Genomic DNA, 57,671 nt, shown 5'->3' with positions numbered 1-57,671 from the left:
ATCCGTCGAGCGGGGTTCTCCGGCCGCGGTTGTTCTCGATGACGTAGCCGTTGCCCTTGACGTCGACCCAGGAATCGTTGGTGCCGTCGTTCACCAGTGCGGAGCCGTCGAATGTGTTGCCGACGATCCAGCCGCCGCTGGTGCCCTCTTTGACGTCGATCGCCTCGGCGGTCGACTTGATCTCGTTTCCGCGCACCCAGTTGCCGTCGCTGCGGTCCATCCGGCCGCCGGTGTACTTCTTCCAGTTCGACTCGGCGGTGCCGATGTAGACGCCTTCGCCGAATTTCGGCTTACGCAGGCCCGTGTTGTAGATGCGGTTGTACTGGACGATGTTCTTGGTGCTGAAATCGCGCAGATGAATGGCCTCGTCGCCGATGGAGTGCACGGTCAGCGACTGGATGACCGAACCGTGGCTGCGGTCGGCCATCACGCCTTTCTGGCTGTTCCTGACGGTGAAACCGACCAGCCGCCAGTAGTTCCCCTTGTCGATGTGGAAACCGTAGCCGCCCTTCGGGCCGCCGCCTTCGATGACGGAGGCGGCGGTGCCGCAGACGAAAATGGGGCGGCTCTTCGTGCCCGATTTCCGGGCCACGAAATTGCCCCGGTAGAGACCGGGCCGCAACTTGATCACGTCACCCGCGCGGGCCTTGGCCAGCGCGATCTTGAGTTGGCTCGCGGTGCCCACGGTCTTCGTCGCGGGCGGGCATTTCACCATCCCGGGTCCGGTCGGCGCGGCGGCGTGCGCCGGGCCGGCGACCAAAACTCCACTGGCGGCCAGAAGCAGCGTGACCGCCACATGTTTGATCTCCACCTGGGCCATCCTGGCAGTGGAGTCACAGGTGTCACAAGTTTCGCCGGCCCGTTCTAATGATTAGAAGCCGGGAAAAACCGCTCGCAGTTCGGCCAAAGTGATCGAACCGGTGAGTTCGACGACCGGCGGGGTGTGCTCGGGCGCGTGCCGCCCGGTCACCAGCCGCAACCACCACTCGGCGGGGGCGGTGAGCGTCGCGTCGGGCTCGGCCGGGACGTCCACGATCTCGGCCTGCTCCCCGATCGCCAGGCCGAACGACCGCTCGGGCGCGCTCACGTGGACGGCCAGGGTGGCCGCGCGGCCGAGCCGGTCGGGCTTGGCGGCCCAGCCGAGCAGGCCGCCGACCCGGTCGAGCAGGATGTCGGTGGCGTCGGGGCGCAACCCGGCGGCCGGGTCGAAGGCGACCTGGACGTCCCAGGTGTGCAGGGCCAGTTCGTTCAGCCGGAACTTGGCGAAGGTCTCCACGTCGAGCGGCTCGCTCGGGAACCACAGGGCGATGCGCAGGCTCTCGCGGGTCGCCGGGTCGAGGCCCTCCAGTCGCGAGATGTGGTTCTCGTTGGCGTCGAGGAAGGCGTTCGCGCGCTCGGCGGGGGTCATGGCGTCCCAGCGGGCCCAGATGGCGCGGATCGTGTCGCCGTCCGGAGAGCCGGCGCCCTTCAGCGCGCCTTCGAGGGCGGCCAGGTTGATCTCGGCGCCGCTGCCGAGGTGGCTGAGCACCTGGGAGACGTCCCAGTCGGACGCCCCCGACTGACGGACGAGGTCCTCCGGCGCGAAGGCGCGGACCTGGGCGGCGAGTTCGTCGAAGGTGGAGCGCAGGGTCGTGGTCGCCTGGTCGGCCATGTGCGGATTCTCCATGTACGGGGGTTTCGTGACGTCCTCAACGCGAACGCCACGAGCCCCACGGATCATCCCTGTTTCTTCACCGAAGGCACCTCGGCGACCAGCCGCGACGACCACGGGCACCAGAAGCAGCCGGGCAGGAACGCGCCGCACGCCTCGTCGAGGTGGTCCTCGACGTAGGACGTGTTCGCGTCGCAGACCTCGATCGCATGCTGGAAGAACATGATCGTGGTCGGGTCGAGATGGAAGCTCCACCCGGGGTTGTACGGCGCCGCGCGCTTCTTGATGCGGCCCATGACGTGGATTTTGTCCTTCTCCTCGCCCTTGAGGATCCTGCGGGCGTGGTCGATCTTCGCCTGGTCGGTCAGCTCGATGACGAACTTCCGCCGGTCGTACGTCTCCATCTGGAAGTGGACCGGGTCGACGGCCCTGCCGGTGATCGGCACGGCCGACGCCCCGGCCCGCTCGGCGGCCTGGCACGTGGCGGCGTCCACCGCGACGGCGGGCGACGCCGTGACGAGGGCGCCGGCGAGCACGGCGAGGGCGACGAAAGACGACTTGAGCACAGTTGCTCCCAAAGGTCAGGGGTCCCGTGGGCGGACCCTCCGACCGCTGTCTCCCGTCGTCTCACCGGTCCCACACGTCACTTGACCGATCACCGCCCGAGAGCAGCACCGATCTTCGCCCGGGGGTCGGCCGCCCCCGCCAGCACGCCCGAGGGCAGCACGTCGATCAGGTGGGCGTGGCCGAACCCGTCGCCGTAGTTCTCCGCGACGGTCCGGTGTCCCCGTTCGGCCAGCCCGGCCTGCCAGGGCGCGCCGTGCTCGACCTCGACGACGTGCTCGGCGCTCCGCCAGGTATCGAAGCCGGTCTCCGCGCCGAGCACCCAGCGGGGCGCGTCGATGATCTCGCCGGGGGTCTGCCCGTGCACGAGCAGCCGCGTGACCAGCTGGAGGAGGATCTGCGGCTGGGCGTCGCCGCCCATGGTGCCGACGACGGTGCGCAGCGAGCCGTCGGGGCGGGTGATCAGGGCGGGCGCGAGGGTGTGCGGCGGGCGGCGGCCGGGGCCGTACTCGGCCGGGTGGCCCTCGGTCAGGGAGAAGCCGATGCCGCGGTTGTGCAGGTTGACACCGGTCGACGGCTCGAACAGCAGGCTGCCGAACCCGGCGGCGTTCGACTGGATCAGCGAGACGCCCAGGCCGTCGGCGTCGACGGCGCAGAGATAGGTGGTGTCGCCCTTGGCCGCCGGAGCGGTCAGGCCCGGCGTGCCGACCAGCGCCCGGCGGGCCCCGGCGGTGTCGAGGGGGGCGGGCGCGTTCTCGTACAGGACGTCGAGACGGTCGTGCCCGGCGGCGACGGCGGCCCCGATGAGCAGATCGGCCCAGGCCGGGTCGGCGGGGTCGGCGGGCAGGTCGAGGCCCTCCAGGATCTGGAGGGCGAGCAGCAGCAGGTAGCCCTGGGAGTTCGGCGGCATGGTGTGCACGCCATGGCCGAAGACGGTCGCCGACAGCGGGGTCACCCAGTCGGCCTGGTCCCGCGCGAGGTCGGCCTCGGTGTACTCGCCGGCGCCGAGCTTCAGCAGCCCCTGGCCGAATTCGCCCTGGTAGAAGCCGGCCCGGCCGGTCTCGGCGACGGCCTCCAGCACCCGGGCCGCGCCCGGTCTCCTGATCGGGTCGCCGACGTTCCGCACGTGCGCGTAGTCACTCTGGAGGGTGCCGATGAAGGCCGCGCCCGGGGCGAGCAGCGCGGAGGCCGGGAAACCGTCGGCCGCCAGGCGGATCGCCGGGGCCAGCACCTCGGCGAGCGGCAACCGGCCGAACCGGCCGTGCAGGGCCAGCCAGCCGTCGACGCATCCGGGCACGGGGACCGACCGGATGTCGTACAGATGCGGCATGCGGTCGTGCCCCTCGGCCCGCAGCCGGGCGGGGTCGGCGCCGCTGCCGGCGCGGCCCGAGGCGTTCAGGGCGTGCACCCCCGAACCGTCGTGCACCAGCGCGAACAGGTCGCCCCCGAGGCCGCACATGTGCGGCGCGGTGACCGCCAGCACCGCGTTCGCCGCCACCGCCGCGTCGGCGGCGCTCCCGCCCTTCTCCAGTACGACCAGACCTGCGGCCGACGCGAGGTGGTCAATGGTGCAAACCATGCCGTTTGGTGCATACCGGGTGGAAGTCATACCAGGACTCTACGATGAAGCGTTCATCGGCTTTTCCGAGGTCCGGAGGCCCGCTGTCGGGCGGAACTTCCAGTAAATGGTTGAAACTCGAATAATCACCGGCACCGCACAAGCGATCCTGGAGGTGTCAGTGAAAACGATCCACCGTGCCCTGACCGCAGGTCTGCTCATGGCACTGTTCGCCGCCTCGGCGTCCCCCGCGTCGGCCGCGACGTGGACCCTGCGTGATCTGGGGCAACGCATCTGCGTCGACGCGACCTACGGCCGCGCGACCTACTTCCTCGTCTCCGTGGAGGGGACGTGGTCGTCGACCATCGGCGCGACCGTCCAGAACCTCCCGCCCGGCTCGACGACGTCGGGCACGTCCCCGATTCCCCCGGGCTCGAACCATGGCGGGACCGTCCAGACGGCCGTCGGGGTGAGCATCCCGCCGACGCCAGTGGGCGTCTACACGGCCCAGCTCCAGGCCACCGACGGCACGGACACCCAGAGCGTGCCGCTGACGGTCGACGTCCGGTCGAGGTGCTGACACGCTGAACGGGAACGGGCCCGGCGGAGAACCGCCGGGCCCGCTCACCGTTCGGGTGCTACTGGACGGTGATCTTGTCGACTTCCACGGTGACGCCCTTGACCTGGTCGGTGACGACCGAGGTCGTGACCGAGCCGACGCCGGTGATGGCGCCCTTGACCTTCATCGTGTAGGTCAGCGTCTCGCCCGGCGCGCCGGGCGTGCTGGCGATGGTGTAGTCGCTGGTCACGCCGGTGCCCGCCGGGATCTGGCTGCCGGCGGTGCCGTCGGAGTTCTCCGCGCCCACGGTCAGGCCGTAGGCGGGGCCCGGGTAGGGCAGGGCGCTCGGGTAGGCGAAGCTGACGTCCTCGACGCCGTTGACGCCGATCCACGTCTGGAACGTGCGCAGCGTGTTGGTGCCGTAGAGGTTCACCCGCCACTCGACGACGATCCAGTCGGACACGCCGTCGGTCAGCGTGGTCGCGTAGACGCCGGGGGCGCCGGTGCCGTCGAGGTCGGTCCAGAACGGCGCGAGCACGCCGTTCGGCTGGGTGGCGTCGGGCAGCGTCTGCGGGGTGAACTGGATGTCCGCCGAGCCGTTGGTGCCGCCGGCCACGAGGTAGCCGTTGGACGTGATGCCGATCCGGGTGAACGTCTGGCCGGCGAACCGGAAGGCCGGGACGTTGAAGTTGACCGCCTGCTCGTCGCCCACCGGGACCGGCGCGGTGCCGAACGCGTCGAGCGGGATGTAGCCGAACAGACCGCCCGGAGTGATCACCGGCGCGTCGGGCTGGCGGCCGTCGAGCGTGGTGGTGACCGTGGCCTCCTGGCTGCTCACCTGGGTCGCGCCGGTGACGCTGTTCAGCCGCAGGCGGCCGTCGAGCACGCTGGTGGCGGTGACCTCGGTGTCGTTCAGGGTGCCGTTGGAGACGGTGACGGTGCAGGTCGTCTCGGCGTTCTTCGGGATGGTCGTCGGGGCGCAGGTCTGGTCGACCGGGATCGCGCCCTCCTGGCGGTAGAACGCGACCGGGATCCGGTGGTCCTTGTTGCCGTCCTCCTGGCGGAGGTCGATCTCACCGAAGTACTGGCCGTCGGGCACGTCGGGGGCGCTGATCGTGATGGTCAGCTCCTTGGTGCCGCCCGCCGGGACGGTGAAGCGCTCGGGCGTGACGTCGATGTGCGTGCCCGCGGTGGTGGTCTTGCCGCGCGAGGTGTACTCGACCTCTTCGCCCGTGACGTTCTTGACGGTACGGGTGGTGGTGATCTGGCCCGGCATGGTGGGCGCGTTCACCGAGGGGATGTTCAGGTCGATGCGGTTCAGCGGGTCGTCGGCGGAGATCGCGAAGTCGGCCGCGGTCTCGTCGATGGTGAGCACCGAGTTGTACGCCTGGCTCAGGTCGATGCGGCCGCCGCCCATGTCGAACGGGTCGGCCGGGGTGACCCGGTCCTGCTTGGTGACGTTGGTGCGGGCGGTGGTCTCCAGGGCCGACTTGACCTGGCCCGGGGTGAAGCCGGGGTTGGCCGCGAACACCAGCGCCGCCGCGCCCGCGACGTGCGGGGACGACATCGAGGTGCCGGCGATCACCTGGTAGAGGTTCCCGGGCGGGCCCTCCAGCGGCGACTCGGGCGTGGGGGTGTGACCGGCGAGGATGTGCAGACCGGGGGCGGTGACGTCGGGCTTGAGGAAGTCGCCGCCGGGGCCGCGCGAGGAGAACGTCGTGATGACGTCGCGCTGCCAGTTGGTCTTGGCGCCCTGCGTGAAGGTCGCCGTCGCCCCGGGAGAGGCGGCGAGGTGAGCGAGCAGGACGTCGGACGCCGGCTTGTCGATGTGCACGGTCGGCAACCAGTGGTTGTCGGTCATGATGTCGAGCGGCGTGCTGTTGAACAGGATCATGCCGGCCGCGCCGCCCTGCTTCACGTTGAAGCCCTTGAGCACGCGGTTCGGGCCGCGCTCACAGGCCACGATCTTGCCGGTGAACAGCCCGGCGGGAGCGGGGGTGAGGCAGAGCGCGTCGCTGTACGGCGGAGCCGACGCCAGCACCACGGGGGTGGCGGAGGAGACGCCGGCGGTGATCGAGGCGCCCTTGATGGTCGGGCCGCCACCGCTGAAGGTGATGGTCGACTCGAAGGTGCGCTTCTGGGTGTTGGCCGCCACCGTGGTCACCCACGGGGAGCGGTGGTCGGTCGTGGCCGCGCCGGGACCTGAGTTGCCGGCGGAGGCCGCGACGAACACGCCCGCGGCGTAGGCGTCGAGGAAGGCGAGCTCGACCGGGTCGGTGTACGGGTTCGCACCACCGGAGATCGAGAAGTTGATCACGTCGACGCCGTCGAGGATGGCCTGGCCGACGGCCGCCGCCGAGTCGGTCTGGTAGCAGCCCTCGGCGCCGCAGACCTTGTAGACGGAGACGTGCGCGGCCGGGGCGATGCCGTGGGTCGCGCCGCGCGAGATGCCGAGCGGGTTGGCGTCCGCGACCGGGCCGCCGGCGGCGGTGGTGGCGGTGTGGGTGCCGTGGCCGTTGGAGTCACGCGCCGAGTCGGGGTAGACGTCGCCGCCGACCACGAGGTTGTAGGTGTCCAGGAACGGCTGGCCGCCGATCAGCTTGTTGTTGCAGACGAAGACGTCGGCCGCCGGGGTCAGCGGGTTGTCGCCGAAGTCGCAGGTCCGCGGGGTGCCGTCGGCCTTGGCCGGGGGCGTCGGCAGGCCGGGCCTGTCGGCCATCATGGGGTGCTCCGGCCAGAGGCCGGAGTCGAGGATGCCGACGATGACGCCCTTGCCCGAGTTCGGCGCACCGCCGAGGCTGTTGTAGACCGGCGTGGCGTCGATGGCCTCGCTCTCGTCGGTCGCCAGCGGCTTCTCCAGGCCGTCGCGCTGCACGGCGGCCACGCCGGGCAGCTTCAGCAGGTCCTTGGCCTCGTTCTCCGGAACGGTGAGCGCGACGCCGCCGTAGACGGTGCGCAGCTTCTGGCCGACCTTGGCGCCGGCGACCTCGCCGGGCAGCGCGGCCAGGAACTTGTTCTCGACGGCCTCGATGTGCTCGACGTACTTCTCGGCGGCGGCGCTGTCGGGGTCGAGCCCCTTGCCGGTGGCGCTGGGGCTGGTCGCGGCGTATCCGCTGACCCCGCCCTTGTAGGCGGCGAGCGAGTCGTAGTCGAGCTTGACGACGACGTTCACGGCTTTCGTCGAGGTCGCCTTGAGCAGCGCCTCGTCGCTCTTGGCCAGCTGACCGGTGAGCGACTTCGCCCCGGTGACCACCTCGGGGTTGGTCAGCGGGACGGCGGTGAACGAGGGCGTGGGAGTCGGGGTGGGATCGGCGACCGCCGACCCAGCCGGGACCAACGCAGCCACCAGGCCGACCGCTGCGGCCGTGGCGACGGTCAGTCTTAACCTTGACACGAAACCTCCATGGGTGCTGGGGATTCGTCACCGCACAAGGAGGAATCGCGCCACCCCCCGGGCAGCGTCCGAAATTGGACGCGCAAAAGGGCTGCAACCCTCCCCGGTTGGTTGACGATAACCGGACTGTTCGCCTTAGAACGTTCCGATCTGTCAGGGAGTTTAGTTAGCTCTTATTTGTCCCGCTAGATGAGATATTGCCAAGTGGGTTGTCCAGATTGGGACGCCGCGCGCTTTCCCTGATGAATGCCCTTCCACCTGCGGTTCGGTAGACGACCGGGGCGGTGTGTCGGCCAGGGAGGGGACGTGCCGACCGGCAGCATGGGACCGTGAGCGAGCGAGTTGGTGAGCAGAACCTGCCGAGGCGGGATTGTGCCGCGACGGTTCTGGGCGGTCCGACGACCGTGATCGACATGGGTGGCCTGCGGATAGTCGTGGATCCCACTTTCGACGCTCCCGGCCCGCACGGCTATCTGACCAAAACCCTTCCGCCTGTGGTCGATGAGACGGGACTGGGTTTCGTCGACCTGGTCCTGGTCAGCCATGACGCGCATCCTGACAACCTTGACGACCGGGGCCGCGCGTTCGCCTCCCAGGCGGTCCTCACGCTGACGACGCCCAGCGCGGCCGCCCGGCTGGGCGCGACCGCGCTCGAACCCTGGACCACCTTCACCGCGCCGCGCCCCGACGGCGGCGGCGACCTGTTCGTGCTGGCGGTGCCGGCCGTCCACGGCCCGGAGGACGGCGAACGCGACGCCGACGGCTTCGTCAACTGCGAGGTGACCGGTTTCGTGTTGTCGGGCCGGGGGCTGCCGACGGTCTACGTCAGCGGCGACAACGCCTCGATGCGCGTCGTCGGCGAGATCGCCCGCCGGGTGCCCGAGATCGACGCCGCGGTGCTGAACGCGGGCGCGGCCCGGGTGCGGGGCAAGTTCCGCGAACGCCCGCTGTCGATGGACGGCCGCCGGGTCGCCGCGGCGGCCGCGGTGCTGGGCGTCGGCGTGGTGGTGCCCGCCCACTACGACGGGTGGACGCACTTCTCCGAGGGCCGGGCCGAGGTGGAGACCGCCTTCGACGAGGCCGGCCTGTCGGCCGTGCTCCGCGTGGCCGACCACGGCACGTGGTCGTCGTTGCGGAGCTGACCCGCGGTCACCCCCGGCGCGGGGCGGTGCTGCCCCGGACCACCAGTTCGGTGCCGAGTTCCACCCGCCGCTGGAGCAGCGGCTCGCCCTCGGCCAGGTTGATCAGCATCATGGCGGCCGTGGCCGCCATCTCGGTCAGCGGCTGACGGACGGTCGTGAGCGGCGGGATGGCCCACCTCCACGGGGGCATGTCGTCGAAGCCGACCACGCTGAGGTCGTCGGGGATGCGCAGGCCCAGCTGGTGGGCGGCGTGGTAGACGCCGATCGCCTGCCCGTCGTTGGCGGTGAAGATCGCCGTCGGCGGCTTCGGCAGGGCCATCAGCCGCTGGGTGTGCACGACGCCGTCGTCGACCTGGAACGCGCCGTGGCAGATGAGGTCGGGGTCGACCGGCACCCCGGCGGCGTCGAGGGCGGCGCGGTAGCCGTCGAGGCGGGCCCGGCTCGACAGGGCGAAGTCGGGGCCGGTGATCATGGCGATGCGCCGGTGGCCCAGTTCGATCAGGTGGCGGGTGGCCTCCAGCCCGCCGCTCCAGTTGGTGGCCCCCACCGACGGCACGCCCCGGCCGGGGTCGCCCGCCGGGTCGAGCACGACCAGCGGGACCTCGCGGGTCGCCAGCAGCACCCGCTGCTCCTCGGTGGGCCCGGAGAAGACCGTGATGACCCCGGCGGGACGGCGGCTGAGCACATCTTGGATCCACTGCTGGCCGGGCACGTGCCGGCCGCCGAGCTCGGAGACCACCACGCTCAGGCCGTGTTGCCCGGCCACCGATTTGACGCCCTTGACGATCTCTATCGGGTAGTCGCCGGCCAGTTCGTGGAAGACGAGCTCGACCAGCCCGGCGGGCTTCACCCGGCGGCGCTGCCGCCGGAACCCGTGCTCCCTGATGAGGCGCTCGACCAGCGCCCGGGTGTCGGAACCGACCTCGGAGCGCCCGTTGACGACTTTGGAGACGGTGGCGACCGAGACCCCGGCCATCTCGGCGAGCTGGGTGAGAGTCAGGGCTTCGGAGGACGCCGGACCGGCATGGGGGGCATCGTCGGTCGAGGTCATAGCGGAATTCTATGGGTGTTTTCGGACGTCACGCGGCGTCGTTTGCGCTGATGGTGATAACCATCTCGGCGTCGGCGGAAACCGTTCGCCGAAACTTTTCGCAACTTTCTTGAAACTTTTATCTGCCAGGTCGGGCCCCTCTCTGACAACCACCCGCACCCTCCCGGAAATCTACGGTTGCCAACAGGTAACTTCTATGAAATTTTCACATGCACGGACCGAAAGGTGCGGGCCCCCTCGGGGCGAATGGGCAGGCCGGGCGCACTCTCGCCGGTAACGCCCAGCTCAGCGAGGGGGGCGGCACCGTTGACGCCGAATCAGCAGTTGGGTGTACTCAGGCAACCGCGAACCCCCGCAGGAGCAGACCATGGATCTCTGAGATCACGAATGTTAGCGATAACAGATTTCGGTGACCACACCCGCTGATCGGACCCCCTCTACCTGCTGACTCCTCACCCCCCAAGGAACCGGCATGCTCCCCTCCGCGATCCTGACCATCGCGCCCTCTTCGCGACGAGCACCCGCCCTCGTCGTCACGCACGCCACCAGCGCCGACACCTCTGCGACCGGCGACTATCTCCGCGACACCGTGCCGGAAGACGCTCCGGACGACTCGGCGGACGCGCACCAGGCCGTCACCGAGCCCGGCCCCCGCACGGCTCCCGCACGCGGCGTCGCCGCACCGGCCACCTCCGCACTCCACCGCTGCCGGCGCCTCCACGTCTGACCGCCGCGGCGGGCGATTTCCCACCGGGCATTCCCGGGCGCTGAATGTTATCGCTAACAGAATCCGCAGGCTGACACCCGGCCTGACCAGGTGAAAACCGACGACCGGCCGCCCTGACCGCCTGCCGGTCGTCAATCCCCCTCCCCCAAGGAGCTCCCCCATGTCCTTGAGCCGTCGCCAGCTCTTCCAGGCCGCGGGCGCGTCCGTCGCGTTCTCGGCCGCCGGCCAGGTGATCGGCGCCTCCGCCGCCCAGGCCGCGCTCCCCTGGGCGCGGGCCGACATCGGCGTGTCCGCGTACGAATTCGATCTCGGCCAGGTGCGCCTCACCTCCGGCCGCTGGCTCGACAACCAGAACCGCACCCTCGCCTACCTGCGGTACGTCGACGTCGACCGGTTGCTGTACGTCTTCCGCGCCAACCACGGCCGGTCGACCAACGGCGCCTCGGCCAACGGCGGGTGGGACGCCCCCAACTTCCCCTTCCGCTCGCACATGCAGGGCCACTTCCTGACCGCCTGGGCCCAGGCGTGGGCCGTGCTCGGCGACACGACCTGCCGCGACAAGGCGAACTACATGGTCGCCGAACTGGCCAAGTGCCAGGCGTCCAACGGCTACCTGTCGGGTTTCCCCGAGTCGGACATCACCGCCGTGGAGAACCGCACGCTGTCGAACGGCAACGTGCCCTACTACGCCATCCACAAGACCCTCGCCGGGCTGCTGGACGTGTGGCGGCTCATCGGCAACACCGAGGCCCGGACGGTGCTGCTGAACCTGGCCGGCTGGGTCGACACCCGGACCTCGCGGTTGTCGTCGAGCCAGATGCAGTCGATGCTCGGCACCGAGTTCGGCGGCATGAACGCCGTGCTGACCGACCTCTACCAGATGACCGGCGACTCCCGCTGGCTCGTCACCGCCCAGCGCTTCGACCACGCCGCCGTCTTCAACCCGCTGGCCAACAACCAGGACCAGCTCAACGGCCTGCACGCCAACACGCAGGTGCCCAAGTGGATCGGCGCGGCCCGCGAGTACAAGGCCACCGGCACGACGCGCTACCGCGACATCGCGTCGAACGCCTGGACCATGACCGTCAACGCGCACAGCTACGCCAACGGCTCCAACAGCCAGGCCGAGCACTTCCGCGCCCCCAACGCCATCGCGGGCTACCTGAGCCGCGACACCGGGGAGGCGTGCAACACCTACAACATGCTCAAGCTGACCCGGGAGCTCTGGCAGCTCAACCCCTCCCGGGCCGACTACTTCGACTTCTTCGAGAACGCGCTGATGAACCACCTGATCGGCCAGCAGAACCCGGCCGACAGCAGGGGTCACGTCACCTACTTCACCCCGCTCAACCCCGGCGGGCGGCGCGGCGTCGGCCCGGCGTGGGGCGGCGGCACGTGGAGCACCGACTACAACTCCATGTGGTGCTGCCAGGGCACCGGCATCGAGACCAACACCAAGCTGATGGACTCGATCTACTTCCACAACGGCACCACGCTGTTCGTGAACCTGTTCCAGCCCTCGACGCTGAACTGGTCGCAGCGCGGCATCACGGTCACCCAGACCACCTCCTACCCGGTCACCGACACCACGTCGTTGCAGGTCACCGGCAACGTGAGCGGTTCGTGGACGATGCAGATCCGCATCCCGGGCTGGACCCTGGGCGCGACGATCAGCGTCAACGGGGTGCAGCAGAGCATCACCACCACGCCCGGCACCTACGCGGCGCTGACCCGCAACTGGACCTCGGGCGACACGGTGACCGTGCAGCTCCCGATGCGCGTGATCATGAAGGCCGCCAACGACAACCCGAACCTCCAGGCGGTCGTGTACGGACCGGTCGTGCTCTCGGGCAACTACGGCAGCACCTCCCTGTCGGCCGCCCCGGCGCTGACCCCCTCGACGATCACCCGCACGAGCACGTCGTCGCTGGCCTTCACCGCCAACGGGTCGATCAACCTCGGCCCGTTCTACGACGCGCACAACCACAACTACGTCGTCTACTTCGCCACCAGCGGCGGCGGCACCGGCGGCGGCTCGGCCAGCTTCCGCCTGATCAACGCGGCCAGCGGGCTGGCCCTCGGCATCCAGAACATGTCGACCGCCGACGGCGGCCTCGCGTTGCAGTGGACCGACAACGGCACCGCCGACCATGACTGGGTGCCCATCGTCGACGGCGGCGCGCTGCGCTTCCGCAACGTCAACAGCAACAAGGTGCTGGGCGTCGAGAACATGTCGACGGCCGACGGCGCCCGGGTGCTCCAGTGGGCCGACAACGGCACCGCCGACCACCGCTGGACGATCACCGACAACGGCGACGGCGCGGTCAAGATCCGCAACGTCAACAGCTCCAAGCTGATCGGCACCCAGAACGGCTCGACGGCCAACGGCGCGCAGGCCGTCCAGGACTCCGACAACGGCAGCGGCGACAACCTGTGGCGGTTCGTGCCGAACGGCGCGCGGCGCATCCAGAACGTCGGCACCGGCATGGTCCTCGGCGTGACGAACATGTCCACCGCCGACGGCGCGCTCGTCCTGCAGTGGGGCGACACCGGCACCGCCGACCACCTGTGGACGGCGATCGTCGACACCGGCGGCTACCTGCGCTTCCGCAACTCCAACAGCCAGAAGGTGCTCGGCGTGGAGAACGCCGCCACCGCCGCCGGCTCCCGCATCCTCCAGTGGGCCGACAACGGGGCGAACGACCACCGCTGGCGGTTGCGGTACGGGTCCAACGCCGCCTTCCGCATCCAGTGCGCCAATGGGGGCCGGGTCCTCGGCCTCAGCGGGACCTCGCAGGGCGCGCAGGCGGTCCTCTCGGACGACAACGGCTCGGCCAACAACCTCTGGAGGTTCCTGTGAGACGCCTGCTGGCGATAATTTCCTCGTTACTGCTGGTGGGGGCGTTCATCACCACCCAGCAGGCGTCGGCCGCGACGGTCGACACCAACGCCTGGTACGTGCTGATCAACCGCAACAGCGGCAAGGCCCTGGACGTCTACAACCTGTCCACCGCCGACGGCGCCCGCATCACGCAGTGGACCCGTAACAACGGCAACCAGCAGCAGTGGCAGTTCGTCGACTCGGGCAGCGGCTACTACCGCGTCAAGTCGCGCCTCAGCGGCAAGGTGCTCGACGTCTCGGGCGTCTCCACCGCCAACGGCGCGGCCGTCGTCCAGTGGAGCGACACCAACGGCACCAACCAGCAGTGGCGGCTGGCCGACAGCGACAGCGGCTACGTGCGGCTCATCGCGCGGCACAGCAACAAGGCCCTGGAGGTGCAGAGCGCCTCCACCGCCGACGGCGGCAACATCGTCCAGTACGACGACTGGGGCGGCGCCAACCAGCAGTGGCAGTTCGTGCCGGTCGGCGGTTCGACCCCGAACCCCTCGCCCACTCCCACGCCCTCGCCGACCCCCGGCGGCAACTACACCAACCCCGTGGTCTGGCAGGACTTCGCCGACGGCGACATCATCCGGGTCGGCGACGCCTACTACTACTCCGCCTCGACCATGCACTACTCGCCGGGCGCGCCGATCCTGCGCTCCTACAACCTGGTCGACTGGGAGTACGCCGGCCACTCGGTCCCGCGCCTGGACTTCGACAACAACGCCTACGACCTCAACGGCGGCCGGGCGTACGTGAAAGGCATCTGGGCCTCCACCCTCAACTACCGGGCCAGTAACAGCACCTACTACTGGTACGGCTGCACCGAGTTCAACCGGACCTACGTCTACACCGCCTCGGCCGTCGACGGCACGTGGACCAAGCGCGCCCGGATGAACCAGTGCTACTACGACGCCGGCCTGCTGATCGACACCAACGACACGATGTACGTCGCCTACGGCAACGGCACCATCAGCGTCGCCCAGCTCTCGGCCGACGGCCTCAGCCAGGTCCGCGCCCAGCAGGTCTTCCAGACCCCGAGCAGCGTCGGCACGCTGGAGGGCGCCCGCTTCTACAAGCGCGGCAACTACTACTACATCTGGCTGACCCGCCCGGCCAACGGCCAGTACGTGCTGCGCTCGACGTCCCCGTGGGGTCCGTACACGATGCAGCAGGTCCTGCTCAACATGCCCAGCCCGATCTCCGGCGGCGGCACGCCGCACCAGGGCGGACTGGTCCAGACCCAGAACGGCGCCTGGTACTACATGTCGTTCGTCGACGCCTACCCGGGCGGCCGCGTGCCGGCGCTCGCGCCGATCAACTGGGTGAACGACTGGCCGGTGATCCAGACGGTGAACGGCGGCTGGGGCGTGAACTACCCCAAGCCCAACATCCAGACCAACCGCACGGTGGCCTCGATGATCGGCCCGGACACCTTCACCGGGAACAGCCTCGGCCACCGGTGGGAGTGGAACCACAACCCCGACACCAGCCGCTTCTCCACCGGCAACGGCCTGCGGCTCCAGACCGCCACGGTCACCAACGACCTGTACAACGCCCGCAACACGCTGACCCACCGCATCCAGGGGCCGACGTCCACGGCGACGATCGAGCTCGACTACTCGCAGATGGCCAACGGCGACCGCGCCGGCCTGGCGATGCTGCGTGACCAGTCGGCCTGGATCGGGGTCAAACGCGACAACGGCGCCTACCGGGTCGCGATGACCAACGGGCTGACGATGAACAGCAGCTGGGCGACGACCGGCACCGGCAGCGAACAGGCCGGCGCGAACATCTCCGGCGGCAAGATCTGGTTGCGGGTGAACGCCGACATCCGGCCGGGTTCCGGACGCACGGCCCGCTTCTCCTACAGCACCGACGGGACCAACTTCACCACCCTCGGCCCGTCGTTCACGTTGAACAACGCCTGGCAGTTCTTCATGGGCTACCGGTTCGGCATCTTCAACTACGCCACCAGCGCGCTCGGCGGAGCGGTCACCGTGAACCGCTTCGACCTCACCACTCCCTAGCCGTTCTCAGCCGCCCGGTCCGTTCGTGGCAGGACGACCGGACCGGGCGACCGGGCGACCCCCCTACCCAAGAAAGGCGACCCCGTTCATGAAACGAATCTTGTCCCTGGTCACCGCGGCGCTGCTCGGCGCCGGCCTGTCGGTGACACTGACCGGGCCGGCTGAAGCGGCCTCGACACTGGGCGCATCGGCGGCCGAACGCGGCGGCCGCTACTTCGGCGCGGCCATCGCCGCCGGCCGGATGAACGACTCGACGTACATGAACATCCTGAACCGGGAGTTCAACCAGGTCACCGCCGAGAACGAGATGAAGTGGGACGCGACCGAGCCGTCGCGCAACAGCTTCAACTTCACCAACGGCGACCGCATCGCCAACCACGCGATCTCGCGCGGCATGAAGATCCGCGGGCACGCCCTGCTCTGGTACCAGCAGATGCCGACCTGGGCGCGCAGCATGGAGGGCTCCGACCTCCGCAGCGCGATGATCAACCACGTCACCCGGGTCGCCAGCTACTACCGGGGCAAGATCCACTCGTGGGACGTCGTCAACGAGGCCTTCGCCGACGGCAACAGCGGCGGACGGCGCGACTCCAACCTCCAGCGCACCGGCAACGACTGGATCGAGGCCGCGTTCCGGGCCGCGCGCAGCGCCGACCCGAACGCCAAGCTCTGCTACAACGACTACAACACCGACGGGATCAACGCCAAGAGCACCGGCATCTACAACATGGTGCGCGACTTCAAGTCGCGCGGCGTGCCGATCGACTGCGTCGGCTTCCAGTCGCACCTGGGCGGCTCCCTGTCCAGCGACTACCAGGCCAACCTGCAGCGCTTCGCCGACCTGGGTGTCGACGTGGAGATCACCGAGCTCGACGTCCTGCAGGGCTCCAACCAGGCCAACATCTTCGCCTCCGTGACCCGCGCCTGCCTGAACGTGGCGCGGTGCAACGGCATCACGGTCTGGGGCATCCGCGACAGCGACTCCTGGCGCGGCAGTGACAACGCGCTGCTCTTCGACTCCTCGGGCAACAAGAAGGCCGCGTACAACTCGGTCCTGAGTGCCCTCAACAACGGCGCCACCCCCAACCCGACCCCGACGCCCACCCCGACGTCGGGCGGCGGTGTCAACACCAGCGCCTGGTACGTGCTGCTCAACCGCAACAGCGGCAAGGCGCTCGACGTCTACAACCTCTCCACGGCCGACGGGGCCCGCATCACCCAGTGGTCCCGCAACAACGGCACCAACCAGCAGTGGCAGTTCGTGAGCTCGGGCAGCGGCTGGTACCGGCTCAAGTCCCGCCTGAGCGGCAAGGTGCTCGACGTCTCGGGCGTCTCCACCGCCAACGGCGCCGCGGTCGTCCAGTGGAGCGACGGCAACGGCACCAACCAGCAGTGGCGGGTCGCCGACAGCGGCGGCTACGTCCGGCTCATCGCTCGGCACAGCAGCAAGGCCCTGGAGGTTCAGGGAGCCTCCACCGCCGACGGGGCCAACATCGTCCAGTACGACGACTGGAACGGCACCAACCAGCAGTGGCAACTCGTCCAAGTCGGATGAAATCGGAGTAAAACGTGAAGTTCAAACCCATTGCCGTCATCGCCGCTTTGGTGGCGGCGCTGTTCGTCGCCTTACCCTCGGCCAACGCGGCCACCGTCGACACCAACGCCTGGTACGTGCTGATCAACCGCAACAGCGGCAAGGCGCTCGACGTGTACAACCTGTCCACCGCCGACGGGGCCCGCATCACCCAGTGGACCCGTAACAACGGCAACCAGCAGCAGTGGCAGTTCGTCGACTCCGGCGGCGGCTACTACCGGATCAAGTCGCGCCTCAGCGGCAAGGTGCTCGACGTCTCCGGCGTCTCCACCGCCAACGGCGCGGCCATCATCCAGTGGAGCGACGGCAACGGCCAGAACCAGCAGTGGCGCCTGGCCGACAGCGACAGCGGCTACGTGCGCTTCATCGCCCGCCACAGCAACAAGGCCCTGGAAGTGCAGGGCGCGTCCACGGCCGACGGCGGGAACATCGTCCAGTACGACGACTGGGGCGGCGCCAACCAGCAGTGGCAGCTCGTCCCGATCGGCGGCGGCAACCCCACCCCGTCCCCCACGCCCACGCCGACGCCGACGGGTGGGTGCAACCTGCCCACGACCTACCGCTGGACCTCGACCGGCGCGCTCGCGCAGCCGCGTTCGGGCTGGGTGTCGCTGAAGGACTTCACCGTCGCCCCCTACAACGGGCAGCAGCTCGTCTACGCCACCACGCACGACTTCGGGTCGAGCTGGGGCTCGATGAACTTCTCCCTGTTCAGCAACTACAACCAGATGGGCTCGGCGACCCAGAACGCGATGAACTCGGGCACGGTCGCGCCGTCGCTGTTCTACTTCGCTCCCAAGAGCATCTGGGTGCTGGCCTACCAGTGGGGTGGCCCGGCGTTCTCGTACAAGACCTCCACCAACCCGACCAACGCCAACGGCTGGTCGTCGGCGCAGACGCTGTTCACGGGCAGCATCTCCAACTCGGGCACCGGCCCGATCGACCAGGCGCTGATCGGCGACGACCAGAACATGTACCTGTTCTTCGCCGGTGACAACGGCCGCATCTACCGGGCCAGCATGCCGATCGGCAACTTCCCCGGCAGCTTCGGCTCCAACTACACGACGATCATGACCGACACCACGAACAACCTGTTCGAGGCGGTTCAGGTGTACAAGCTGGCCGGCCAGCAGCGCTACCTGATGATCGTCGAGGCGATCGGCTCCCAGGGCCGCTACTTCCGGTCGTTCACCGCCACCAGCCTCGGCGGCTCGTGGACCCCGAACGCCACCTCCGAGTCGAACCCGTTCGCGGGCAAGGCCAACAGCGGCGCCACCTGGACCAACGACATCAGCCACGGTGAGCTCCTGCGCACCAGCGCCGACCAGACCATGACCGTCGACCCCTGCAACCTGCAGCTCCTCTACCAGGGCCGCAGCCCCAGCTCGGGCGGCGACTACGGCCTGCTTCCCTACCGTCCGGGTCTGCTGACCCTCCAGCGCTGACGATGTGACCACGGTGGGCCCGGCGACCCCGGGCCCACCGTCCGGCACGCGGAAAGGAGCACCATGAGAGCCCGGCTGGCCTGGATCACGGGCCTGCTCTGCCTGACGGCCCTGCTGCCCGCCACGTCGGCCAGGGCCGACAACCCGATCGTGCAGACGATCTACACCGCCGACCCCGCGCCGCTCGTCCACAACGGCCGCGTGTACCTCTACACCGGTCACGACGAGGACGGCTCCACCTACTTCACGATGCGCGACTGGCGCGTCTACTCCTCCTCCGACATGGCCAACTGGACCGACCACGGCTCCCCCATGAGCCTGGCGACCTTCTCGTGGGCCGACGCCAACGCGTGGGCCGGCCACGTCGCCTACCGCAACAACAAGTTCTACTGGTACGTCCCGGTCCGCCAGCGCTCCACCGGCCGCATGGTCATCGGCGTGGGCGTGTCGAACAGCCCCACCGGGCCCTTCACCGACGCCCTGGGCCGGCCGCTGGTCGACAACAACGAGATCGACCCCAACGTCTTCATCGACGACGACGGCCAGGCCTACCTCTACTGGGGCAACCCGCGGCTGGCCTATGTCCGCCTCAACAGCGACATGATCAGCTACAGCGGCGGCATCAACTACATCTCCCTCACCGCCGCCGGGTTCGGCGCGCGCAGCGGCAACGCCCAGCGGCCGACCCTCTACGAAGAGGGCCCCTGGGTCTACAAGCGCAACGGCTTGTACTACAACGTGTTCGCGGCCGAGTGCTGCTCGGAGTTCATCGCGTACTCGACGGCTCCGAGTGCCACCGGGCCGTGGACGTACCGGGGAACGGTCATGCCGCGGCAGGGGGCGAGCTTCACCAACCACGCCGGCATCGTCGACTTCGCGGGCGGGTCGTACTTCTTCTACCACAACGGCGCCCTGCCGGGCGGCAGCGGTTACACCAGGTCGGTCGCGGTGGAGAAGTTCACCTACAACGGCGACGGCACCATCCCGACCATGAACATGACCAGCGCCGGACCGCCCCAGGTCGGCACCCTCGACCCCTACGTGCGCCAGGAGGCCGAGACGATCGCCTGGTCCTCCGGCGTGGAGACCGAGGTCTCCAGCGAGGGCGGGATGAACGTCGGCTTCATCGAGAACGGCGACTACATCAAGGTCAAGGGCGCGGCCTTCGGCACCGGGGCGTCCTCCTTCAGCGCCCGGGTCGCCTCGGGCACCAGCGGCGGCCGGATCGAGGTCCGGCTCGGGTCGGCCACCGGCACGGTCGTGGGCACCTGCACCGTGCCCGGCACCGGCGGCTGGCAGACCTGGACCACCGTCACCTGCCCGATCTCTGGCGCGACCGGCACCCGTGACCTCTACCTGCGCTTCGCGGGCAACAGCGGCTACCTGCTCAACCTCAACTGGTGGCAGTTCACCGGCGGGGGCGGCGGCACCGGCGGCAACCTGCTGTCCAACAGCGGCATGGAGGACGGCACCACCGGCTGGACCTCCTCCGGCGGTTCGCTCTCCTCCGCCACCAACGTGGCCCACTCCGGCAGCCGGTCGCTGCTCAACTCCGGGCGCACCTCCGCCTGGCAGGGCCCGCACCAGAACGTGACCTCGCTGCTCACCAACGGCAAGAGCTACACCACGAGCGTCTGGGTCCGCTCGCAGGGCAACAGCCCGAGCGCCAAGGCGACGCTGACGCTCACCGCCAACGGCACGACGAGCTACCTCCAGCTCACCCCCGCCGCGACGGTGAACGCCAACGGCTGGACCCAGCTCACCGGCACCGCGACCGTCTCGTGGACCGGCACGCTGACCAACGCCTCCTTCTACGTCGAGACGGCAGCCGGCACCGACGGGCTGTACATCGACGACGCCTCCTTCCAGTGACAGGAACCGCTCCCATGAACCGGAAAAGAACCCGCGCGCTGCTGGCCCTGACCGTCGTGGCCGTGGCGCTCACCCCTCTTACCCAGGCGCAGGCGTTGAACAACGGAGTCGGCCGCACCCCGCCGATGGGGTGGAACACCTGGAACACCTTCGGGTGCAACATCAACGAAACGCTGATCAAGCAGACCACCGACGCGATGGTCAACAACGGCATGCGCGACCTGGGCTACCAGTACGTCGTCGTCGACGACTGCTGGATGGACCCCAACCGCGACTCCTCCGGGAACCTGCAGGCCAACCTGTCGCGCTTCCCCAGCGGCATGAAGGCGCTGGGCGACTACATCCACGCCCGCGGCATGAAGTTCGGCATCTACCAGGCCCCGCTCGACCGGACCTGCGCGCAGTACTTCGGCGCCTACCCGGGCGCGACCGGCAGCCTCAACCACGAGGCCCAGGACGCCCGCCAGTTCGCCGCCTGGGGCGTCGACTACCTCAAGTACGACTGGTGCTCCCCCACCGGCACCATGGACGACCAGGTCAGGGCCTTCGCCAAGATGCGCGACGCGCTCGCCGCCACCGGCCGCCCGATCCTGTACAGCATCAACTCCAACAGCATCCACGACAAGACGGGCCCGCGCCGCAACTGGGGTGATGTCGCCAACATCTGGCGGACCACCGAGGACATCACCAACACCTGGAACTCGGGCCAGACCAACGGCTACCCGATGGGCATCCAGAACATCGTCAACGTGAACGCGCCGCTGTCGGGCTACGCCGCGCCCGGCTCGTTCAACGACCCCGACATGATGGTGGTCGGCCGGGGAGGCATGAACGACACCGAGATGCGCAGCCACTTCGCCCTGTGGGCGATCATGGCCGCGCCGCTGATCGCGGGCAACGACGTCCGGAACATGGACAACGCCACCTCGACGATCATGAAGAACCAGAACCTGATCGCCATCAACCAGGACGCGCTCGGCCTGCAGGCGACCCAGATCAGCAACGACGGCACCCGGCGCATCCTGGCCAAGCGCCTGGCCAACGGCGACGTCGCGGTGGCCCTGTTCAACCAGGGCGGCAGCACCATCACGATGAGCACCACCGCCGCGACCATCGGCCTGTCGGGCAACTCCTTCAACCTGCGCGAGGCCTGGAGCAACGCCGTCACCAGCACCACCGGCACGATCTCGGCCAGCGTGCCCGCCCACGGCACGGTCGTCTACCGCGTCAGCGGCGGCACCCCCACCACGCCCTCGCCCACCCCGACGCCCACGACCTCGACCAGCCCGCTGAGAGGCGTGGCCTCGAACCGGTGCGTGGACGTCACCGGCGCCTCCCAGAACAACGGCACCGCCGTGGTGCTCTGGGACTGCAACGGCCAGAGCAACCAGCAGTGGACCTCCACCTCGGCCGGTGAGCTGCGCGTCTACGGCAACAAGTGCCTCGACGTGAACAACAACGGCACCGCCGACGGCACCGGCGTCCTCATCTGGGACTGCAACGGCCAGAACAACCAGAAGTGGCGCTTCAACAGCGACGGCAGCATCACCGCGATCGGCGCGAACAAGTGCCTGGACGTGTCGGGGGCCTCCACCGCCAACAACGCCAGGATCCAGATCTGGAGCTGCACCGGCGCCACCAACCAGCGCTGGACCAGGGGGTAAGGGCACATGTCCGACATCTCTCGCAGAAGAGTGCTGCAGTTCGGCGCCGCCGGCGCCGGCGCGGCCCTCTTCCCCCTGCAGTGGACGGCGGTCGCCCGGGCCGCCGCGGCCCCGCCGGCGGAGGCCGGCGACCTGGCCCTGTGGTACGACGAGAGCGCCGGCACCGACTGGCTGCGCGCCCTGCCGATCGGCAACGGCCGGCTGGGCGCGATGGTCTACGGCAACGTCGACGTCGAGCGCCTGCAGCTCAACGAGGACACCGTCTGGGCCGGCGGGCCCTACGACCAGAGCAGCGGCCGGAACGCGAACTCGCTGGGCCAGATCCGGAACCTGGTCTTCCAGAACCAGTGGAGCCAGGCGCAGAGCCTGATCGACCAGAACATGCTCGGCCGCCCGGCCGGGCAGCTGGCCTACCAGACCGTCGGCAACCTGCGGTTGTCGATCGGCAACACCAGCGGCGTGTCGGAGTACAACCGCTACCTCGACCTGACCACGGCCACCACGGTGACCACCTACGCCCAGAACGGCATCCGCTACCGGCGCGAGATCCTGGCCAGCGCTCCCGATCAGGTCATCGCGATCCGGCTGACCGCCGACCGGTCCGCCTCGATCAGTTTCTCGGCGACCTTCGACAGTCCGCAGCGGGTCACCCGGTCGAGCCCCGACAGCACCACCGTGGCGCTCGACGGCGTCTCGGGCGACTTCGAGGGCATCTCGGGTCAGGTCCGCTTCCTCGGCCTGGCCAAGGTGGTGGCCGACGGCGGTTCGGTCAGCAGCTCGGGCGGCACGGTGCAGGTCCGCCAGGCCAACAGCGTGACCGTGCTGGTGTCGATCGGGTCGAGCTACAAGAACTTCCGTGACGTCAGCGGCGACTACCAGGGCATCGCCCGCGGCCACCTCAACAACGCCGCCGGCCGCTCCTGGGACGACCTGCGCAGCCGGCACGTGGCCGACTACCAGACCCTGTTCAACCGCACCACGCTCGACCTGGGCCGCACCTCGGCCGCCGACCAGCCCACCGACGTGCGCATCGCGCAGCACAACAGCGTCAACGACCCGCAGTTCGCCGCCTTGTTGTTCCAGTTCGGGCGCTACCTGCTCATCTCCTCCTCCCGCCCCGGCACCCAGCCGGCCAACCTGCAGGGCATCTGGAACGACTCCCTGACCCCGTCGTGGGATTCGAAGTACACGATCAACGCCAACCTGCCGATGAACTACTGGCACGCCAACACCACGAACCTGGCCGAGTGCTTCGACCCGGTGTTCAAGATGATCGGCGATCTCACCGTCACCGGCGCCCGCACCGCGCAGGCGCAGTACAACGCCGGCGGCTGGGTCACCCACCACAACACCGACGCCTGGCGCGGCGCCTCGGTGGTGGACGGCGCGTTCTGGGGCATGTGGCAGACCGGCGGCGCGTGGCTGGCCACCCTCATCTGGGAGCACTACCAGTTCACCGGCGATGTGAACTTCCTGAGCTCCTACTACCCGGCGATGAAGGGCGCGGCGCAGTTCTTCCTCGACACTCTCGTCACCGAACCCAGCCTCGGCTACCTCGTCACCAACCCGTCCAACAGCCCTGAACTCGGGCACCACAACGGCGTCAGCGTGTGCGCGGGCCCGACGATGGACAACCAGATCCTCCGGGACCTGTTCAACGGCGTCGCCCAGGCCAGCCAGGTCCTCAATGTGGACTCCTCCTTCCGCACCCAGGTCCTGGCCGCCCGCGACCGCCTCGCGCCGATGAAGACGGGGTCACGCGGCAACATCCAGGAGTGGTTGTACGACTGGATCGAGCCCGAGACCAACCATCGGCACGTCTCCCATCTCTACGGCCTGCACCCCAGCAACCAGATCACCCGGCGCGGCACCCCGAGCCTCTACACCGCCGCCCGCCGGACGCTGGAGTTGCGAGGTGACGACGGGACGGGCTGGTCGCTCGCCTGGAAGATCAACTACTGGGCGCGGCTGGAGGAGGGCGCCCGCGCCCTCACCCTGCTGCGGCTGCTGGTCACCACCTCCCGGCTCGCGCCGAACATGTTCGACCTGCACCCGCCCTTCCAGATCGACGGCAACTTCGGCGCCACCTCCGGCATCGCCGAGATGCTGCTGCACAGCCACAACGGCGAGCTGCACATCCTGCCCGCGCTGCCGTCGGCCTGGGCCGGCGGCAAGGTCACCGGCCTGCGCGGACGCGGCGGCTACACCGTCTCCACCACCTGGAGCTCGGGCCGGGCCACCGAGATCCTGGTGCGGTTCGACCGGGCCGGGACCGTCCGGGTGCGCAACGCCGTCTTCACCGGCACCGTCGAAGTCACCGACAGCGGCGCCGCGGTCACCTTCACCAAGCCCGAATCCGACCTGGTCTCCTTCACCGGGCAGGCGGGCCGCACCTACCGGCTGACCGGGACCGGCACCCCGCAGCAACCCACCTCCTGGGTGCGGATCGTCAACGGCACCACCGGGCTGGTCCTGGACAGCGGCGGCAACGTCGCCTCCGGGTCGGTCGTCAAGCAGTGGACGTCGGGCAGCTCGACCAACCTGCAGTGGCAGCTGGTCGACCTGGGCAGCGGCTGGTACCGGATCGTCAACCGCACCAACGGCATGGTGATCGACAGCTGGGGCAACACCGCCAACGGCGCCAACGCCCGCCAGTCGGCGTGGAACGGCGGCAACAACCAGCAGTGGCGGCTCGCCTCCACCGGCAACGGCCGCTACCAGATCATCAACCGGGGTACCGGCACCGCCCTCGACGGCATGGGCAACGCCACCTCCGGCTCCACCGTCTGCATGTGGGCGCCCAACACCAACAGCAACAACCAGTGGACCCTCGTCACGGTCTGATCGATCTGCGTGGAAACGTCCGACTCCTCGCCGCCGCGGGTGCCACCGCGGCGGCGAGGCCGTTTCCGAGCCAGGTTTCGCGGTTGTTACGGGATCTTGTTCCGGGGCTCTTGTCTGGAGTGTCCGGTGACTTTACAGTTTCAGACGAAAGGTTCAGAAAATAACCCGAAAATAACTGCCACCTTCTTGACCGCATGCCCGGTTGAGGCGCTCCCGCCTCCCGTCCATCCGAAGGGTGCTTTCGTGTCCTGACCGAATCCCCGCGTGTACTCGTCCCCCGAATTGTTAGCGATAACAGCTCGCCTACACGCGCCGATCCTTCCAGGAGCTTCGCCGCCTCCATCAGCAGAGGTGGGTGACGCACGTCCACGCCCGAATACGGAAACGCCCCTGCCCATCGAAATGTTAGCGATAACACTTCTGTCTCTTTCTGGCGCCCGCTGTACCTCCGTGTCTGGAGTTCGTAATGCCCTTGTCCCCCCGCCTCCGCTTACGTTTCCGCGCCGCCACGATCGCGGCGATGCTCGCCTGTTCCGGCTTGATGTCCACGAGTGCGACGGCGGACTCCTGGTCGCCCGCCTCGTCGTACACCTCCACCGACAGGGGCGACGGCACCTACACCGTCCCGCTCCTGCGCTCCGACGTGCCCGACATCAGCGTCGAACGGGTCCCGGCCGCCGAGAACGACGAGGGCCGCGACCTCTATTACATGATCAGCACCACGATGCACATGAGCCCGGGTGCGCCGATCATGAAGTCGTACGACCTGGTGAACTGGGAGATCGTCAACTACGTCTTCGACCGTGCCAACGTCGGAGACTCCTTCTCGCTGCGCAACGGGCAGAACTCCTACGGTCAGGGCCAGTGGGCGTCGTCGCTGCGCTACCACGACGGCATGTACTACGTCGCCTTCAACACCAACAACCTCGGCGGCGCCTACCTCTACCGGACCGACGACATCGACGACGGGAAGTGGGAGCGCACCGCCCTCGGCCGGGGCCTGCACGACCCCTCGTTGTTCTTCGACGTCGACGGCACGGCGTACATCTTCTACGGCTCGGGCGGGACGAGCGCCGTACGGCTCAACGCCGGCCTGACGGCGATCGTGCAGGACTACCCGAACATCTTCACCGCGGGCGACTACGCCGGGCGGCCCTTCATCGGCGGCCTGTTCGAGGGCGCCCAGTTCTATTACATCGACGGCTGGTACTACGCGGTCATCATCACCTGGCCGTCGGGGCAGGGCCGCCAGGTCGTCATGTTCCGCTCCAGGGACCTACTCGGCCGCTACACCTCCGCCGGCGGCGTGAACACCTACGAGGCGCGCGGGGTGCTCAACTCCAACGGCTTCGCGCAGGGCAGCCTGGTGCCGATCTCCCGCGAGGACGGCCGGACCGACTGGCACGGCATGTTCTTCCGCGACACCTTCCCCATCGGCCGCATCCCGGCGCTGATCCCCGCGACCTGGCAGGACGGCTGGCCGACCTTCGGGAACAACGGCGTCGTGCAGGTCGAGGGGGCGTTCCCGAAGCCGATCGCGCTCGACCCCGCGCAGGAGACCTTCGAGCGGCAGAAGAGCATCGTCGCCTCCGACGACTTCGCCAACGACGCCCCGGAGCGGGCGTACACGGAGGAGGACTGGACGATCCCCGAGCCGCCCGACGTCGACGAGTCGCTGATCGGCGTCGAACTGCTGCAGAACCCCGGGTTCGAGGCCGAGTCGACCTCCCCGTGGGCGGCGCAGTTCGGCGCGACCCTCAGCCGGGACACCGGTGACCCCGCCGCCGGTTCGGCCGCGCTGAAGGTCGGCACGCGCACCCTCAACGGTTCGGGGCCCAACCAGTACCTCAACGGGAAGATGCAGCACGGCGTGACCTACACCGTGTCCGCGAAGATCAAGTACACCTCCGGCCCGAGCAGCGTGCGCTTCAACCTGGCGGCCGACTGGGGTTCCGGCGTGCAGGTCATGACGTTCGGGAACGTGCCGATCGGCCAGTGGACGACGGTCACCGGCCGCTTCACCGTCCCGACGACGGCCAACCTGAACAACTTCAAGTTCGCGGTGGAGACGCCGTGGGCCAACCCGCAGCCGGCCTCGTCCAGCGTGGAATATCTGATCGACGACGTCTCGGTCGTCGGGCTCCCGCCGACGGCGGAGTACCCGACCGAGGCCGAGATCGCCCCCAACGGCTCGCGGCTCGACGTGGCCTGGGAGTGGAACCACGCCCCCGACAACCGCTATTGGTCGCTGACCGACCGCGACGGCTGGTTGCGGCTGACCACCGGCAAGCCGGTGACCGGCCAGTACGTCTACACCAAGCTGTCCAACCGGGCCGAACTGGCGTGGCTGGAGGAGGCCCGCAACACGCTGACCCAGCGCACGTTCGGGCCGCGCCAGTCGGTCGAGACCCGCATGGACGTCTCGGGCATGAAGAACGGCGACGTCGCGGGCCTGGCCGCCTTCAACCGCGGCTTCTCCTACGTGGCGGTCAAGCGGGCCGACGGCGTGAACACGCTGGGCGTGGTGAACCGGCCGCAGCCGTTCGGCGTCGACCTCGACCAAGCCTCGCTGGAGGCGTTCGTCGCGGGCACGACGGTCCCGCTCGGTGACGCCACCGAGGTGTCGGTCAAGGCCGACCTCGACTTCGCCTCGCCGGTCGGCCAGTTGTGGACGACCTTCTACTACAGCCTCGACGGCCAGACCTGGACCCGCCTGGGCAACCGCGTCGGCCCGCAGACGCTCGACGGCAGCCTCGCCCACTTCATGGGCCACCGGGTCGGACTGTTCAACTACGCGACCCAGGAGAAGGGCGGCCGGGTCGACTTCGACCACTACCTGCTCAGCGACACCCTGACCGCGCAGAACCGGCCGCTCGACACCACCCGCCTCGACGCGGCCATCACGCACGCCGGCACGCTGAACGAGCACCTCTACCCGGCCGACGCCTGGGCCGACGCGCAGCAGGCGCTCGCGGCGGCGAAGGCGGCACGGGCGGGCGCGTTCGGCACCCAGAACCAGATCGACGCGCCGGAGCGGGCGCTCAGCTACCAGCTGGCCCGTCTCGGCACGCTGGAGATCGAGGACACGACCGGCCCGGTCGTCGAGATCTCGGGTGTGGAGGACGGCGGCGACAGCCGGGACCTCCAGATCGCCTGGGAGGTCACCGACGCGGGGGCCGGGGTCGGCTCGACCACCGCGACCCTCGACGGTCAGCCGTTCCAGCCCGGCAGGCTCACGCTCTACCCGCTCGCCCTGGGCGAGCACGTGCTGGTCGTCACCGCCGTCGACAAGGCCGGCAACGAGACCGTGGAGACCGTCCGGTTCACCGTTTCGACCTCGGTCGAGGACGTCTCGGCGCTGATCGACCGGTTCGCGGCCGAGGGCAAGACCAACGCCAGCAGCGCCGTCCGCCTCCACAAGGCACTCGACCGCGTCCTCGCGGCCATCGCCGAGGAGAAGGACGACAAGAACGTCGTCAAGGCGCTCGAGAAGTTCAAGAGCGGAGTCAAGGACCACCGCGTCGAGGCCGACGAGATCGTCCGCACCACCCTCCTCCGCGACGCCGACGCCCTGATCGTCCGCTTGGGCGGCACCCCCCGAGCTTGACCGTCTCTCGAACACACGAAGGAGAAGATCTCGTGAAATTACGCTCGCGCCTCGTCGCGATCGTGACCACCGCCGCGATGCTGGGCACGTTGTCGACCCTCACGGCCGCGCCCGTCCAGGCCGCCGGCCCGGACCTCATCGTGAACGGCGGCTTCGAGTCGGGCCTCACCGGCTGGTTCCCGAACAACGGGAACGCCGCCGACACGGCCGCGCTGACCCCGACGACCGACGCCTACTCGGGCTCGGCCGCCGTCGCGGTCACCCAGCGCATGACGACCGGATCGGGCCCGATGCAGGACCTGTCGGGCAAGGTCGCGGCGGGCAAGACCTACTCGGTGACCGCCCGGGTCAAGTACGAGAACGCCAACAGCCCGGCCACCAAGCAGTTCTTCATCACCATGCACTACGGCGGGGGGACGTACACCAACCTCGGCACCGTGACCACGCCGCGCGGGCAGTGGGGCCTGATCCAGGGCACGTTCACCATCCCGGCCGCGCAGAGCGTGGCGACCGCGCGGATCTTCGTCGAGACCCCGTGGACGCAGACGCCCTCGGCCGCGCCTGACACGCACCTGATGGACTTCAAGGTCGACGACGTGACCCTCCGGGAGTTCACCCCGTCGACCACGATCGAGGTGCTCGGCAAGAACCCCGGTGAGGGCAACCCGCTCATCTCACACAAGTTCGGGGCCGACGGCAACGCCTTCGTCCACGACGGCCGTGTGTACCTCTACATGACCAACGACACGCAGGTGTACAACCCGGGCCCGAACGGGATCTCCCCGACCAACACCTACGGCGGCATCAACACCATCACGGTCATCTCCTCCGACGACCTGGTGAACTGGGTCGACCACGGCGAGATCCCGGTCGCCGGGGCGAACGGGATCGCCAAGTACGCCGGCAACTCCTGGGCCCCGGCGATGGAGAGCAAGGTCGTCGGCGGCGTCGAGAAGTTCTTCCTCTACTTCGCCAACAACGGCGCGGCCACCGGCGTCATCGTCGGCGACTCGCCCGTCGGCCCGTGGCGGGACGAGCGCGGCAGCCTGCTGATCACCGGCCAGACCCCGGGCGCCTCCAACGGCCGGAACTGGCTCTTCGACCCGGGTGTCTTCATCGACGACGACGGCCAGGGCTACCTCTACTTCGGCGGTGGCGGCGACGACGGGTCGGGCAGCTACGAGAACACCAACCACCCCAAGTCGACCCGCGTGATCAAGCTCGGCGAGAACATGACCAGCACCGTCGGCTCGGCCGAGGTCATCGACGGGCCGCTCATGTTCGAGGCCGGCCACGTCTTCAAGCGCGAGGGCAAGTACTACTACTCGTACTCCTCGAACTTCGGCTTCGGCGGCCCGATCGACCCCGCCGGTCCCCCGACCGGCGCCATCGCCTACATGGTGGCCGACCACCCGATGGGCCCCTGGACCGCCGACAAGTACAAGGGCGTCATCTTCCGCAACCCCGGCAACTTCTTCGGCGCCGGCGGCAACAACCACCAGTCGGTCTTCCAGCTCGGCGGCGACTACTACTTCACCTACCACGCGCAGACGCTCAACCGCCGTATCACCGGCGGCGCGACCCAGGGCTTCCGCAGCCCGCACATCGCCAAGCTCGAGTTCAACGCCGACGGCTCGATCAAGGAGGTCCTCGGCACCTACGACGGCGTCCAGAAGCTCCACGACCTGGCGCCCTACCGGGTGATCGAGGCCGAGACCATCGCCTGGCAGCAGGGCATCGCGACCAAGAAGGTCGACGGCTCCTCGGCCGAGTTCGGGGCACAGGCGCCCAACCTGGTGCTGCACGACGTCGACAACGGCGACTGGACCTCGCTCGCCTCGGTCGACTTCGGCGCGAAGGGCGCCACCGCGCTCACCGCCAAGGTCAAGCCCCTCGTCGCCGGCGGCCGGATCGACGTCCGCCTCGACACCCGCACCGCGCCGGTGGTCGCGTCGATCCCCGTCGACGCCCCGCTCAACGCGTGGACGGAGCTGACCGCCGAGGTCGACGGCCTGACCGGCACGCACGACGTCTACTTCACCTACGCCGGTCCGGCGAGCACCGACCTGTTCGAGATCGACTCGTGGGCCTTCGAGAGCCAGGCCGAGGACGAGACCGCCCCCGCGGTCGACGTCACCGGCGTGACCGACGGCGGCGAGTACGGCGACAGCGGCGACCTGACCCTCGGCTGGACCGCCGAGGACACCGAGTCGGGCGTCGCCTCGATCTCCGCGACCCTGGACGGCCAGCCGGTCCAGCCCGGCGCGATCACGCTCTACACCCAGGCCCTGGGCGAGCACGAGCTGGTCGTCACCGCCGTCGACAACGCCGGGAACGAGACGGTGAAGACCGTCGGGTTCACGATCACCACCTCGGTCGAGGACGTCTCGGCGCTCATCGACCGCTTCGCGGCCGAGGACAAGACCAACGCCAGCAGCGCCGTCCGTCTCCACAAGGCACTCGACCGCGTCCTCGCGGCCATCGCCGAGGAAAAGGACGACAAGAACGTCGTCAAGGCGCTCGAGAAGTTCAAGAGCGGGGTGAAGGACCACCGCGTCGAGGCCGACGAGATCGTCCGCACCACCCTGCTCCGCGACGCCGACGCCCTGATCGTCGGGTACGGGGGCACCCCCCGGACCTGATCAGCAGGGTTCGATCCAAGTGCGGTGGCCCTCCAGGCGCAGTCTGAGCAGGGGGGCCACCGTGCCGCCGAAGTTGGCCCGCTCGACCGGGCCCCGGTAGTCGAGGAAGCTGACCACCCGCAGGTCGTCGAGCACCATCCAGGCGTACGCCTGGTCGGGCTGGGCCCGCGGGTTCCCGATCACCAGGCCGGAGCCGTTGAGGGGTTCCCACGGTCCGTCCAGCGCCGTCGCGACGAAGCCGTAGAGGCCGGTCGGGGCGGCGTCCGCCGGTTCGAACGACTGGCGGTGGGTGCAGAAGAACAGGTAGAAGAGGCCGTCGCGGACCACGATGTGCGGGCGTTCGAGCTCGCGGTTGATCCCGTCGGCGACCAGGAGCGGATGGTTCCCCGAGCCCCCGTCGGTGAGGGCGATCGCCCCCATGTAGCGCTCGCCCCACGGGATCGAGGCGGCGATCAGCAGACGGCCCCGGAACCAGGCCGGGTCGCGCCAGGCCAGGATCCGGCCCGGACCGCCATCGACCTGGTCGGCGGGCAGGAAGTGCCGGAGGTCGGGCCGGGCGATCTCCTCGTGTACGCCGTCGCGCGCCTCGAACACCCGCTGGGCGAAGGTGGGGCGCTGCTCGCCGCGGAAGCCGGTCGCCGTGTAGAAGACCGAGACCGTGCCGTCGCCCCTCCGGATGGCGGTGCCCGACCACTCGCGGCTGCCCGGCGTCTCGCCGTCGGCGAAGACGTCCCCCAGGTCGATCCACTTGCCGTCGTCGTAGGCGAGCTTCCTGATGCGGGCCACGTCGTGGCGGTCCTCCGGATGGCCGGCCGCCGGGGCGGCCAGGCCCATCCAGAGTTCGCGGCCGTCGAAGAGGGCGGTGGCACCGTCCTCTTCCTGGATCGGCCACATGTCCCACAGGTCGAAGCCCGGCAGCGCCGGTTCGACCGGGCCGGTGATGAGCGGCGCGGTCGTCGCCGGGTCGTCGGTGATCAGGTCGAGGTGGTGACGGGTCCACCGGGTCGTCGTCACGGTCATCCCTTCAACGAGCCCTGGAGGAGGGCCGTCACGAAGCGGCGCTGGAAGATCAGGAACACCAGCAGGGTCGGGGTGAGGATGAGCAGCGAGCCCGCGCACAGCAGCGGGATGTCGGTGCCCCACTGTCCCTGGAACGCCCCGAGCGCGCCCGACATCGTGCGCTGCAACGGGTCGTCGACCAGCACGATCGCCAGCAGGAACTGGTTCCACGTCCAGAGGAACAGCAGGATCGCCAGTGACGAGGTCGCCGGGGCGGCCAGCGGCACGTGCACCTTCCAGAACAGCTGCCAGGTGCCCGCGCCGTCGATGCGGGCGCTCTCCGACAGCTCCTCCGGCATGTTCACGAAGTGGGCCCGCATCCAGAACACCGAGAACGGCATGAACAGGCCGATCAGCGGCAGGATGATGGCCCACCGGGTGTTCAGCACGCCCATGTCGCGCACCAGGTAGTAGAGCGGCGTGATGATGCCCTCGAACGGCAACGTCAGCCCGAGCACGAACGCCACGAAGACGAAGCGCCGCCCGGGGATGCGCAGGTGCCCGATGGCGAACCCGGCCATGGTGGCCACCACCAGCGAGATCGGCACCACCCCGAGCACGATCAGCACGCTCGACTTCAGCAGCTCGGTCATCCGCGCGGCGGTGAACGCGTCGGCGAAGTTGCCCCACTGCGGGTCGTCGGGCCAGTCGAGGCCGAGCGGATAGGTGCCCGACGGGTGCAGCGCGGTGACGAAGAGGCTGACGAACGGCATCAGGGTGAAGGCCATCAGCACCAGCAGCAGCACCCGGCCGGTCAGGGCCTCACGACGAGCGGTTTTCATGATGAGCGGTCCCTGGTGAGCCACTGGATCGGCAGCGCGCACGCGATCACCAGCGCGGTGAGGACCACCGCGAGGGCCGAGGCGAGGCCGACCTCCCGTTCGGAGAAGGCCAGGTAGTAGATCTCCAAGCCGGGCACCATGCTGGCGTTGCCGGGCCCGCCCTGGGTCGAGATGTAGACGATGTCGAAGCTGGCCAGCGCGGCCACGACCGTGACGGTGACACAGACCCCGATCTCCTGCCGCAGGCTGGGCAGGGTGATCGAGAAGAACTCGCGGAAGGCGCCCGCACCGTCGAGGCGGGCGGCTTCGTACAGGGCCGGATCGATCTTGCTCATGCCGGCCAGCAGCAGGAGCGTGCACAGGCCCAGCAGCACCCAGGCCCCGATCACGCCGACCGCCGGCAGCGCGGTGGAGAAGTCGCCGAGCCAGGCCCGGGTGATGCTCTCCAGTCCGATCGCCGACAGCAGCTGGTTCACCAGGCCGGTGGACGACAACAACCAGCTCCAGGTGATGCCCGCCGCGACCAGCGGGATGACCTGCGGCAGGAAGATGACCGTCCGGGCCACCAGCGCGAGGCGGCTGGCCGCGATGCGCCGGATCGTGGCCGCGATGGCCAGCCCGAGCACGACCGGGACCGCGCTGAAGAACACGATCAGCTTGATCGCGTTGAGGATCGCGGCGAACAGGTCGGGATCGGTGAAGACCCGCAGGTAGTTCTGGACCCCGTTCCAGGTGGCCACGCCGATGCCGTCCCACGAGTAGAGGGAGTACTGCACCGTCATGGCCAGCGGCTGGATCACGAACACGACGTAGAACGCGGCCGCCGGCAGCACGAACAACCAGCCGGCCCAGTTCCTGCGCCGCCGCACGGCCGCTTTCACGTCAGCCTCCCTTGACCTGGCTCTGGTAGTCGGCCTGCACGCTCTTCAGCAGGCCGTCGGGCGTCTGCTCGCCGGCCACCAGCTTCTGCAGGTTCGGGGTCCAGCTCTTGGCGTAGATCGCGCCGGTGGCGTTGGCGATGAAGTCCATCGCGCCGTTGTCGGTCGCGATCTGCGCGCCCGCCGCCAGGGTGTTCTCGGTGACGCTGCCCGCCGCGACCGTCGGCATGGGGGCGTCGGCCGGGCCCATCGGGTGGGAGCCGCCGATCTCGACGCCGATCGTGCGCGCCTGGGTGTCGGTGGCGACCCAGTTGAGGAACGCGGCGGCGCAGTCGGCGTTCTTGGCGTTCGCGCCGATGCCGAAGGTCAGCGGGGCCGACATGGCGGCCCGCTTGCCGCCGGCCTGGGCCGGGGGCATCAGGAAGAAGCCGATGTTCCCGGCCATCTGCTTGTCGAGGTTGCCCGACTCCCAGTCGCCGTTGAACATGAACAGGCCGTCGCCCTTGATGAAGCGGCTCATCATGGTCGCGTAGTCGACCGCGTTGACGTCCTTCCAGAAGTAGCCGGCCTTGATCCACTTCTCCAGGTGCTGGGTGGCCTGGAGGTTCGACGGGGTGTCGATGGTCGCGCCCGGCTTCTGGTAGATCCACTCGTTGATCGGCGCCGGCGGGCCGTAGGAGGCCATCAGGTCCTGGAGCGGGAAGGCCAGGCCGCCGGTCGCGCCGCCGTTGAACTGGGCGATCGGGGCCAGGCCCGCGTCCTTGGCCTTGGCCAGGGCGGCGTCGAGGTCGGCGAGCGTCTCGGGCGGGGTGGTCATGCCGATCTGCTCGGCCAGCTTCTTGTTGTAGAAGACGCCCGTCATGGAGAAGTTGAGGCCCATGGCGTAGAGGGAGCCCTCGCCGCGCACGGCGCCGCCGGGGGCCAGCCGCATCTGCTCCAGCTGCGAGGCGGGCCACTGGTCCCAGCCGAACACCTTGGCGTAGTCGTCGAGGTTCTTGAGCAGGTTGTTCTTGACCAGCTCGGAGACCTGGGGCAGGCGCATCAGGTCGGGCGGGTCGTCGGCCAGCACACGCGGCGCGTTCTGGGTGATCACCGCGAACTGGTCTTCGCGGATGTCCCAGGTGACGTTGGGGTGCTGCTTGGCGAACTCGTCGCTGAGGGCCTTCGTGATCGGGAAGCCCGTTTCGTAGTAGGCCTTCAGGGTGATCGGCTCGGTGCCGCAGGTCGGCGCGGCCGACATGGGCGCGGCCGACGTGGCGGCGGCCGTCGGCTGAGCGTTGCCACTGCCCGGCGCGGCGCACGCGGCGGCCAGGCTTCCCCCCAGGATGACCACCATCGCCACGCGGCTCCGGCGGGAGTGAACTCGACGAGACATGGTGCGTCTCCCTTTGCTAAATCGGATTAGCGATGCGATAGTCTCACCGTGCGTGTCCAACCGTGTCAAGGGCCCGTAACTGGGTTGAAATGTTGGAGGTCTCCCCGGTGAGCCGACGTCGGGTCACCTTGGCCGATCTGGCCGAGGCGGCCGGAGTGTCCCGTACGACCGCCTCGCTCGTGATGACGGGCCGGGGCCGTGAGCTGCGCATTTCCCACGATGTCGAGCAGAGGGTACTGCGTGCCGCCGACGAGTTGGGCTATCGCCCGAACGCGGTGTCGGTCGGGCTGCGCACCGGCACCTCACGCACGATCGGCTTCGTCTCCGACACCGTCGCGACGACGCACCTCGCCGGAGACATGATCAAGGGCGCCCTGGAGGCGGCCCGCGAACGCGGCGTGATGTTGTTCATCGGCGAGAGCGAGGGCGATCCCGAGCTGGAGCGCGGCCTGCTGCACGCCATGCAGGACCGCCAGGTCGACGGCATCATCCTGGCCGCCATGTTCACCCGCACGATCGAGGTCCCGAAGGACATCGGCCCGGCCGTGCTGCTCAACGCGCTGCCCCGGCCGGCCTCGGGCCTGCCCTCGATCGTGCCCGACGAGATCGGCGCCGGACGGGCCGCCGCCCGGGTGCTGCTCGACGCCGGGCACCACGACGGGGTCTACATGATCGGCGCCGGGCCGACGCTCAACGACGTGCCCCCCGACAGCGTCGCGGCCGTCGAGCGCCTGATCGGCATCAAGGAGACCGGCCTCCAGATCGCCGGCGGGCGGGTCTGCGTCGACTGGCAACCCGAACACGGCCTGACCGAGACCCGCGCGCTGCTGGCCGAGCACCGCCCCCGGGCGCTGATCTGCCTCAACGACCGGGTGGCCCTGGGCGCCTACCAGGCGCTCGACGAGGCCGGGCTCTCGGTGCCCGGCGACGTCTCCGTCGTGTCGTTCGACGACCACCCGATCGCGTCGTGGATAAGGCCCAAGCTCACGACCGTGGCGCTGCCCCACTACGACCTCGGCCGCAAGGCTGTCGAGGTGCTGTTCGCCCAGATGGCCGGGGAGGTGGAGCCCGGTCAGGTGTTCCGGGTCCCCATGCCCGTGCGGCCCCGGGAGTCGGTCGCCCCCCGGGCCGGCTAGCGGCGCAGGCGCACCGGCTCGCCCGGTCCGCCCCGGCGGACCAGCCACGCCTCGGTGATGTGGGTGAACATCGCCTCGGAGGCGCCTTCGGCGTCGCCGCCGGCGATGCGCTCGTAGACGCGCCGGTGGCCGAGGTTGGAGGCCACACAGAGCGCGCGTTCGGTGCGGCCCGTGTAGCGCGAGGTGTTGATCACCTGGCTCTCCAGCTGCCGCACGACCGCCCGCGCGATCCGGTTGCCGGAGGCCCGCATGATCGTGTCGTGGAAGGCGCGGTCGTAGTCGGCGTAGGCGACCGGGTCGCCGACGAGTTCGTCCATGCGGTCGACCAGGGCGCGCAGGCGTTCGACGATCTCGCCGTCGGCGACGCGCGCGGCCACGTTGGCCATGTCGGACTCCAGCAGCCGCCGCGTGACGACCAGGTCGTCGAGCACGGTGATGCCGTCGTCCTGGGCGATGGTCGCGCCCAGCACGAGTTCGTCGAGCATGTTCCACTCGGTGGGCGCGGTGACGATCGTGCCGCTGCCCTGGCGGACCTGGACCAGCCCCTTCTCCTGCAGGACCTTCACCGCCTCCCGGACCACGGTCCGGCTGACGGAGAACGACTCGCACAACGCCGGCTCGGGCGGCAGCGGGGTGCCGGGGGCGTGGACGCCGCGCACGATGCGGGCGACGAGCTCCCCCGTGAGCGCCTGGGCGAGGTTGGCCGGGCGCTTGGTCCAGTCGGGAGAGGGTCCGGTGCCCGCGGACGCCCTCCGAGATGCCGCCATGTCCCCTCCAGCTGACCCCCACCGCACGTGTGCGACGAGTCTAGACGTCATACGAATCACGCGGTGGACAGGCGGTACACGCGCTCGGCGGTCCCGCTGAAGACCGCCTGCCGATCGGCCTCCGGCAGTCCGGCCAGCAGAGTCCGGACCGTGTCGGTCCACCGGGGCAACGACCCGGCGAGCAGGCAGACGGGCCAGTCGGAGCCGAACATCAGCCGGTCGGGCCCGAACGCGTCGATCGCCACCTCCACATAGGGCCGCAGGGCGGCGGCGTCCCACCGTTCCCGGTCGGCCTCGGTGATGAGGCCCGAGAGCTTGGCGGTCACGTTGGGCTCGGCCGCCAGCCGCCGCAGCAGCGCCTCCCACGACCGCAGCTCCCCCGCCGCGATGGCGGGTTTGGCCAGGTGGTCGAGGACGAAGCCGAGGTGGGGCAGGGCCCGCACGGTCTCGATCGCGGCCGGCAGCTGGTGGGGCGCCACCAGCAGGTCGTAGGTGAGCCCGGCCGAGGCGACGGTCTCGAGACCGGCGCGCACGTCGTCGCGGGACAACCAGGCCGGGTCGGGTTCGGCCTGCACGAGGTGGCGGATGCCGCGCAGCAGCCCGCCGCCGGGCGAGGCGGCCAGCGCGGCCAGCTCCTCCGGCAGGTCGGGCCGGGTCAGGTCGGCCCAGCCGACCACCGCCGCGATCGTCTCCGACTCGGCCGCCGTACGGAGGAACTCCCGCGTCTCCTCCGCGTCGGCCAGGACCTGCACCAGCACCGACCGGCCGATCCCCGCCTCGGCGGCGGTGGCGGCGAAGTCGGCCGGGGTGAAGTCGCGATAGAGGACCTTCATCTCGGGGGAGGTCAGCCAGTCCTGCGGACGGCGGGACAGATCCCACAGATGGTGATGGGCGTCGACGACGGAGTTGCTCATGCCTGCCTCACACTGAAGTCGCTGAAACCGAACCAGCCCGCGCGCGACGCGGCCATCAAGCCCGCGTCCTGCCGGTGGGCGACGCCCCTCAGGTCGGCGGTCGGGCCGACCTTGATCCATGTGGCGCCGCTGCGGGAGTAGTAGCCGCTGACCTGGCCGCCCGAGCGCACCAGCCGCACCCAGACCGGCGCCCCGATGTCCGGCACCGAGCCGGCCGAGTCGAGCCGGCCGTCGCCGTCGGCGTCCCAGCGGAAGCAGACGCCCCCGCCCGGGGTGGCGACCATGGCCGCGTGGCCGCGCGAGCAGCACGAGAGGTCGTCGCGGAGCACGACCCCGGCCTCGGCCCCGGGGTCGGCGCCGTCGAGGTGGGTGACCCGGGCGGTGACGACCGACGAGGGACCGGCCACGCCGTCGCGGTAGACGACGCCGAACTCCTCGCTCCCCGGCGTGCCGGGGGCGCCGATGAGGATGGCGTACCGGGAACCGGCCTCGGCGAAGCGGCTGGACACCGAGCCGCGCGACTTCAGCGACGTGAGCGGGTTGAGCGCGGTCACCGTGAGCGAGCGCACCACCTCCGCCCCGGCCAGGTCGGCCCAGCCCGAGACGACCGCCTTCACCACGGCCGGGCCCACCGGGACCCGGACCGAGGCGGGCGCGGTGACCTTCCAGGTCTCCGTGCCGGACGTCTTGGAGTCGAGCCCGCACCGCGCCGGCCGTCCGGCGCGTTCGGCCAGCCAGCCGTCGGGGACGACCAGCGCGACCGTCACCGCCGACGCCCGGCGTTCGCTCAGGTTGCGCACGGTCACCGTGACGACCGCCGTCTCACCCGCGTCGAGCACGGGGCGGTCGGCCGTCACGGTCACGCCGAAAGGGGGCCGCCCCGGGTCGGCCGGTCCGCGGTGGTCGCCGGAGGGACCCGCCTCGTAGATCACCCGGGCGGCCTCCATGGGGAGGGTCTCGGGCGTGACGGTCACGTTGTCGCGCAGGACGTCGCCCCGCAGGCCGTCGGCGATGCCGGTGACGACCGGGTTGGTGACGTGGTTGCCGGTCAGGGTCAGGTCGCCGGTGCGGTTGCCGTTCGCGATGTTGGCGTGCGCCCACGGCCCGGCCGTGTTCACGAAGACGTTGCCGCGCACGGTCAGGTCGCGCGACGCCTCGTCGAAGTAGATGCCGTACTGGCCGCTGTTCTCGCAGAAGTTCTCCTCGACGACGCCGCCCGGGATCGAGGAGAGGGTGTAGAGGGCGCCGCCGCCGGACATCGTCTGCACCACGTCGCGCACGTGGTTGCCGACGACGTGCACGTCGCGCATCGTCGTCGGGGTGTCGTAGACGGGGCGGTAGGCGTAGAGGCCGCGGGCGAGGTAGTCGGGGCTGCCGCCCGGGTCGTTGGCGCCCCAGCCGTAGCCGAGGGCGATGCCCGAGTAGGGCAGGTCGGCGACCTGGTTGCGGGCGATGGTCAGCCGGGTGACGTAGCTGGCGAAGACGCCGGCGTGGTCGAGGTAGTCGACGGCCGTGGCGACGACGCGGTTGTCGCTGATCACGATGTCGGCGTTGACCATGCGGGGATCGCTCGGGTGGTGGGCGTCCGGGCGCACGCCGCCGACCGTGATGCCGCCCCCGGCGTTGGCGGTGAACGTGCCGCCGCTGACCGTGATCCGGCGCGCGCCCAGCCCGACGCCGGTGGCGTGGGCGTTGGCGTCGTTGCCGATGCCGAGCGCGACCGAGCCGAGGTTGGCGAAGGTGCACCCGGCGAACGCGACGTCTTCCGCCGCCGACACCTGCACGGCCCCGGGCACCTGGAACCAGCCGTCGCGGGACGCCTCGAACCCGGCGCAGCCGACCGCGCACGTGGCGAACGCGTCGGCCGGGCGGTGCGGTTGCGGGCCGGCGATGAAGGCGCCGGTCTGCTGGTTGGCGTAGCCGTCGGAGGACGACGGGCGCAACCACGTGGTGCCGGTGAAGGTCAGGTGCTCGAACCGCAGGTGGCGGGCGGGTTCGTCGTACGTGCCGCCGACCTCCAGCAGCGACTCCAGGCGCGGCAGTTCGACCCGCGCCGTGTCCAGGTCCTGCCCCGGCAGCGGCCAGTAGTAGAGCAGGCCCGCCGCCGGATCCAGGTGCCACTCGCCGGGTTCGGTGAGGAAGCTCCGCGCGTTGACCAGGAAGTACTCGGGGGTGCGCATCGGCGCCTGGAGGGTGTCGTAGCCGTAGGTGTTGTTGTCCCAGGCCGGCTGCCGCATGACGATCTCACCCGGGGTGACCCGCTCGACCGGGGCGAACCGGTTGGTGAACGCCGACGTCGCCTGGAACTCGACCCGCCCCTGGTCGGGCAGGTCGGCCAGCCACGCCAGCCCGGGGTCGTCGAGGGTGAGGCCGGTGGCGGTCAGCGTGACACGCTCACGAGGCAGCGTGATCCGGGCCCGCCGGGCGAGCGCGCCGTCGACGTAGAGCTGGCGGGTGTCGAACCCGGGCTCCACCCGGGCGCGCCGGACGCCCGTCGCCGGGTCGTCGGGCCGCCACCCGGTGACCGGGATCGCGCCGCTGATCACGGGGTCCGCGCCGCGGGCCGCCGTCCAGACCACGGGGTGGCCGTCGCGGCCGGAGTCGGCCGCCTCCAGCCGCAGCGGCTCGGTCAGCCGGTGGACGCCGTCGAGCAGTTCCACCGTCACGTCGAGCTGGCCCTGGGCCAGGGCGGCGCGCACCCGCCGCCGCGCCTCCCCCAGGGTCGCGAGCGGGCGGTTCCGCCTGCCCGGCCCGGCGTCGTCGGCGTTCGCGGCGCCGGTGGGGGCGACGGTGACGACCACGGGTGAGAGAGACACGGCAGATCCTTTCTTTTCCGCGTGGACGTCAGTGCACCCGGGGAGCCAGCAGGTGCAGGCCGGCCAGGCCGGGACGGACCGCGGGGCTGTCGTAGGCGCGGGTGACCGGCCCGGCGGTGATCGCCCTGATCGCGTCCTCGTCGAGGGTGAGGCCCGCCCCCGGCGCGTCGCCGAGGATGAACGCGCCGTCCTCGATGGAGTGGTCGAGCACGAACCCGGTCGGCGGCCGGAGGTCCTGCAACTCGGTGACCAGGTGGTTCGGCACCGACGTGGCGGCGTGCAGCAGGCCGTGGGGGGTAGTGCCGATCGGGCTGACGGGCAGGTCGTAGGCGTGCGCCAGCGCCGCCACCCGCAGGAAGTGGGTGATCCCCCAGACCGCCGCCGTCTGGACGACGTCGACGGTCCCGGCCGTGACCAGCGGCCGGAACTGCTCCAGCCCGGTGAGGTTCTCGCCCGTGGCGACGGCGGCGCGCACGCCCCGGCCGACCGCCCCGAGCCCGTCGGCGTCCCACCGCCGGACGGGCTCCTCGACCCAGGTCAGGTCGAGGGTGCGCTCCAGCTCGGTCACGTGGCGGACCGCCTGCTTGCGCGACCAGACCTCGTTGGCGTCGAGCATCAGCCCCGGCCGGGCGCCGTTCCCCGCCTCGGTGAGCACGTCGCGGACGAGCGTCAGGCGCTCGCGGTCGCGGTCGACGTCGAGGCCGCCCTTGAGCTTGGCCGCGCGCAGGCCGCGTTCGGCGTACTCCTTGTAGAGGCTGACGAGCCCGGCGTCGTCGAGGCCCATGTCCAAACCGGAGGCGTAGGCGGGCACGCGCCGATCGCGCCCGCCCAACAGCCTCCAAAGCGGCTCGCCGGCCGCTTTGGCCTTGATGTCCCACAGGGCGGTGTCGAACGCCCCGATCGTGCCGAACACGGCCCCCGCGTGCCCGGCCTTGAAGACCCGCCGCAGCATGCGGTCGTAGAGCGCCGTCACGCCGCGGGGGTCCTCTCCTTCCAGCGCGGCGAAGATCGAGTCGATCTCCACGTGCGGACCCACGCCGACGCCCGTGATGCCCTCGTCGGTCTCGACGACGACGAGCGGGACCTTGACGACCCCGTCGGCGTAGAGACCGTTGGCGTCCCCGACGGGACGGCCCCAATCATGGACGGTGGTCAACGCGCGATACCCCGAGATGCGCATGTCAGCCCTTCGTGGAACCGGCGGTCACACCGTCGGCGATTTGACGCTGGAGGAACAGATAGACGAGCAGGACGGGTACGGCGGCGATCAGGACCCCGGACGCGAAGGTGGGAATGTTGTCGGTGTACTGGCCCCGCAGGGACGTGACCCCGACCATGAGGGTGCGGTGGTCGGCCGACGGCATCATCAGCAGCGCGATGAGCACGTCGTTCCAGCAGAACAGGGCGTCCAGGATGCCGACCGACAACAACGCCGGCCGGCCGATGGGCACCATGATCCGGCGGTAGACGCCGTAGACCGTGTTGCCGTCGATGCGGGCCGCGTCGACGATCTCCCTGGGCACCGAGCGGTAGTAGCTGGTCATCAGGAAGACGGTGAACGGGAGGAACTGGGCCACGTAAGCGAGGATCAGCCCCGGATAGGTGTCGATGAGGCCGGTGTCGGCCATGACCCGCGAGAGCGGCACCATGATCACCTGGAACGGGATGAACAGCGCGGCCAGGCAGCCGATGAACAGCGCCTTCGACCCCCGGAAGGGCAGCCTGCTCAGCGCGAATCCGGCCATGGAGCCCAGCCAGAGCAGCAGGAACACCGACGCCGCGACCACGAAGAGCGAGTTGGCGAAGTAGCGGGCCATGCCGACGCTGTTCCACGCCGTGGCGATGTTCTCCCAGTGGAGCGACTCGGTCAGCGAGAAGCGGTCGAGCACGTACTCGCGCCGGGTCTTCATGGCCACGTTGGCCGTGAAGATGAGGGGATAGATCGTGGCCAGGGCCAGGATCGCCATCGGAACGGCGACCACCCACTTGGCGACGCGCCGCATCAGTCCTCCCGTCCCGCGCGGCGCAGCACGCTGATCTGCAGCAGGCCCACCACGAGCATGATGAGGAACAGGACCGTGGAGGCCGCCGAGGCGAGCGCGGGCCGGTTCATCTGCCCCTGCTGGATCCAGATGTAGTACTCGGGCAGATAGGTCGAGCCCTCGGGCCCGCCGCTGGTCATCACGTAGAGCAGGCCGAACATCGAGGTCAGCATGCCGATCATCGTCGTGACGAAGACGAACTGGATCGTCTGGCTCAGGCTCGGGATGATCACGTGCCAGATGCTCTGGCGGAGTGAGGCGCCGTCGACGCGGGCCGCATCGAGCAGCGAGGCGTCGAGGGTGGCGAAGCCGGCGAGGAACACCACCAGGGCCATGCCGAACGTCGCCCAGATCTGCACCCCGACGACGGCGAACTTCGCCACGCCCGGGTCGCCCAGCCAGTCGACCGGGCCCAGGCCGATCGTGCCGAGGAGCTCGTTCAGCGGGCCGTCGAAGGAGAGCATCAGGTTGAAGATGGCCCCGACGATCACCGGCGACAACACGGCGGGAAAGAAGTAGACGCTGCGGAAGAACCGGTGGCCCGGCACCTTCAGGTAGATGAACGTCGCCAGCAGTCCCGGGATCGCGACCGCGACCGGCAGGAGCAGCACCAGCAGCCCCACGTTCGCGAGCGCCGTCTGGAACAGCGGGTCGTCGAGCAGCTCCAGGTAGTTGGCGAGGCCGACCGCGGTGCCGTTGGCGTCGCCGTCTCCGGTGAAGGAGAAGTTGACGCCCAGCGCGAGCGGGTAGAGCCGCAGCGCCACGATGATCAGCACCGCCGGAGCGATCAGCACATACGGCGCGAAGCGTTCGGAGCGCCCCCTGCGGCGGGCCGCGCCGTGGCGGGCCCGCTCCCTCTTCGTGCCTCCCTCGACGGCCCGCCCGGATTCCTCCGGGCGGACCGCCGGCGAGGTGTTCCTCGTCGGCACCGGCTCAGTTCTCCTGGTCGGAGGCGGCCAGTTCCTCCACCGCCTCGTCGACGGTGGCCGAGCCGCTCAGCAGCTTCTGCGACAGCCGGCCCATCAGGTCGATGGTCTTGGAGTCCATCGCGACGTGCAGCGCCGGCTTGCCCGCCTTGAGCTGCGCCACGATCTCGCCGACGACGGGGGCGTCCTGCGGCGCGGAGATGGTGGTGTCGGACGCGATCGCGCCCGCCTCGGCGGAGAACGACGACAGGGCGTCGGTGGTGGTCAGCGAACGGACCAGGTCGGCCGCGGCCTTGGGGTCCTTCGTCCACTTGGCCACCGCGTAGCCGATGCCGCCGTCGTAGGGCAGGCTCGGCATGGCGCCGTCGGTGACGGTCGGGGCGAGCATGATGCCGACCTTGTCGGGGCCGATGAACTCGCCGAAGTCCTTCCAGTGACCGATGTCGGACATCAGGCCGATGATGTGGGCGGCCTTGCCGGTGTTGAACACCGAGAAGATGTCGGTGAACATCGCCGTGGAGTTGGCGCCCTCGTTGTTGAGCTTCTTGTCCCCGGTCTCCTTGAACATCTCGAAGATCTTCTTGACGTTGGGGGACTTCCAGTCGCGCTTGCCGGCGATCCAGTCGTCGTACTCGGCCGGCGTCAGGACGCCCGAGCCCATACCGGAAAGCCAGAACTGCGGCCCGATGCCCTCCTTGTTGCCGAGGGCGAAGCAGGCGGCGCCGGTCGCCTTCTTGAGCTTGTCGCAGTTGGCGAGGAACTCGTCCCACGTCGTGGCGGGGGCGGCGATGCCGGCCTTCTCGTAGAGGGCCTTGTTGTAGTAGATCGGGTGGCCCTGGAGGGTCACCGGGGCGCCGTAGGTCTTGCCGTCCTTGGCGAAGGCCTCCCAGCCGGCCAGGCGCGACTTGTCCTCGGCGACGTACTCGTCGAGGGGCAGGAGCGAGTCGGCCCGGTCGCGGATCTGGCCGCCGCCGTTGAAGAGCATGACGTCGGGGCCGGTCTTGGTCTGCATCGCCGCGCCGAGCAGCGTGTAGTACTGCTCGAACGGCTGGGGCACGAACTCGACGGTGACGTTCGGGTGCTTCTTGGCGAAGTCGGCCTTCGCCTTCTCGATGTATGTCTTGGCGTACGGCTCACCGGACTTCCAGTCCCAGACCACGAGCTTGCTCGCGGGGGCCGCGGCGGCCGATCCGGTCGGCGTGGACTCCTGACGCGTCGCACTGCCGCATGCGGCCACAGTCAGCGCTAGGACCACGACGCCCGGCCAAAGGGTTCGCTTCATCGCTGTTCACTCTCCCGGCGGCGGCCGGTCGGCCCGGCCGCTCATGTGAACCGGAACGTAATTCGTATGACGTCTTACGTCAATACTTCCTGGGTCGCCGAGAAGATCCGTTGCTGAATCTCTGTCCGGTAGTCCTCGAGAGTGGCGTCGATGTGGGCGGCGGCGGCCTCGGCCGCGGCCTCGGCGTCGCCGATCCGGATCGCCTGGTAGATCGCCTCGTGCTCCTCGACCGCCTTGGCCGCGTGGCCGCCGACCGACCCGCTCATGCCGATCAGGCTCGACTGCGCCTGGAGCCGCCGCGCCTCCCTGACGGACACCTGGAGGAACATGTTGTGCGAGGCGGTCGCGATGGCCGTGTGGAAGGCGTCGTCGCCCTCGTTGAACAGGTCTTGGCGCTCCGTTTCGAACCCATGCCGGCAGACGCCCGCGGCCTTCTCGATCTCACGCAGCTCCGCGGGCGTGGCCCGGCGCGCGGCCAGGCGGCTGGTCTCCATCTCCTGGGTACGCCGGAACTCGAACAACATGTAGACGTGGTCGAGGTCGGCCGGCAGGAAGAACGGCGCCCACCGGCCGCTGCCGAGCATGCCCTCGTCGTCGGCCACGTAGAGGCCCCGGCCCTTGTGGGCCCGCACCCGGCCCAGGGCGGAAAGGATCTTCACCGCCTCGCGGACCACCGTGCGGCTGGTGCCCAGCCGCTGCGCCAGGTCTATCTCCGTGGGCATGCGGTCACCCGGCCGCAGCCGCAACCGGCTGATCAGCTCCAGTACCTGTTCCGCCGCCACCTCGTATCCGGGCCGGTAGGGGCCCGCCGCCCGTTCTGAGCCGTTCGTCTGCTCTGCCACACCCCCAAGAGTACGACTGATGGACCTCACCATGAGGCCGCACATCTCACGCCAGAGGGGGGCCGGACGCCGAGACCGGCCCCCCGGCCCTGATCAGCCCCGGAGGGTCCAGCGCTGGTTGGTGCCACCGTGGCAGGCCCACAGATGCAGCCGGGTGCCGTTGGCCGTGGCGTTGCCGGACGCGTCCAGGCACAACCCCGACTGGACGCTCGTGATGCTGCCGTTGGCGTTGACGGTCCACCGCTGGTTGGCCTGGCCGTTGCAGTCCCAGATCACCACCGGGGTCCCGTTGGCGGTGCCCTGGCCCGAAGCGTCGAGGCACTTGTTCCCGAACACCGTGAACTGGCCCGACGACGTCCGCGACCACCGCTGGGTGGACACCCCGGAGCAGTCCCAGATGTGCGTCGGCGAACCGTTGGCGTTGCTGTTGTTCTGCACGTCGACGCACCGGTTCGACTGGGCGCCCACGATCTCCACGGTCGTCGGGGTGGTGGTGCCGCCCTGCGGTCCGGCCGCGTTGATCACGGCCTGCGCACCCGAGGGCCACTGGCCGTTGCTGACCACGGTGTTGTTGTTGACGACGTTGCCCCGGTCACCGTTGGTCACGTTGGTGGAACTGCTGCTGGTCCAGTTCCCGGTGACCGTCCAGTTGCCCATGTTCTCGCCGCCCCAGTAGTTGGCGGTGGCCCAGACCCCGATGGAGGAGAACACGTTGTTGCGGACCGTGTAGTACTTGGACCCCTCGTCGAAGTAGACGCCGAAGTGCCCGTTGGTGCGCAGGCAGTGGTTGTCGCTGATGACCGCGCCCGGGTTCCACGACAGCGTGTAGATGCAGCCGCCGTCGTTCATCTGCTGCATCACGTCGTGGACGTAGTTGCCGATGAGCCGGTTGTTCGCGGCCGTCGTCGGGGTCGTGTAGCGGGGCTGGTAGTTGTACAGGCCCCGGTTGGCGTACTGGGTGTTGCCGCCGGTGTCGTTGGCGCCCCAGCCGTAGCCGATCGACATGCCGGTGTAGGGCATGTTGTAGACCTCGTTGTACGACACCGTCGCGTCGTTGACGTAGGTGGTCAGCACCGACACGATGCCCCGGTAGTCGAGCCCCAGGTCGTGGATGCGGTTGTTGCTGACCGTGATGTAGCGGTTGACCATGCGCTGGTCGCTGGGGTGGTGGGCGTCGGCCCTGACCCCGCCGACCACGACGCCGCCGGCCGAGCTGCGGGCGATCTCCGACCGGGTGATCGTGATGTTGCTGGCCGCCAGGCCGACCCCGCTGGTGGTCGCGTTGGCGTCGTTGCCGATGCCGATCGCGGTCTGCCCGAGGTTGACGAACTGGGAGTCGGTGAAGGTGACGTTGTCGGCGGCCGAGATCTGCACGGCGGCCGGCATCTGGTTCCAGTTCGGCCGGGCCGCCTCGAACTGCGTGCAGCCGTTGTGGCAGGTCGAGAAGCCGGGCCAGTTCCAGTTGCCGTAGATGTAGGAACCGGTCTGCTGGTCGACGAAGCCCTGGTTGCTGCTCGGCCCGAGCCACGTCGTGCCGGTGAAGGTGATGCCGGAGAACGTGATGTGGTGGGCGGGCGCCGACAGGGTGCCGCCGACCGACACGAGCGACTGCAGCACCGGCATCTCGACGCTGAGGCTGCTCATGTTCTGGCCGGAGGCCGGGATGTAGTAGAGCACCCCGGTGCCGGTGTTCAGGTACCACTCGTTGGCGGCGTCGAGGAACTCGTAGGCGTTGGTGAGGTAGAGCGGCCCGGCCCGGTGCGGCTGGGTGAAGGTGTCGTAGCCGAAGTTGTTGTTGTTCCAGGCCGGCTGCTGCATGGTGATCTGGCCGCCGCTGATGCTCTGCACCGGGGAGTAGCGGTCGGTGAACGACCCGACGCTCTCCATCTCGACCCGGCTCTGGTTCGCCAGGTTGTTGAGATAGCTCAGGGCGCCGCTGGTGAACCGCATGCCGGTGCTGCTCGCGGTGAAGTCGGCCCGGTTGACCTGGGTGCGCGCCCGGATCGCGGCCGCGCCGTTGACGTAGAGTTGGCGGGTGTCGACGCCGGTGCCGACGCTGGCCCGCCAGATGTTCTTGGCGGAGTCGGCGAGCGTCCAGCCGGTGACGGCGCGGGCGCCGGTGATCACCGGGCGGGCGCCCGAGGCGGCCTGCCAGCGCACGGTGTAGCCGTTGTTGCCCGAGTCGGCGGCCGTCAGCCGCAGCGGGGAGGTCAGCCGGTAGGTGCCCGCGGCCAGTTCGACCACGACGTCACCCGACATGCCGGCGCTCAGCGACCGGACCGCCGACTGGGCCGCCGAGATCGAGCACGGCTGCGCCGAGGTGCAGGCCGTGCCCGACCCGGAGGCCGAGGCGTAGAGGGTCGTGGTCGCCGCGGCGGCCGGGGAGACCGCCGCCACGGTGACCGCGACGGTCAGCCCGAGCGCGGTCGCCGCGGCCGACAGCCGCCTTCTCAGGGTGGAGGGAAATGGGAGCATCGATCCTTCTTCGGGGGGAGCGTTCGGCGGGGAGGCGCCGCTGTTACGTGCGGGTCCACTTCTGGTTGGTGCCGCCGTGGCAGGCCCAGATGTGCACCCGGGAGCCGTTGGCCGTGCCGTAGTTCGACACGTCGAGGCACTTGTTGGCGCCGATGGCGGTGATGCTGCCGTCGGAGTTCAGTCGCCACTTCTGGTTGTTCTGGCCGTTGCAGTCCCAGATGAGGACCGCGGTGCCGTCGGCGGTGCCCGCGCCGCTCACGTCGAGGCACTTGCCGCCGTAGACGCGCAGCTCACCGGCCGAGGTGGTGGTCCACTGCTGGTTGCTCTGCCCGTTGCAGTCCCACAGCTGGACGGTCGCGCCGTTGGCCTGGGAGGCGCCGCTGACGTCGAGGCAGCGGCCCGAGGCGACCCCGCGCAGCGGAGCCGTCGCACCCGGGGACACCGTGGGCGTGGGGGTGGGCGTCGGCGAGGGGTTCGGCCCGCTGCCGAACTGGGAGAAGAACTTCCACACCTCGCCCTTGGTCCAGGTCGTCACACCGCTCTCGCCGTAGGTCCCGTCGACCGGGCCGGGCATGTGCCCGTTGTCGAAGGCGGCCCACACGACCGGGTAGCCGGATCGGCAGCCGGAGTAGGTCGTGAGCGTGTGGGAGCGGCTGCCCTGGCTGGGCTCCGGCGGGTTCTGCGCGGTGCAGCCGTTGTTCCGGACGAACCGGTCGCGCAGCGAGCGTCCCTGGGAGATGTTCAGCACGTTGTCGGTGATGCCGTGCAGCCCCATGTACGCGATGGGCTGCGAACCGCCGTCACACCCGCTGAGCTGTGCGCCGGCGAAGACGGCGACCGCGCGGAAGACCGTCGCCCGCGAGCAGGCCAGGGAGTAGCTCATGCCGCCGCCGTAGCTGAAGCCGGTGGCGAAGCGCTGGGTGGTGTCGACGCACAGGTCGCCCTCGATGCGCGAGATCATGTCGTCGACGAAGCGCACGTCCTCGCCGCCGGAGTTGGCCCAGCCGTTGCCCAGGCCCTGCGGCGCGACCAGGATCGCGCTGTTGTTCGACTGCTCCTGCTGCCCGTAGTAGGACCACGCGGTCCCGCTGGTGCCGCCGGAGGAGACGTCGTTCATGGTGCCGCCCCGCCAGTGGAAGGCGAAGATCAGCCGGTACTGCCGGTTGTTGTCGTAGCCGTCGGGCACCCTCAGGATGAACTGGCGGCTCTTGCCGCCGCTCGTGATGGTGTACGAACCGCTGCGCAGCGTCGGCGTCTTGCCGCACCCTGCGGTCGCGGCGGCGCCGGCCGGCGACGTCAGCGCCGTCACGCCCGTCGCCAGCACCAGCCCGAGGGCCGCCACGACGGCTGCGAAGATCGATCTGTGCCTTGGCGTCATGCGACTTCCTCTGTGGTCAGGTAGGAAAGATGAGGTCGCTCTGGATCGGCTTCAGGGCAGGCGGGCATGGCCGGTGCGACCGGCGTGCCGTCCAGGAAAGATGGAGCGGCCCAGCTGGTGAACGGAGTGGCACCACCGCAGACCAGCGCGGGCCGCCATGACATCTGTGTGGCGCATATCGGTCTGATCAGGAGTGTGGGAGAGCGAAGAGCCTGCTCACCGGGTGACTCCTCATCGGCGACCGCTGCGGAGGGATGCGGCGTCCATCCTCAGACGATGCGCACTTCACCGACATGTGAACGCTAACAAGCGCACATGTCGCCATGGCTCCTTTCGTTCTGTGAATCCACCCTGACAGGTCTTGCGTAGCAAACAACAGTCGACAGGGCACCGTCAAGAGTATGAAACATCCACATAATTTGAGGGGCGCGTCGGATGCGGCCGGGCCCTGCGCTTTCGGGCCGCCGCGAGATCACGGCCTGCTGAAACCTTCATCTGGGGAGGTCGAGCGCGCGGAGCACCGGTTTGCGGATTTTTCCGGAGCCCGTCTTGGGCAGGGCCTCGACCACATCGAAATACACCGGAACCTTGTACTTCGCCAGCCGTTCGCGCAAGAATCCGGTCAGTTCCCCGGCGGTCGTCTCGGCGCCCGCCACGAGCACGAGGAAGGCGCGGCCCACCTCACCCCATCGGGGATCGGGCACCCCGACCACGGCGGCCTCCGCCACCGCCGGATGGGTGAAGAGCACCGCCTCGACCTCGGCCGGATAGACGTTCTCGCCCCCGGAGATGTACATGTCCTTGACCCGGTCGACGATGGTGAGATGGCCCTCGTCGTCCATGACCCCGACGTCGCCGGAGTGGAACCAGCCGTCGTCGGTCAGCGCGGCGGCGGTCGCCTCGGGGTCGCCCCAGTAGCCGGGGGTCACGTTCGGCCCCTGGATGAGCACCTCCCCCGGCGTGCCGGGCGGCGCGTCGACGCGCACGTCGGCGAAGAAGACCGGCACCCCGGCCGAGCCGGCCCGGCGTTCGCTGTCGGCCGCCTCCAGGAAGGTCGCGCCCGGCGCGGTCTCGGTCAGGCCGTAACCCTGGCAGAACACCAGGCCGCGTTCCTGGTAGGCCCGGATCAGCGCCACCGGGATCGGCGCCCCGCCCGACATGAGGGTGCGCAGCGACGACAGGTCGGCGTCGGCCCAGCGGGGCGAGCGGGCGAAGTCGGCGAACATGGTGGTCACGCCGAACATCCACGTGACGCCGTGCTCCTCGATGAGGTCGTAGCAGCGGTCGGCGTTCCACGACGGCATGATCACCGAGGTGCCGCCCTTGAGGAAGGTCGGCAGGAGGGTCTGGTTCAGGGCCGCGACGTGGAAGAGCGGCGCGCTGATCAGCGTCACCTCGGTGCTCGTCAGGTCGACCCCGATCATCATGTTGACGCAGTTCCACACCAGGTTGGCGTGGGTGAGCATGGCGCCCTTCGGGCTGCCGGTGGTGCCCGAGGTGTAGAGGATCAGCGCCACCTCGCCGGGCGCGACCGGCACGTCGATCGGGGCGGGGTCGCCGGCCGCGATCCACGACTCGACCGTGCCGAGGTCCACGGCCGGCACGTCCGGTTCCGCCAGGGCGTACGCCGGGTCGTACACGAGAAGGGACGCGCCCGAGTCGCGCAGCATGTAGGCGATCTCGGGCGCGGCCAGCCGGAAGTTCAGCGGGACGAACACCCCGCCGAGCAGGTGGGTGGCGAACATGACCTCGGCCAGCGCGATGTGGTTGGGGCCGAGGTAGGCGACCCGGTCCCCCGGCCGGACGTCCAGCCGGGAGGCCAGGCGGGTGGTCCTCTCGTGGAACTCCGCGTAGGTCACCCGGCGGCCGGACTGCACGAAGGCGGTCCGGCCGGGGCTCATCCGGGCACGGCGGGCGGGCCAGCCGCCGAGCCCGGCGTTACGCATCGGTGGTGGCGAGGTCTCGGGTGCTGGTCTCCCGCAGCGCCAGGACGCAGACCACCGTCACCGCGCAGCAGACGGCGATGACGATGGAGATCGCCATCGTGCCGCCGCCGCCCGAGGAGGCGTCGAGCTGGGCGAACAGCAGCGGTCCGAGCCCGGCGCCGAGCCCGGCGATCTGGTAGCCGAGCGAGGCGCCCGTGTACCGGTTCCTGGTGGGGAACAACTCGGCGTAGAGGGCCGCGAGGGGGCCGTACATCAGCGGGTGGATGATCGCCTGGCCGAGCACCAGCGCCAGGGTGAGCACCACGACGCTGCCGGAGTTCACCATCGGGAACAGCACGAAGGCGAAGACCGCCATGAGCACCGCGCCGACGAGCACCACCGGCCGCCGGCCCGTCCGGTCCGAAAGCGCCGACCAGGCGATGATGCTCACCACCGCCAGCGCCGACGAGAGGGTCAGGCCGTTGAGCACGTCCTGGCGTTCGAAGCCGGTCCGCACCCCGTAGGCGATCAGGTAGGTGGTGAGCGTGCCCTGCGCCACGAAGGCCGACAGGCCGACGCCCACGCCGAGCAGCAGGGTCCGGGGGTGGTCCCGGAGCACCTCCAGCAGCGGCATGCGGGTGGTGCGCTCGGCCGCCGCGAACACCGGGGTCTCCTCGACGCGCAGCCGGACGAACAGGCCGACCGCCAGCAGCAGGATGCTCAGCAGGAACGGCACCCGCCAGCCCCAGCTGAGGAACGCCTGCTCGTCGAGGAGGGCGGCGGTGCCGGTGAGCGCGCCGGTCGAGAGCACCATGCCGAACGGTGCGCCCGCGTTGGTGAAGCTCGCCCACAGGCCGCGCCTGCTGGTGGCGTGCTCGGCCGACATCAGCACGGCCCCGCCCCACTCGCCGCCGATCGCCAGGCCCTGCACGATCCGCAGCGCGACCAGCAGAACGGGCGCGAGCACGCCGATCTGGTCGTAGGTCGGCAGCAGGCCGATGAGGAAGCTCGCCAGACCCATCAGGGTCATGGTGAGCACCAGCATGCGTTTGCGGCCGAGCCGGTCGCCGAAGTGACCGAAGATCACCCCGCCCAGGGGGCGGGCGAGATAGCCCGTGGCGAAGGTGCCGAAGCTGGCGACCGTCGCCGTGAGCGGGTCGAGGGTGGAGAAGAAGACCTTCCCGAAGACCACCGCCGAGGCGGTGGCGTACAGCAGGAAGTCGTAGTACTCGATGACGCTGCCCAGGAAGCTGGAGGCTACCGCGCGGCGGAGCTGAACCTGGCTTCGGGGTAAGACCGACGGATCCGACATGACAAGCTCCTCGATCAGGGAGTGAGCCGCTGCGCCTGCTTGCCCGGAATTTAGGCACATTCGTGACGGACGTCAATCCTTTGCCCAGTATCAACTCAGACCGAGCAGCCGGGCCGCGTTCTCCTTGAGGATCTTCGGCCGGACCTCGGGCTTGATGTCGAGCTTGTCGAAGTCGGCGAGCCACCGGTCGGGCGTGATCATCGGGTAGTCGGAGCCGAACAGCACCTTGTCCTTGAGCAGCGTGTTGGCGTACCGGACGAGGATCGGCGGGAAGTACTTCGGCGACCAGCCCGACAGGTCGATGTAGACGTGCGGCTTGTGCGTGGCGACCGCCAGCGCCTCGTCCTGCCAGGGGAACGACGGATGGGCCAGGATGATCCGCAACTCCGGGAAGTCGACGGCGACGTCGTCGACCAGCATCGGGTTGGAGTACTTCAGCCGGATCCCGCCGCCGCCGGGCAGGCCCGCGCCGATGCCGGTCTGGCCCGTGTGGAACAGCGCCGGCACGCCCAGCTCCTCGATCGCCTCGTAGAGCGGGTAGGCCGCCCGGTCGTCGGGCGCCATGCCCTGCACGCTCGGGTGGAACTTGAAGCCGCGCACCCCGTAGTCGGCCACCAGCCGGCGGGCCTCCCGCACCCCCGCCCTGCCCTTCCACGGGTCGACGCTGGCGAACGGGATCAGCACGTCGGCGTGGGCGGCGCAACTCTCCGCGACCTCCTCGTTGGAGATGCGCGGATGCCCGGTGGCGTGCTCGGCGTCGACCGTGAACACCACGGCGGCCATGCGGCGCTCGCGGTAGTGGGCGGCCATCTCGGGGATGGTCGGCCGGGCGCCCTCCTTGAAGTACTTCGCCGAGGCGGCGTTCAGGTCGTCGCTCAGTGAGGCGTGCCCGTCGGCGGAGACCTCGGCGTGCGTGTGGACGTCGATCGCGACGAGTTCGCCGACGTTCATGGGACCTCCTTGGGCACAAATCTGACTTTCGTCAATTATGTGCCTGACATCTGGCCCGTCTACGCTTTCGCTGTGACCATCGGCGGCGACGACGAACCGGCCGCGCCCTCCGCGCGCCCCCAATCCCTGATCTTCAGCTTCCTCGGCGTCTACGCCCTCGACCGCGGCACCGCCATCTCCTCGGGCAGCGTCATCGAGGTGTTCGCCCGCCTCGGCGTCTCCGAGGAGGCCGTGCGCTCGACGCTCGCCCGGATGGTCAAGCGCAACCTGCTGGTCCGCCACCGGCTGGGCCGGCGGGTCTACCTCGGGCTCACCGCCCACGCCGAGACGGTGCTGCGCGACGGCCGCCGCCGCGTCTGGGAGACCGGCGCGGTCAACCGCGACTGGGACGGCACCTGGACGGTCGTCGGCTTCTCGTTGCCCGACAGCCGCCGCAGCACCCGCCACGACCTGCGCTCCCGCCTCGTCTGGGCCGGGTTCGGGCCGTTGCAGAGCGGCCTGTGGATCACCCCGGGCACCAAGGACGTCGCCGGCGTGCTCGACGGCCTCGACGTCGACGACCACGTCACGGTGCTGACCGCCCGCGCCTACACCCCGACCGAGGCCGCCGACCTGGTCGCCAAGGCCTTCGACATCGAGCAGATCGCCCGGCGCTACCGCGCCTTCCTGGCCCGCTGGGACGGGCCCGACCCGCTGCCCGACGCCCCCGACGACCTGGTCAGGCAGCTCCTGCTGCACACCGACTGGCTGCAGCTCGTCCGGCAGGACCCCCACCTGCCGGCCGAGCACCTCCCCGACGACTGGCCGGCCATCCGGGCGGAGCAGCTCTTCCACGCGCGCGCGGAGGAGTACGAGCGCCCCGCCCGGACGGTCGCCGACGGCGTCCTGGACGAACTCATCCCATGACGCAGGCCGTGCCGTTGAGCGTGAACCCCGACGGGTTCGTGTTACTGCCGCTGTAGGTGCCCTGCACGCCGAAGCCGGCGCGGCCCTGCGGCGCGATCGTGCCGTTGTAGTTGACGTTGCGGGCGGTGACCTGCGTGCCCGACTGCGTCACGGTGGCGTTCCAGGCGTTGGTGACCCGCTGGTTCCCGGCCCACGACCAGGTCACGGTCCAGCCGTTGACGGCCGTGCTCCCGGTGTTGGTGAGGGTGACCTCGGCGGTGAACCCGTTGTTCCACGTGTTCGGCACGTAGGTGACCCGGCAGCCGGAACCGGGGTTCGGCGACGGCGACGGGCTGGGACTCGGGCTCGGCGACGGGCTGGGGGACGGACTCGGCGACGGCGACGGGCTGGGCGACGGCGACGGGCTCGGCGCGCTGGTCAGGCCGAAGAACTGGATCGCCGCGGCGGCCATGCCGCCGCTCGGCAGGCTGTGCCCCGCCCCCTGGATGCTGTACGCCTCCACCTTCACCGCGCCGGACGAGTCGGCGTAGCGGCGGCGGTTCCAGTTGGCCTGCGGGGTGTCACTGCTGGTGGGCGTCTGGCTCAGCCCGAACACGTTCGTCCACTGGTCGATCGCCTGCTGGTGGGTGGCGTAGAAGACCAGGTTGTCGTTGGTGCCGTGCCAGAGCTGGACCTTCGGCCGCTGGCCGGTGAAGCCCGGGTAGGCGTTCCTGACCAGGTCGCCCCACTGCTGCGGCGTCTTGTTGATGCGCCCGGAGGCGCAGTCGCTGACCCCCGGCGACGGCACGTAGTCGGCCTCGTTCGGGAAGCACGCGAACGGCACCCCCATGAACGCCGCACCCGCCTTGAACACGTCGGGGTAGTTGCCGAGCATGATGTTGGTCTCCATGCCGCCGGCCGAGCTGCCGGTGACGAAGATCCGGTTGGCGTCGCCGTTGTGGCGCTGCCGGGTGTAGTTGACCATCGACAACAACGAGACGGGGTCGCTGCCGCCGTTGCGCGTCTGCGAGGCCGACGACCACGAGTCGAAGCAGTTGCCCTTCTTCGACGCCGACGGGTAGATGACGATGAAGCCGTACTGGTCGGCGAGCGAGCGGAACTCCGAACCCGAGAAGAACCCCGGCCCGGAACCTCCGCATCCGTGCATCGCGAGCACGATCGCCGGGCTGGGACGCACGTTGTCGGGCACGTACAGGTGCATGCGCAGGTTGCCGGGGTTGCTGCCGAAGCCGGTCACTTCGGTCAGCGTCGCGGCGGCCGCTGGTTGTCCGGCCGCCAGGATCGTGGCGGCGTACACCACTCCGGCGGCGACGACGGCGGTCAATCGCTTCATCGGCCCTCCTCTGGTCGACGTCCTGACGGAGCCGGTATACGAGCGGCACGGAAGCGCGGTCAAGCTTCGCCCGTACGCGATCACGACCGGTCGATCATGGGAAAGCGCTGCTCATGCTGGTCATCGGGCCAATGCATATCAAGTAGCTTGATATACAGGGCCGGAAACTTACATCGCCCGTTATGGTCATGCGGTGAACCCGCCCAGGCTGAGTTATCTGGTCTACCGGCTGGAGCGCCGCATCCGCGCCCGGCTCGACGAGGCCCTCGCGTTCCACGGCGTCACGACGACCGAATACATGGCGCTCGGGGAACTGCGCGTACGCGACGGCCTGTCCTCGGCCGAACTGGCCCGGATCGCCTTCGTCACGCCGCAGGCGATGAATCTGGTGGTCCGCGACCTGGAGAGACGCGGTCTCATCCACCGAACTGCCCACCCCGACGGCGGGCGGATCCTGCGCGTCCACCTGTCCCGGCAGGGCCGGACGGCGCTGCGCAAATGCGACCGCGCGCTCGACGGCATCGAGGACGACATGCTCGCCGACCTCGACGACGTCACGCGGGTCACGCTGCTGGAGGCGCTCACGCGGTGCACCCGGGCCCTGCACCCGCCCGGGGCTGGGTGACCTCCCGAGAATCACCCAGACCCGTCGAGTCCGAAGAACCCGATGGCGCGCGCGGCCATGCCCGGATGGGGCAGGTCGTGCCCCGCCCCCTCGACCGGGTGGCCCTCGACCTGGCCCGCGCCGTAGAGGCCGGCGAACTGGTCGACCGTCTGCTGCAACAGGGCGACGTCGAGCACGTCGTCCTCGGTTCCGTGCCAGGCCATCAGGCGGGGCGCGGGGCCGGTGTAGCCGGGGAACGCGTCGCGGGCCCGGTCGCCGCGTCCCGGCGGTCCGAACCAGCCGTAGGGCACCCCGGCGAAGGAGACCCCGGCCCGGAACACGTCGGGGTGGGTGACGAGCAGGTTGACCGTCTGCATCGCGCCCGAGGAGAACCCGGTGGCGAACACCCGCGCCGCGTCGCCGTCATGGCGCCGCACCACGTGGTCGACCATCGACACGATGGAGCCGGGGTCGCTGCCGCCGCCGTGGCGGAGCGCCTCCTCCGACCAGACGTCGAAGCAGTTCGACAGGTCGTCCTTGGCGCTCTTGGCGCCCTGCGGGTAGATCACGACGAAGCCGTGCCGGTCGGCCAGGGACCGGAACTCCGTCTGCTCGAAGAACTCCGCCGCCCCGCCGTTGCAGCCGTGCATCGCCACCAGGACGCCTGGTCGCGGGGTCGCGGTGCGGGGGACGTACAGGTGCATCTCGATGTCGCCCGGGTTGCTCCCGAAGTCAGCGAT

General features: G+C 69.7%; 40 protein-coding genes (1 of these 40 cut by a window edge). 15 read left to right on the top strand and 25 right to left on the bottom strand.

Annotated elements, in window-relative coordinates; all coding sequences use genetic code 11:
* The 4 genes from AW274_RS11930 to AW274_RS11915 all read right to left on the bottom strand — a co-directional run.
* Nucleotides 1-811: the 5' portion of a right-handed parallel beta-helix repeat-containing protein gene (locus AW274_RS11930; protein ID WP_198169144.1), read on the bottom strand. The gene continues 176 nt to the left of window position 1, outside the view; the window shows 811 of its 987 coding nt (coding positions 1-811); it begins with the start codon at nt 809-811; the stop codon falls past the left edge of the window.
* A 60-nt stretch (nt 812-871) separates the two neighbouring features.
* The gene (locus tag AW274_RS11925; RefSeq protein WP_062431069.1) at nt 872-1,651 is read right to left on the bottom strand and encodes a maleylpyruvate isomerase family mycothiol-dependent enzyme; all 780 of its coding nucleotides are present in this window, start codon (nt 1,649-1,651) and stop codon (nt 872-874) included.
* A 65-nt stretch (nt 1,652-1,716) separates the two neighbouring features.
* Nucleotides 1,717-2,217: a BP74-related protein gene (locus AW274_RS11920; protein ID WP_232320084.1), complete on the bottom strand. Its 501-nt coding sequence runs from the start codon at nt 2,215-2,217 to the stop codon at nt 1,717-1,719.
* A gap of 89 nt (nt 2,218-2,306) precedes the next feature.
* The gene (locus AW274_RS11915) at nt 2,307-3,794 is read right to left on the bottom strand and encodes a gamma-glutamyltransferase family protein (RefSeq protein ID WP_232320083.1); all 1,488 of its coding nucleotides are present in this window, start codon (nt 3,792-3,794) and stop codon (nt 2,307-2,309) included.
* A gap of 160 nt (nt 3,795-3,954) precedes the next feature.
* Between AW274_RS11915 and AW274_RS11910 the strand changes: the two genes are divergently transcribed.
* On the top strand, nt 3,955-4,353 hold the full coding sequence (locus AW274_RS11910) for a DUF5980 family protein (RefSeq protein ID WP_157520034.1): 399 nt from the start codon (nt 3,955-3,957) through the stop codon (nt 4,351-4,353).
* A gap of 58 nt (nt 4,354-4,411) precedes the next feature.
* Here the strand turns inward: AW274_RS11910 and AW274_RS11905 are convergent, their stop codons facing one another.
* Nucleotides 4,412-7,726 carry a S8 family serine peptidase gene (locus AW274_RS11905; protein ID WP_198169143.1) on the bottom strand — a complete coding sequence of 1,105 codons (3,315 nt, stop codon included), beginning with the start codon at nt 7,724-7,726 and terminating at the stop codon, nt 4,412-4,414.
* Nucleotides 7,727-8,055: 329 nt separating this feature from the next.
* On the opposite strand from AW274_RS11905, the gene AW274_RS11900 reads away from it, so the two are divergent.
* On the top strand, nt 8,056-8,868 hold the full coding sequence (locus tag AW274_RS11900) for an MBL fold metallo-hydrolase (RefSeq protein WP_062431066.1): 813 nt from the start codon (nt 8,056-8,058) through the stop codon (nt 8,866-8,868).
* A 7-nt stretch (nt 8,869-8,875) separates the two neighbouring features.
* Here AW274_RS11900 and AW274_RS11895 read toward each other — a convergent pair whose 3' ends face one another.
* Entirely contained in the window at nt 8,876-9,919 is a 1,044-nt protein-coding gene (locus AW274_RS11895; RefSeq protein WP_062431065.1) for a LacI family DNA-binding transcriptional regulator, read from the bottom strand.
* Between the two features lie 472 nt (nt 9,920-10,391).
* Here AW274_RS11895 and AW274_RS11890 point away from each other — a divergent pair, with 472 nt between their 5' ends.
* The 10 genes from AW274_RS11890 (at nt 10,392) to AW274_RS11845 (ending at nt 31,228) form a co-directional block, all read left to right on the top strand.
* Nucleotides 10,392-10,646, top strand: a complete 255-nt coding sequence (locus AW274_RS11890) for a hypothetical protein (RefSeq protein WP_062431064.1) — start codon at nt 10,392-10,394, stop codon at nt 10,644-10,646.
* A gap of 160 nt (nt 10,647-10,806) precedes the next feature.
* Nucleotides 10,807-13,506, top strand: a complete 2,700-nt coding sequence (locus AW274_RS11885) for a beta-L-arabinofuranosidase domain-containing protein (protein ID WP_062431063.1) — start codon at nt 10,807-10,809, stop codon at nt 13,504-13,506.
* On the top strand, nt 13,503-15,560 hold the full coding sequence (locus AW274_RS11880; RefSeq protein WP_198169142.1) for a family 43 glycosylhydrolase: 2,058 nt from the start codon (nt 13,503-13,505) through the stop codon (nt 15,558-15,560). The genes AW274_RS11885 and AW274_RS11880 overlap by 4 nt, the downstream gene beginning before the upstream one ends.
* Nucleotides 15,561-15,648: 88 nt before the next feature.
* Complete coding sequence (locus AW274_RS11875; RefSeq protein WP_062431062.1) at nt 15,649-17,115, top strand: glycoside hydrolase family 10 protein; 1,467 nt, start codon at nt 15,649-15,651, stop codon at nt 17,113-17,115.
* Nucleotides 17,116-17,153: 38 nt separating this feature from the next.
* Nucleotides 17,154-18,599 (top strand): non-reducing end alpha-L-arabinofuranosidase family hydrolase, encoded by a 1,446-nt coding sequence (locus tag AW274_RS11870; protein WP_439648767.1) that lies wholly within the window; start codon nt 17,154-17,156, stop codon nt 18,597-18,599.
* Between the two features lie 63 nt (nt 18,600-18,662).
* Nucleotides 18,663-20,471, top strand: coding sequence for a family 43 glycosylhydrolase (locus AW274_RS11865; protein ID WP_062431060.1), 1,809 nt, complete (start codon nt 18,663-18,665; stop codon nt 20,469-20,471).
* A gap of 14 nt (nt 20,472-20,485) precedes the next feature.
* Nucleotides 20,486-22,135: a glycoside hydrolase family 27 protein gene (locus AW274_RS11860; protein ID WP_062431059.1), complete on the top strand. Its 1,650-nt coding sequence runs from the start codon at nt 20,486-20,488 to the stop codon at nt 22,133-22,135.
* Nucleotides 22,136-22,141: 6 nt separating this feature from the next.
* Nucleotides 22,142-24,979, top strand: a complete 2,838-nt coding sequence (locus tag AW274_RS11855; RefSeq protein ID WP_062431058.1) for a glycosyl hydrolase family 95 catalytic domain-containing protein — start codon at nt 22,142-22,144, stop codon at nt 24,977-24,979.
* A gap of 466 nt (nt 24,980-25,445) precedes the next feature.
* The gene (locus tag AW274_RS11850) at nt 25,446-28,586 is read left to right on the top strand and encodes a family 43 glycosylhydrolase (RefSeq protein WP_198169141.1); all 3,141 of its coding nucleotides are present in this window, start codon (nt 25,446-25,448) and stop codon (nt 28,584-28,586) included.
* Nucleotides 28,587-28,618: 32 nt separating this feature from the next.
* Nucleotides 28,619-31,228, top strand: a complete 2,610-nt coding sequence (locus AW274_RS11845; protein ID WP_062431057.1) for a family 43 glycosylhydrolase — start codon at nt 28,619-28,621, stop codon at nt 31,226-31,228.
* Here the strand turns inward: AW274_RS11845 and AW274_RS11840 are convergent, their stop codons facing one another.
* The 4 genes from AW274_RS11840 to AW274_RS11825 are packed head-to-tail and all read right to left on the bottom strand — an operon-like array spanning nt 31,229 to nt 35,322.
* On the bottom strand, nt 31,229-32,242 hold the full coding sequence (locus tag AW274_RS11840; protein ID WP_198169140.1) for a glycoside hydrolase family 68 protein: 1,014 nt from the start codon (nt 32,240-32,242) through the stop codon (nt 31,229-31,231).
* 2 nt (nt 32,243-32,244) lie between these two features.
* Nucleotides 32,245-33,069 carry a carbohydrate ABC transporter permease gene (locus tag AW274_RS11835; protein ID WP_062431055.1) on the bottom strand — a complete coding sequence of 275 codons (825 nt, stop codon included), beginning with the start codon at nt 33,067-33,069 and terminating at the stop codon, nt 32,245-32,247.
* Complete coding sequence (locus AW274_RS11830; protein WP_062431054.1) at nt 33,066-33,950, bottom strand: carbohydrate ABC transporter permease; 885 nt, start codon at nt 33,948-33,950, stop codon at nt 33,066-33,068. The genes AW274_RS11835 and AW274_RS11830 overlap by 4 nt, the downstream gene beginning before the upstream one ends.
* A 1-nt stretch (nt 33,951) precedes the next feature.
* Complete coding sequence (locus tag AW274_RS11825) at nt 33,952-35,322, bottom strand: ABC transporter substrate-binding protein (protein WP_083974049.1); 1,371 nt, start codon at nt 35,320-35,322, stop codon at nt 33,952-33,954.
* 107 nt (nt 35,323-35,429) lie between these two features.
* Between AW274_RS11825 and AW274_RS11820 the strand changes: the two genes are divergently transcribed.
* Nucleotides 35,430-36,458 (top strand): LacI family DNA-binding transcriptional regulator, encoded by a 1,029-nt coding sequence (locus AW274_RS11820; RefSeq protein WP_198169139.1) that lies wholly within the window; start codon nt 35,430-35,432, stop codon nt 36,456-36,458.
* Here the strand turns inward: AW274_RS11820 and AW274_RS11815 are convergent.
* The 13 genes from AW274_RS11815 to AW274_RS11755 form a co-directional block, all read right to left on the bottom strand.
* The gene (locus AW274_RS11815) at nt 36,455-37,225 is read right to left on the bottom strand and encodes a FadR/GntR family transcriptional regulator (protein ID WP_062431051.1); all 771 of its coding nucleotides are present in this window, start codon (nt 37,223-37,225) and stop codon (nt 36,455-36,457) included. The two genes, AW274_RS11820 and AW274_RS11815, sit on opposite strands and share 4 nt — an antisense overlap.
* Before the next feature lie 56 nt (nt 37,226-37,281).
* Nucleotides 37,282-38,139, bottom strand: coding sequence for an amidohydrolase family protein (locus tag AW274_RS11810; protein WP_062431050.1), 858 nt, complete (start codon nt 38,137-38,139; stop codon nt 37,282-37,284).
* Nucleotides 38,136-40,955 carry a right-handed parallel beta-helix repeat-containing protein gene (locus tag AW274_RS11805; RefSeq protein WP_157520031.1) on the bottom strand — a complete coding sequence of 940 codons (2,820 nt, stop codon included), beginning with the start codon at nt 40,953-40,955 and terminating at the stop codon, nt 38,136-38,138. The genes AW274_RS11810 and AW274_RS11805 overlap by 4 nt, the downstream gene beginning before the upstream one ends.
* Nucleotides 40,956-40,983: 28 nt before the next feature.
* Entirely contained in the window at nt 40,984-42,135 is a 1,152-nt protein-coding gene (locus AW274_RS11800) for a mandelate racemase/muconate lactonizing enzyme family protein (protein ID WP_062431048.1), read from the bottom strand.
* Nucleotide 42,136: 1 nt separating this feature from the next.
* Nucleotides 42,137-42,958 carry a carbohydrate ABC transporter permease gene (locus tag AW274_RS11795; RefSeq protein WP_062431047.1) on the bottom strand — a complete coding sequence of 274 codons (822 nt, stop codon included), beginning with the start codon at nt 42,956-42,958 and terminating at the stop codon, nt 42,137-42,139.
* Nucleotides 42,958-43,926 carry a carbohydrate ABC transporter permease gene (locus tag AW274_RS11790; RefSeq protein ID WP_083974047.1) on the bottom strand — a complete coding sequence of 323 codons (969 nt, stop codon included), beginning with the start codon at nt 43,924-43,926 and terminating at the stop codon, nt 42,958-42,960. Before AW274_RS11790 ends, AW274_RS11795 begins: the two co-directional genes overlap by 1 nt.
* 4 nt (nt 43,927-43,930) lie before the next feature.
* A complete protein-coding gene (locus tag AW274_RS11785) occupies nt 43,931-45,205 on the bottom strand; it encodes an ABC transporter substrate-binding protein (RefSeq protein ID WP_062431046.1) in 1,275 nt (424 codons plus the stop codon).
* A gap of 74 nt (nt 45,206-45,279) precedes the next feature.
* Nucleotides 45,280-46,047, bottom strand: a complete 768-nt coding sequence (locus tag AW274_RS11780) for a FadR/GntR family transcriptional regulator (RefSeq protein WP_062431045.1) — start codon at nt 46,045-46,047, stop codon at nt 45,280-45,282.
* A gap of 93 nt (nt 46,048-46,140) precedes the next feature.
* Nucleotides 46,141-48,522 (bottom strand): RICIN domain-containing protein, encoded by a 2,382-nt coding sequence (locus AW274_RS11775; protein WP_083974045.1) that lies wholly within the window; start codon nt 48,520-48,522, stop codon nt 46,141-46,143.
* A 43-nt stretch (nt 48,523-48,565) separates the two neighbouring features.
* A complete protein-coding gene (locus AW274_RS11770; RefSeq protein WP_062431044.1) occupies nt 48,566-49,900 on the bottom strand; it encodes an RICIN domain-containing protein in 1,335 nt (444 codons plus the stop codon).
* Between the two features lie 491 nt (nt 49,901-50,391).
* On the bottom strand, nt 50,392-51,846 hold the full coding sequence (locus AW274_RS11765; protein WP_062431043.1) for an acyl-CoA synthetase: 1,455 nt from the start codon (nt 51,844-51,846) through the stop codon (nt 50,392-50,394).
* Nucleotides 51,839-53,137 carry an MFS transporter gene (locus AW274_RS11760; protein WP_062431042.1) on the bottom strand — a complete coding sequence of 433 codons (1,299 nt, stop codon included), beginning with the start codon at nt 53,135-53,137 and terminating at the stop codon, nt 51,839-51,841. Before AW274_RS11760 ends, AW274_RS11765 begins: the two co-directional genes overlap by 8 nt.
* Before the next feature lie 90 nt (nt 53,138-53,227).
* Entirely contained in the window at nt 53,228-54,088 is an 861-nt protein-coding gene (locus tag AW274_RS11755; RefSeq protein ID WP_062431041.1) for an amidohydrolase family protein, read from the bottom strand.
* A 72-nt stretch (nt 54,089-54,160) separates the two neighbouring features.
* Here AW274_RS11755 and AW274_RS11750 point away from each other — a divergent pair, with 72 nt between their 5' ends.
* Entirely contained in the window at nt 54,161-54,994 is an 834-nt protein-coding gene (locus tag AW274_RS11750; RefSeq protein WP_198169138.1) for a PaaX family transcriptional regulator, read from the top strand.
* Here AW274_RS11750 and AW274_RS11745 read toward each other — a convergent pair.
* The gene (locus AW274_RS11745; protein ID WP_062431040.1) at nt 54,984-56,327 is read right to left on the bottom strand and encodes an extracellular catalytic domain type 1 short-chain-length polyhydroxyalkanoate depolymerase; all 1,344 of its coding nucleotides are present in this window, start codon (nt 56,325-56,327) and stop codon (nt 54,984-54,986) included. The genes AW274_RS11750 and AW274_RS11745 overlap by 11 nt on opposite strands.
* A gap of 193 nt (nt 56,328-56,520) precedes the next feature.
* Here AW274_RS11745 and AW274_RS11740 point away from each other — a divergent pair, with 193 nt between their 5' ends.
* On the top strand, nt 56,521-56,952 hold the full coding sequence (locus tag AW274_RS11740; protein WP_232320081.1) for a MarR family winged helix-turn-helix transcriptional regulator: 432 nt from the start codon (nt 56,521-56,523) through the stop codon (nt 56,950-56,952).
* Between the two features lie 11 nt (nt 56,953-56,963).
* Here AW274_RS11740 and AW274_RS11735 read toward each other — a convergent pair.
* Nucleotides 56,964-57,671: extracellular catalytic domain type 1 short-chain-length polyhydroxyalkanoate depolymerase (locus tag AW274_RS11735; RefSeq protein WP_157520258.1), on the bottom strand; the 708-nt coding region annotated here is incomplete at its 5' end.

The organism is Herbidospora daliensis (assembly GCF_001570585.1).
Lineage (GTDB): Bacteria > Actinomycetota > Actinomycetes > Streptosporangiales > Streptosporangiaceae > Herbidospora > Herbidospora daliensis.
This window is presented reverse-complemented; position numbering and strand designations above follow the sequence as displayed.

Coding starts and splice junctions, on each gene's coding strand:
- AW274_RS11810 (WP_062431050.1), bottom strand. CDS start 38,139: ATGAGCAACTCCGTCGTCGACGCCCATCACCATCTGTGGGATCTGTCC.
- AW274_RS11800 (WP_062431048.1), bottom strand. CDS start 42,135: ATGCGCATCTCGGGGTATCGCGCGTTGACCACCGTCCATGATTGGGGC.
- AW274_RS11785 (WP_062431046.1), bottom strand. CDS start 45,205: ATGAAGCGAACCCTTTGGCCGGGCGTCGTGGTCCTAGCGCTGACTGTG.
- AW274_RS11915 (WP_232320083.1), bottom strand. CDS start 3,794: ATGGTTTGCACCATTGACCACCTCGCGTCGGCCGCAGGTCTGGTCGTA.
- AW274_RS11770 (WP_062431044.1), bottom strand. CDS start 49,900: ATGACGCCAAGGCACAGATCGATCTTCGCAGCCGTCGTGGCGGCCCTC.
- AW274_RS11795 (WP_062431047.1), bottom strand. CDS start 42,958: ATGCGGCGCGTCGCCAAGTGGGTGGTCGCCGTTCCGATGGCGATCCTG.
- AW274_RS11865 (WP_062431060.1), top strand. CDS start 18,663: ATGAGAGCCCGGCTGGCCTGGATCACGGGCCTGCTCTGCCTGACGGCC.
- AW274_RS11745 (WP_062431040.1), bottom strand. CDS start 56,327: ATGAAGCGATTGACCGCCGTCGTCGCCGCCGGAGTGGTGTACGCCGCC.
- AW274_RS11825 (WP_083974049.1), bottom strand. CDS start 35,322: ATGTCTCGTCGAGTTCACTCCCGCCGGAGCCGCGTGGCGATGGTGGTC.
- AW274_RS11760 (WP_062431042.1), bottom strand. CDS start 53,137: ATGTCGGATCCGTCGGTCTTACCCCGAAGCCAGGTTCAGCTCCGCCGC.
- AW274_RS11765 (WP_062431043.1), bottom strand. CDS start 51,846: ATGCGTAACGCCGGGCTCGGCGGCTGGCCCGCCCGCCGTGCCCGGATG.
- AW274_RS11885 (WP_062431063.1), top strand. CDS start 10,807: ATGTCCTTGAGCCGTCGCCAGCTCTTCCAGGCCGCGGGCGCGTCCGTC.
- AW274_RS11815 (WP_062431051.1), bottom strand. CDS start 37,225: ATGGCGGCATCTCGGAGGGCGTCCGCGGGCACCGGACCCTCTCCCGAC.
- AW274_RS11855 (WP_062431058.1), top strand. CDS start 22,142: ATGTCCGACATCTCTCGCAGAAGAGTGCTGCAGTTCGGCGCCGCCGGC.
- AW274_RS11895 (WP_062431065.1), bottom strand. CDS start 9,919: ATGACCTCGACCGACGATGCCCCCCATGCCGGTCCGGCGTCCTCCGAA.
- AW274_RS11850 (WP_198169141.1), top strand. CDS start 25,446: ATGCCCTTGTCCCCCCGCCTCCGCTTACGTTTCCGCGCCGCCACGATC.
- AW274_RS11890 (WP_062431064.1), top strand. CDS start 10,392: ATGCTCCCCTCCGCGATCCTGACCATCGCGCCCTCTTCGCGACGAGCA.
- AW274_RS11775 (WP_083974045.1), bottom strand. CDS start 48,522: ATGCTCCCATTTCCCTCCACCCTGAGAAGGCGGCTGTCGGCCGCGGCG.
- AW274_RS11835 (WP_062431055.1), bottom strand. CDS start 33,069: ATGAAAACCGCTCGTCGTGAGGCCCTGACCGGCCGGGTGCTGCTGCTG.
- AW274_RS11925 (WP_062431069.1), bottom strand. CDS start 1,651: ATGGCCGACCAGGCGACCACGACCCTGCGCTCCACCTTCGACGAACTC.
- AW274_RS11860 (WP_062431059.1), top strand. CDS start 20,486: ATGAACCGGAAAAGAACCCGCGCGCTGCTGGCCCTGACCGTCGTGGCC.
- AW274_RS11875 (WP_062431062.1), top strand. CDS start 15,649: ATGAAACGAATCTTGTCCCTGGTCACCGCGGCGCTGCTCGGCGCCGGC.
- AW274_RS11755 (WP_062431041.1), bottom strand. CDS start 54,088: ATGAACGTCGGCGAACTCGTCGCGATCGACGTCCACACGCACGCCGAG.